Raw genomic sequence first — 57,671 nt, 5'->3', positions numbered from 1 at the left:
CCGGCTTCCACCACGACAGTTTCCTCTGTGATGTTTCGCATCTGAGCAAAGATATGACCTTCATTAGCTGGATTGCCATAGTAATCGCCGTCGATAACCCCAACCGAGTTAATCAGGACCAATCCCTTCTTGCGAGGGTTAGACGAACGGTCGTAGAGATAGAGGACCTCATTGGCCTGCATATAGGCCTTGACACCCGTTGGAACCAGCTTAATCTCACCTGGCTCCAAGCTGACCGTCTCCGCAGCTTTCAAGTCGTAACCTGCTGCGTGGGCTGTCTCACGTTTTGGCAATAAATTTTCATCAGTAAACTGGCTGACCAGTTCGAATCCACGGATTTTCATAAGAACTCCTTACATCATTTTCTTCTTTTTATTCATTCGCATTTTTCGTCACAAATGCAAAAAGTGTTGTTAAGGGAAAGGCGTACTCGTCATCAAAGCGGGCTGCACGTAGCCACAAGTCTTGGTCAACCTTACGGAGATAGACACTGCGAGGGAAGGCGAATTCTTCTTCCAACTGAGGCGATAGCAGGCAAATGGCTCCGTCTGGTGATTTTCCTTGGGACAGAATATTATCTTGACTAACTTCCTGTTTCAACAAGGCCAGCCGAAGATAAACTCCCAGATGAGCTGGTGGTAATTGATAACCAATCTCCACGGCTCTCTCCTCTATCTGAGGAGCAGTTGCTTCCCGATCAAATCCCATATCAGCTAGACTGACAATCTCAACTAAACACTTCTGTTTCTCCACCACTTCTTGATAAGTTGGATGAGCTAGGTAGGTCTTGAAATAGGCATTTACCAAAATCCCCTTGTCATCTAAGTAGGCAAGGATTTCTTCTTTTTTTAGGGGAAATAATTCAACTCGAACGCTCAGTCTTTTCATAGGTCTATTATACACTAATTCATCAAAGGCTGCGATTTTCAGCAAAAAAACACCTGACCTACAGGTGCTACAAATATAAACTAGCTCAAGCAGTTCAAACCTCTTCCGAGCCAAAAATCTCCCAATACTCCTCGACTTCTTGCTCCAACTGTTCAACCATCTCTAGCAAGTCTGCGGCTCGAAGAATAGCAAGCCCCTGGTCCACCATCCCTCTATCCTGCTGAAAGATGCCCATACGGACATTGGCCATGCCTACATAATCAATCCGCATACTTTCCTGAGCCATGGTGTAAACTCTCTCCATTACTGAAACACAAAGTTGATACTCCCCATTTTTCAGCAAAACGGTCGATAGATTATAGAGAAAAGCAAACTGACTAACCTGTACATCTCTGAAGTCCTTATACTTGTCCAAGGAAAGCAAGATTTTATCCACAAAGCCTTTCAAATGAGATACAGGAATGATAGGAAGTACCAACCCCAACTTACGAAAATCAGCTAAATACCAAGTATCTGACTTCTCCAATTCCTTCCAGAGTGCTTGTCCCAACTGTCTGGTACGCTCCCTATCTCCTGTTTGATAAATAGATAAGATTAAGCGTAGTTGCTGTTCTATCCGCTGAACCCGTATATCTTCTTGCCTCTTCAAATACTGCTCTACTTGGTACAAAAAATCCTGACAGTCTGATTCAGAAAAAAATTGTCCTCTCAGATTTTCAAAGCGATGGATGATAGAAGAACGCTCCGAAGGCTGATAGGCATGGCAGATATAGTCAAACTCTGCAAAGGTCATATCCAACTGACGAAGAATATGGGAAAAGTGAGCAATGGTCGGGTATTCTTTGTTGTTTTCAATTTTTGATAGGGTTGTCCGTGACAAAGCCTTCCCACAAACTTCCTGCTGGCTAAGCCCTTTTGATTTGCGAATCTCTTTTAAGACTGTTCCAAAATCCCACCTCATCATAACCTCCTAAAACTGTGAGAAATGTTTACGTTTTCATCAATCACATTTACTACATGATACCATAATAGTAAATAAAAACAAACAAAATGATAGGAGGTCCTCTTATGAAAACTTGGAAAAACTATCTCTTGCTTTTAGCTTACCTAGCAATCCTCATGGTTCCACACCTCCTAGGCGGTGGCTAGTGGTCATGGTCGTTACCAATTATCAACAAATAAATAAGATACCACCATCTCACCACTCTGGAAAGGAGGAAAATGACTGGAAACTAAGGAAAATTATCATGAAAAAGTTTGCTAAATTAGGTTTTGCCTTGAGAATTGCTTGTAGTTTAATGGTATCCACAGTCGCCTTTGCAGATTTTGTCGATGGTGGTGAATGGCATTATGGAGTTGGATGGACAGGAACCTACGGGTATTCCAACTACCATCATCCAACACGTTCTCATACCGCTACTGTAAAAAATGGGCAACATGAAAACCGTCAACGCCAAGGCGCAGGTATTTGGGCAAAAGCATCTATTACCAAAATCCCACCAACTGGCATGGAATATTTCTATGGTTTTTGATATGCACTGAAATTAGTTTTCCACAGACCATGAAATTAAGAGAAAAACGATTACCATGCTCAGAAATGTTTGATAGTAGGGTAATCGGGAACAACTGTTACTCATCAATTGCTAAATGACTGATAGTCAAATTCAAAAAGATAGTTAGTTTCCGACCAGCTCTATTGGTGTGCTGGTCGGAAAACGTTTATAAGGAGGTGTTCAGATGAAAAGGCTAAACCATTTCTGTATGATTCTACTTCTGTGTTGTGTCAGTTTTATCGTTGTAAATCTACACTATACAAAGGAAATCAATCGCATACGTGAATTAGGAACGACTGACTATTCATTTCAATTTTATTTACGCGATAGTGCCGTTCCTTCACAGGATTTACTGCATTTTTTTGAAAAAATTGCTGATAAATACAACGTTTCAATTGTCAAAACAGATAGCAACACCGAGGTAATAAAAGCAGGTGTTTTTTCTCATGAGACCTTTCCTTATAAAGATTTTGGAATCCAGCAACTTACTTTTAACGAAGACGGAAGTGGATCTTATACAAATATACAATCCTCCGACAAACTAGGGCATATCCCAACATTTTTGCAGGCCAAGACGATACGGCTCATCACTTTAAAAAACTATTTTCAAGATACATCCCATACACTAAATGGTCAGTATACCGTCACATCAACAAAATCCATAAACGACACTGAAATCGTACAGGAATTAAGTCATTTTTTCAATATTGATTCTTCTACACTATTGACTCCAACCTTTGAAACAGCAGTAGAATTAATAAACAGAGACTTGCTACTAGTAGCACTCATCTGCTGTATCGCATTTTTACTCCTTTCATTAACTTCTGTTTACCAACCAATTTTAGATATCAAACATATCGGCGTTGAAAAAATACTTGGATACAGTAACTTAGAGATTTTCTATCGCTATGTAAAACAAAATATACTAATCATAGGAATCGGTAGTATCATTCTAAATAGTTTATCGTTTCTGTTTTTTGACTACATGCCTCAAGGTTTTACAACTATGATGCTGTTAGCGCATTTTATCCTCCTTCAAGTCTATCTACTCATCAACATTTTAGTCATCACAATTATCCAACGCATTAATGCCGCATCTATCATAAAAGGATTTGTTTCCTTCAAAACAGGATTCTATATCAATAATTTCTTCAAATGCTGTCTCACACTTCTTATCACTATATTGATGATTGGTGTCGGAAATAGCATTTATGAGGAACACCAAGAATTGAACTATCAAGAACAATGGGAAAAACAGGGAGATTTCCTAACACTCGAAACCGTAAAATCAGGAAATCAACTCTGGCAAGATAGCCTGTCTGGTTCCGACAAAGCTCATCAATATTATTACTCCTTATATAAGAATTTGACAGAAAATCTTCCAACTTACTATATTCGTTCTAGTATCATAAACCCTGGCAATTTCTCACATCTTAAAGAATTTGAACATTCAACATTGGCTAATGACATCCCTGTTCTATACGCCAACAAAACCTATCTAGAAAGTATAGGATTTCCGATTCCACATACAAGTAAACAATTGACTGTACTCTTTCCAGCATCAATGAAAGAGAATGAAGAGTCTAACAAAAATCTAGCAAAATTGATTGGTTTTCTGTCACTGAAATATGAAGAACAAGTGGCAAAAACAGTCAGCGAGGTAGATGTTGAATACATTTATTATGACGGCGACTGGACATTCTTCCCATACAATGAAACCTTATCCAACAATTTCACTAATCCAATGATTAGCCTGGTCAATGACAATGATATGTCGTGGGAAGATAAAGCACATCTATCAAATACTGGACTAAGTAGCCCAATCAAAATTGCAAATTCCCCTCAACATCAACAAAAAATCGAACAAATTCTTCAGAAATTACCTGATGATAGCTATTTCAAGTTCTCGTCAATAAAATCTATTCAACAAGGACGTGTAGATAGTTTCCGAGACGCTAGTCGTAACTTCGTCACCCTGTTTGCGATTATCTGCTTACTGAGCATTGTTGTTTCCTATTTTATTGTAAAAAGTATGTTTCTTTGGAGAAAATCTCATATCATCACTATGAAATTTTTAGGATGGTCACTTTTTGACCGCTACAAACCTATTCTAATCGGACTAACTCTACTATATTTGCTACCTCTTCCAGTTATTTTGATAGCTGGTAAGTCACTATTTCCTCTTGCACTTTTTTTACTATTTGCCATTGCTGATGGGGGTATTTTCCTATTTACATCACTGCGCATGGAGCAAAAAAATCTTGTACAATACTTGAAAGGAGAGAACCTATGATTCATTTAGAACATATCTTTAAAAAGATTGGTCAAAAACATATCCTACATGATTTTTCCCTCAACATTGAACAAGGTGAACTAGTCGCAATTGTTGGAAAAAGTGGTAGCGGAAAAACAACATTACTAAACATCATTGGCTTGCTTGACGGTGAATACGAAGGAAATTACCTCCTATTTGGTCATTCAAACGTACCTGTAAACACTAGGACATCTCAAAAAATAATTCGGGAACAAATTTCCTATCTATTCCAAAATTTTGCTCTAATTGAGAACGAAAGCGTCGAGTATAATCTCCTGATGGCATTAAAATATACCAGATTATCAAAAAAGGAAAAGGAAGAGTCCATAAAAAATATACTAGAAAAAATCGGACTAGCAAACACGCTAAAACAAAAAATTTCCGAGCTGTCTGGAGGAGAACAACAGCGAATTGCTATCGCTCGTGCTCTACTCAAACCAAGCAATCTTATCTTGGCAGATGAGCCAACGGGATCATTAGATCAGGAAAATAGGGACTTAATCCTGCAATTTCTCATAGAAATGAATAATAGTGGAAAAACAGTAATTATCGTCACACATGATCCATATATTGCCGATAAGTGTCAGCGGATTGTTCGTTTATGATTTAGATAGTTTCTACACCCTTTGCGAATAAGCTTTCCGCTAAGAACCTACATTCACAAGTGAGGTACTTCCACACCCAGAAGCAGGTCGTCTATGGCCTGACCCGAATACGGCATTGACTCTGCCGAGGTTATCATATTCAAGAACAATTTAGATACAACAAGAAAAGGTCTGAAAACCAGCTCATCTGGTTTTCAGACCTTTTCTATCTTCCCTATTCAAACACAAACTGGTTGTGGTAGAGTTCGGCGTAGAAGCCGTTAAGTTTAAGAAGCTGGCTGTGGTTGCCTTGCTCGATGACTTTTCCGTCTTTGAGAACGATGATTTCGTCCGCAAGTCTGGATCTATTTCTCTGGTATAACCCAAAACAGATAGTAAGTAATAAAGACTGTCAGCAAGCCAAGTCCAATTTTGACAAATAGTACAGGAGCCAACCAAATGGAAATCCCCATGAGTATGTAGATTTGCCAGATAATTTGTTTTTTCCGTTTACGGGAAATGGCTTTGGTTTCAGCATAATCCGCTACGTAAAATTGATAAATTTTTGTATTGCGTAGCCATTTTTCAAAATTTTTAGAGCTTCTAGCAAAACAAAATCCAGCCAAAAGTAAAAGAGGCGTTGTTGGAATTATAGGTAGAACAATCCCAATCATGCCAATAGCAAGACTAACAAAACCAGCTACTAGATAAACAATTTTTTTCATAATACTATTATACCAAAAGAGTTCGTGATTTTTTGAACATTTTCTGTATATTTCAGGAAAGCGCTTGCTTTCCACCCTGTAAACTGGTATGATAAGGATATTACATTTAGAAAAGAGAGAAGATGCTATGAAACTTCTAGGACTTGTCGGAACCAACTCCGCTCGCTCAACCAACCGCAAACTCTTGCAGTACATCAAACAGCATTTTGCTGACAAGGCAGATATTGAATTGGTTGAAATCAAGGACCTTCCAGTCTTCAATAAACCGGCTAATCGTGAACTGCCAGAAAGTGTTAAAGAATTAGTTGCAAAGATTGAAAGTGCTGATGGTGTCATCATCGGTACACCTGAGTATGACCACTCGATCCCCGCTGTTCTTATGAATGCACTAGCTTGGGTATCATATGGAGTCTACCCTTTGCTTAACAAGCCGGTTATGATTACAGGTGCCTCATACGGAACGCTCGGTTCTTCCCGTGCTCAATTGCAACTACGCCAAATTCTCAATGCTCCTGAACTCAAAGCTACTGTTTTACCAGATGAGTTCTTACTATCTAATTCCATGAAAGCCTTTGATACAAACGGTGAGCTCATTGATTTAGAAATCAGTCAAAAACTGGATGCCATCTTTGATGACTTCCGTCTCTTTGTCAAGATGACAAGTAAACTGTCTAGCGCCAAAGAGTTACTTCAAAAAGAAGCTGAAAACTTTGACTGGGAAAACTTGTAAGAGAGGAGAACAATCATGAAATTTGTCGGAATCGTCGGGTCTAATGCAGACCAATCTTATAACCGCATGCTATTGCAATTTATTCAACGCCACTTTAAAGTAAAATTTGAATTAGAACTTTTGGAAATCAAAGATGTCCCAATGTTCAATCAGGACGAAGACCAGTCTAATAGCTTTGCGATCCAATACCTTTACAACAAAATCACACGTGCTGATGGTGTCATCATTGCTACACCTGAGCACAACCACACCATCACACCTGCTCTTAAGAGTACTCTAGAGTGGCTCAGTTTCAATTTACATCCATTTGAAAATAAACCAGTTATGATTATCGGGGCTTCTTACTACGACCAAGGAACGTCTCGTGCTCAAGTACACTTGAGAAAAATTTTGGACGCTCCAGGTGTCAATGCCTACACGTTACCAGGTAATGAATTCCTCCTTGGTAAAGCGAAAGAAGCTTTTGATGATAAAGGGAACATTATCAATGAAGGGACTGTGAAATTCTTGGAAAGCTGTCTAGACAACTTTATCAAGTATGTCGGCGTTGTATCTAAATTGAAACAACCCAAGCCAATTGCACCCGAAGATTTAGACTGTACCCATCCAATCGCAACGACCATCACAGGTGTGGACCCAGATGACCCAGATTGGCTAGAAAAGGCTTCTAAATTGGTTAACGCAGTTGAGGGAGACACCTATGTTAAGCTGGACAATGGTCTGTTGACCGTTAACCAACTCAATATGTTCCTCAATGCGATGCCATTTGAATTGACCTATGCAGATGATAATAACCAGTTCCTCTACTACAACAATAGTCACCAAGAACCTGAAACCATGTTGGGTAAACGGGTACTTGCTCAAGTAGGAAATCGCCTGTCAACTGTCCACGGTACGCTACCTCCTGCCCGCATGAAGAATGTCGAATGGGTTGTTGGAACCTTACGTAATGGTAACCAAGAGTACGTTCGAACAATCGTCCCAGGCACACCACCTGAAATTATCAATACTCATAACTACCAAGCTATGTACTATCCTGACGGGTCCTACGCTGGCATCAATGAAATTATCTTTAATTTTAAGCCATGGTTAGATTGGTATCTTGAAACCACTGGACAACGCTTGGTGGGGGGTGCAGGAAACACCGCATCTCCTACCCATGTTGATGCAACCTCTGGCGCTTCAGATACAGGTAGTACCCCTACAGCTTCCACACCGACAGATGCCAATTCTGGTGCATCTGCTCACTAACAAATAAAAACTAGTGGGAAGGGGCTCCCTTTCCACTATATTTTTCAATAAATTTTTGATGATTATGTCACAAGGAGGCCCCATGTCCCCATTTCAAGAAAAAATTTCGGTTGCAGTTTCAAAAAAAGAATCCCTTTTTGATGAAAGTCTAAGCCGTTACGCCTTACGCTCCATGTATGCCGGAGCTTATTTGACCATGTCAACAGCTGTTGGTATTATTGGAGCTGATGTCATCTCCAGTCAATTCCCAAGTCTATCGCGTTTTGTTTTTACCTTTATCTTTGCTATCGGACTGATTTTTGTTCTTATTTTTGGTGGCGAATTAGCTACATCTAATATGATGTATCTAACGACTGGTGCCTATTATAAGCAAATTACTTGGAAAAAAGTAACGCTGATGTTACTTTACTGCACCTTCTTCAACTTTGTAGGTGCTACCATTCTGGCTTGGCTTTTCAATCAGTCCTTCTCCTACCTTAACTTATCTAACGAAAGTTTTGTTGTCAACGCTGTCACCATCAAACTAGGAAAATCCGACTGGAGTAACTTCTTTGAGGGAATTACTGCCAATATGTTTGTGAATATGGCTATCCTTGGGTATATGCTACTCAAGGAACAATCCGCCAAATTCTTTGTTATTGTATCTGCTATTTTTATGTTTGTTTTCCTTATCAACGAACACTTAGTTGCTAATTTCGCATCATTCATGCTCTTAGCCTTTAATGCTGCTCGTACTAATGTAGATACCTTTACCATCGTAAATATTCTTCGTCAGTGGATTGTTGTTTTCTTTGGAAATTGGCTTGGAGCCGGCCTCTTTATTGGAATTGCTTATGCTTGGCTCAATCAGACCAAAACCAACCATCTTGAACAGTAATGATACTACAAAAACAGCCAAGATAAACCACATCCTAAAAGTTTAAGGATTGTGGCCTGCTTATCTTGGCTGTTATTTTTTACTATTCAAACACAAACTGATTGTGGTAGAGTTCGGCATAGAAGCCGCCCTGTTTAAGGAGCTGGCTGTGGTTGCCTTGTTCGATAACTTTTCCGTCTTTGAGGACGATGATTTCATCCGCGTTGAGAATGGTTTTGAGGCGGTGGGCAATGACGAAGCTGGTCCGTCCTGCGATAATGGCCTCCATAGCCTTTTGAATTTTGGCTTCCGTTACGGTATCAACGTTAGACGTTGCTTCGTCCAAAATCAAGACCTGTGGATCTGTCAAGAGCGTACGGGCAATAGAAATCAGCTGTTTCTGACCTGTCGAGAAGACATTCTCATCATCGGTCACAAAGGTTTCATATCCCTCTGGCAAGCTCATGATAAAGTCATGAATATGGGTGGCACGAGCTGCGGTTTCCACCATTTCTTGCGAAATACTCTCATCGCCAAAGCGGATATTGTCCGCAATAGTACCAGAGAAGAGCACCGACTCCTGCAAGACAATACCGACCTTATCCCGTAGACTATCCAAATCATATTCCCGAATATCGCGACCGTCAAAGGCCACGCTACCACCATTGACATCGTAGAAGCGGTTGATCAAGTTCATAATGGTAGTCTTACCAGATCCCGTCGGACCAACGACCGCCACCATTTTGCCCTTAGGAGCCGAAATAGACACCTTGTCCAAGACCTTTTGACCTGGCAGGTAGCCAAAGTCGATGTCCTTGATTTCAACACCTTCTTTTAATTCGGTAAATAGCGGAGCGTTTTGAGGGCGGACTTCCTCAGGCTCATCAAACATTTCCTGAATACGATGAGCACCTGTGAAAGCCAACTGCAATTCTGCCCAGCTAGATGCAATCTGCATGATAGGCTGGTAATACTGTTGCGAATACTGAACAAAAGTCACGACCAGACCAAGTGCGGCAGCTGTTTCCAGCGAGTTATCATTTAGTACAATGCTGGAGCCTGCAAAGATAACAATGGCAGTATTAACCAAGCTCATTCCGTTCATAAATGGAAAGAGAATCCCACCAAACAGACGGCCCTTGAAAGTTGTGCGACGAACTTCTTCATTGAGCTCCAAGAAACCATCAATAGTCTCTTCCTGCACACCCTGTACAATAATCGCTTTTTGTCCCGAAATCTTCTCATCCATGTAGGCATTGAGTTTAGACACGGCAGCCTGTTGCTTGTCAGTATATTTCCGTGACAGGCGAATGATAATCACTAGGGCAATCAAGGCAACTGGCGTGGATGCCACAGTTACCAAAGCCAAGCGAGCATCCTGACGGAACATCATGATAACCATACCGATGTAAAGAGCGATATTGGTCACTACCTGAGTCAAGGACTGGTTAAAAGCATTTTGGATATTGTCCAAATCACTGGTAAAACGAGAAAGAATATCCCCATCCTTGTGGCTGTCAAAGAAGGCAACTGTCAAGCGTTCCAACTTACCAAACAGACCTTTTCGCATCCGGTTGGTTGAATGAGCAACGATGCGTGTAAAGAGCAGGGTATAAATCAGGGTCGACACCACCGTCGCCACATAGGCCAAAAAGAGATTGAGCATAACCCCATTAAAATCAGCTAGGTCAGGCTTGAAATCTGACTGACCCATTTGCATCGAAGCAAAATAATCCTGACCAATTTTCCCCATCTCTGCAATCGCATTACCCAGGAAAACAGGCGTCTGAACCTGCAAATAAGTCGCCGTCACAATGGCTAGAAAAATCACAGCAAAGGACAGCTTATAGCGTTTAAAATAAAACCAGAAAAAACGTAAAGTTTTCATTTATTCTTCCTTCCCTTTCTGTGTTTCGTAGATTTCGCGGTAGACGTCATTTGTCGCTACCAGCTCAGCGTGAGTGCCTTGACCAATCAAGCGACCTTCATCAAGAACCAAGATCTTATCAGCTTTGACAACAGAAGAAATCTTCTGGGCAACGATGACCGTCGTTGTCCCCTTCAAGTCATGGTTGAGGGCTTCTTGGACCAACTTCTCAGACTTGGCATCCAGGGCTGAGGTCGAGTCATCCAAGACCAAGACCTTAGGCTCTCCGATCACCCCACGAGCAATTGACATCCGCTGCTTTTGACCACCAGAGAAGTTATTTCCACGTTCTTCTACTTGACTCTCATAGGTATCATCCAAGCGGTCGATAAATTCTTTGGCTTGGGCAATACCTGCGGCCCGCTCCAAGCGTTGCAAATCAGCACCAGGTGCCCCTTGACGCAAATTGTCCGCAATGGTCCCCGAGAAGAGAATAGCTTTTTGCAAGACAATCGATACCGTGTCACGCAGGGTGTTCTTGCTGACTTCTTTCAAGTCCCGACCACCAATAGATACTGTTCCTTCCTGTGGATCAAACAAACGCGGAATCAGCTGGGCAAGGGTAGATTTACCCGCACCCGTTGCACCAACCACACCAACCATTTGACCAGGCTCAATCTCAAAGGAGATATTTTTCAAAGTTGGTTCGGTATCATGCGGATAGGTAAAGCTAACATTATCAAAGACAATCCGACCTGTCAGGTCTTCATCTGCCACATCCTTGAAGGTCATCGCTGGTTCTGTATTCAAGACCTCACTGATACGCTTAATGGAAATCGCTGCACGAGAAGCCTGCATCCCCATAAAGCTAGCCATAATAATAGCAAACATAATTTGCATGAGGTAACTCATAAAGGAAGTAAAGCCACCAACTGCCTCCATATTGGTTTCCAGCATACCAGATACCAAGTAGAGCGATGCAAAAATCGCCATGTAGGAAATAAACATCATCAGAGGTTGCAAGATAGAGAAACCGTAGCCGATGAAAAGGTTGAGGTCCAAGAGTTCATTGGATACATCCTTAAATTTCTTGTACTGGTTTTTCTCCTGCACAAAGGACTTGACCACCCGGATCCCACGCAGGTTCTCCTTGGCAATGCTGTTCATCTTGTCCATGAGGGACTGGAATTTCCCAAAACGAGGCCCCATTTGCCCCATGACAACCGCCATGATGACCATGATTAAGACCACCATGAGAATAATCATCCACCAGAGTTCTGGCATGGTCCGTACCGCCATGATGAAGGCTCCGATAAAGAGGAGGGGAACCCGTAGCAAGATGGTAAAGAGCATCATGGTCAAGTTTTGAATCTGGGTCACATCGTTGGTCATCCGAACGACCAAGTTCCCCGCATTGAATTCTTCAACGTTAGCATAAGAAAAGCTCTGAATCTTGCGAAAGGTTTGCTCACGAATATCCGCAGATACCCCTTGTGAAATTTTCGCTGCAGCAATGGTATTAGCCAGACCAGCCAAAAGACCAATCCCCGCAATCACCAAGAGCAACTGGCCCACACGGACAATCTCTTCCTTGTCATTAGCCAAGACCGCTGCCAAGACATCCTTTAAGTAGTTGGGCTGCAAGAGGGTCGTAATAACGACAATCGATGTCAAGGTGATACAAGCCAAGGCATACCATTTATAGCGTAGAATTGCTTGTTTAAACATGGTCATTCTCCTTATAATTTCGAATGTTTTCTTTTAATTGATCGGCAACCTGCTTAATCAGTTGAAATTCTTCCTTCTGAATCCCCTGAAAAAGCGAGCGGTGCATTTCCTCATGAAAGGCTTTTAGGTGACAAATCTTGCTCTGACCTTTCTCTGTCAAGACCACCTGCTTGTAGCGTCTGTCAACCTGAGATGGCAAAACCTGAATAAAGCCGTTTTTCTCCATTCGCTTGACCAGGTTGCTGGTCACGGATTTGGAAATGCGAAGTTCGGTCTCGATGTCTTTGACAAAGGTTTCAATATCCGACCGTTCTGCTATGAAAAGCAAGGCCCAGCCCTGTGGACCTGCCAGGTGTTCCACATCGTATTCCTTGGCAATGGTTTCACTGATTTGTTCAATCTGATTTAATAGATTCCGAAAATCTGCAATGGTATGTCCCATGATAGATCCTTCCCAATCATTTTATTAGCATGAGAACTATTATAGTTCCCTGGAGAACTATTGTCAAGTTTCTGCTCTGCCATTTTCCAAAAAAAAACATCTATGGTATAATGGAGAAAATATTATTACAGGGGAAGCATATGAGTCAACAAACCATCGCTGTCCTAGGGCCTGGCTCTTGGGGAACAGCCCTCGCACAGGTACTCAATGACAACGGCCATCAGGTCCGTATTTGGGGAAACATTCCTGAACAAATTGACGAAATCAATGAACAGCATACCAATAAACGGTATTTCAAAGATATCGTCCTAGACGAGAAGATTAAAGGCTACAAGGATTTGGCAGAAACCTTAGACGGTGTGGATGCCGTTCTCTTCGTTGTACCGACCAAGGTGACCCGTCTGGTTGCCAAGCAAGTGGCCCAAGCTCTCAAGCACAAGGTCGTTGTGATGCACGCTTCTAAAGGTCTGGAACCTGATAGTCACAAGCGCTTGTCAGAGGTCTTGGAAGAAGAGATTCCTGCTGAACTCCGATCAGAAATCGTTGTGGTTTCAGGACCAAGCCATGCAGAAGAAACCATTGTCCGCGATTTAACCTTGATTTCTGCTGCATCGAAAGATTTGGAAACTGCAACCTACGTCCAAAATCTCTTTAGCAACCGCTACTTCCGCCTCTACACCAACAATGATGTCATCGGTGTGGAAACAGCGGGTGCTTTGAAAAACATCATCGCAGTTGGTGCAGGTGCCCTTCACGGACTCGGATTTGGCGACAATGCCAAGGCAGCTATCATTGCTCGTGGATTGACAGAAATTACCCGACTCGGTGTAGCCATGGGGGCCAATCCCTTGACTTACAGCGGTCTATCTGGCGTCGGCGACTTGATTGTTACAGGCACTTCTGTACACTCTCGTAACTGGCGAGCCGGCGATTTGCTTGGCAAAGGAGAGAAACTCGAAGACATCGAAGCCAATATGGGCATGGTTATCGAAGGGATTTCCACTACCAAAGCAGCCTACGAATTGGCACAAGAATTGGGTGTTTACATGCCTATTACCCAGGCCATCTACAGCGTGATTTACCAAGGGGCAAGTATCCAAGATGCTATCCAAGAAATCATGTCTGGTGAATTCCGCCAGGAAAACGAATGGTCATAAAGAATAAGGAGAATCCATCATGACAAAAAAAGTTAGAAAAGCCGTTATCCCTGCAGCAGGTTTGGGAACACGTTTCCTTCCAGCAACTAAAGCCCTTGCCAAAGAGATGTTGCCAATCGTTGACAAGCCAACCCTCCAATTCATCTTTGAAGAAGCCCTTCGTTCTGGTATCGAAGATATCTTGGTCGTAACCAATAAATCAAAGCGTTCCATCGAAGACCATTTCGACTCAAACTTTGAATTGGAACATAACCTACGTGAAAAAGGAAAAAATGACCTCTTGAAACTGGTGGATGATGCAACTGCCATTCGCCTTCACTTCATTCGCCAAAGCTATCCAAAAGGATTGGGAGATGCTGTCTTGCAAGCCAAAGCCTTTGTTGGAAATGAACCTTTTGTCGTGATGCTAGGCGATGACCTCATGGATATCACCGATGAGTCTGTTAAGCCAATCACCAGACAGCTGATTGAAGACTATGAAGCAACACATGCTTCTACCATCGCAGTGATGCCCGTTCCACATGAAGAAGTTTCATCATATGGTGTCATCGCACCTCATGGTGAAGGAGTCAACGGCCTTTACAGTGTTGAAACCTTTGTAGAAAAACCAAAACCAGAAGATGCACCATCTGACCTTGCCATTATTGGTCGCTACCTTTTGACACCTGAAATCTTTGATATCTTGGAAAATCAAGAACCAGGTGCCGGCAATGAAATCCAGTTGACAGATGCCATTGATACCCTCAACAAGACACAGCGCGTATTTGCTCGTGAATTTACTGGCAAACGTTATGATGTCGGAGATAAATTTGGCTTCATGAAAACTTCGATTGACTACGCATTGACCCATCCACAGGTCAAAGATGATGTCAAAGACTACATCATTGAGCTCGCTCAACAACTCCAAGACGCAGAATAATCAAACCAATAAGAAAACAAGGACAGGCTATTCCCCTGAGCTAAGCAGGGAAATAACCTGTCCTTTCTTAATGTATTTCCAAACGAGAATCCAACAACAATAAGGCTTCTTCAAGCATTGTCAACAGACGATTACACTGCTCCAAAGCCAATTCAGGATGACGCTCCTGCCAATGGCTAATGTAATACAGCAAGCAACCCGACAGAGGCGACTGGACCAAGCGCGCTTCTATCTTAAAATCCATGCGGTGGTAGCCAAGTAGCGGATGCAATTGAAAAATCAGCTCTTGCTCTTTCAACTGACAGCTGATGCCCCATCTCCTGCACTCTTCCTCTGGCAACTGCCTATAGATTTCTAACAAACTAATTGGAGCTGAAGGAGTGAATCGGCTAGCCTGTGTATAAAACAAATCTCCACGGTCTCTCAATTCACCACTTCTTACTTTTCTGCGGTAACCATACCAGTGTCCCTCGCTTCCCAGATAAGCAAGAAAAGATACAAGTGCCAACAAAAAATATCCCAAGTCAGACCCTCCCATGTCCTATTGGCTAGAGCCTTGACTCCTCGAAGTACTTATCCACAAGGCTGTTCTAGCTTCTCCATTCACTATACAGCCTTTTCTGTAAAAAAGCAATTATTTGTATGCTCTGGGCAATCCACAAAAAAAGACCGACTGAAACGATCCTTTTAAAACAAAAATCCTACAAATAAGAGACCAAAAAACAAAAGTAGATAGCCCACAAGGGCCCATCCTGTCTGCTGGGCAGTAAAGGTTTGTTTTTCCAGTCTTGGCGGCAGACAAACCACTGCCAAACAGCCACCGATAGCCCCACCAATATGACCTGCCATACTAATAGCTGGATTAAAGAGCCCCAAGGCTAGGTTGATCATGAGCAAAGCTGTATAACGCTGCCCCAGGAGCTGAAGATAGGCACTTCTACTGTAATAACGTAAGAAGGCCATAGCAGCAAACAATCCAAATAAGGAAGTGGAGGCGCCTGCACCAACAACTCCAGGAGTAAAGAAGTAAACAAAGACATTTCCCATGATTCCCGAAAGAAGGTAGAGCAAGAAAAACCTCCGACTGCCAAATAAAGGCTCTAACTGATATCCCAAGGCATAGAGAGTGAAGCTGTTAAACAAGAAATGCTCCCAACCAATGTGGACAAAGATAGGAGAAATCAAGCGCCACAACTGAGTCGGGTCATAACGCACCACCTGACCGTACATTCCACCGAATTCAAAAATCGTATAGGCTGTAGTGGTCTGCCCAAATCGAAACACTTGTATCAAAAGAAAAACAAGAGCCGTGACTGCCAACAAGGCATTGGTCACAGGATAGCGCTTATCAAAAAAGTTCTTCAAAAATCAACAACTCCTTTACTGGAATATCAAATACATCTGGTTCAAAATCATAGACTTGAAAGTCTGCCAAGGTCGATACCGTCTCCCCCTGATAATCTGCTAGGTAGCGATCATAAAAACCGCCTCCATAACCCACTCGAAAACCCGCTTGATTCCAAGCTAAACCAGGAACATGGATCAACTTAACCACAGACTTATCCACAGGTTGTGAATAAGTCCCAGGTTCCCAAACTCCAAACCTAGATTTCACCAAATCATCAGGATTATATTCTACAAAATCCATACGCCCTTGTGAATAGGTCTTAGGGATGAAAATCTGCTTGCCGTCCTTTTGAACCTGCTCAATCAGGTAAGAAGTGTCAAACTCATGGGGCATGGAAAGGTAGGTCCCAAGCGACTTTGAGCACTTATAGGTGTCAGATGAAAGGAGCCTTTCTGTTAGTTGCTGACTCCATCTTGCTCGCTGGCTACTAGTCAGGGCTTTCAATCTCCGCAAGACCTCTTGCCGAATTTCTTTTTTATCCACAGGAACTCCTTTCTTTTCAGAAAAAGACTGGAAACCCCAGTCTAGTTTGCTTTCATTTTCAAAAAATCACTCAACTTATCCACAGCAAAGGGAAGCACTTCCTCTTTGGGACTGAGACGTGGATTGTGAAGGGGATAAGGCGTATCCACACCCAACCAGAACATAACACCCGGAACCTTGTTAAGCAGGTAGCCGAAGTCCTCTCCCGTCATGGCAGGTGGACAATCAATCATCTCCACACCATCAACGCCGTCAAAGTAGGTCATGAGCTCGTCAGCCAGCTGGGGATTGTTCTCCACAGGCAGATAGCCGCTTGGATTGAGCTCGATCTCCAAGTCCACTCCAAAGGACAAGGCAATTCCCTCTGCTACTTCCCGCACTCGCTTTTGCACCAAGAGGCTCATGCTCTGGGTCAAGGCCCGAATGGTCCCGTGCAAAAAGGCTGTTTCAGCAATGACATTGTTTGTCGTGCCCGCGTGCATGGAGCCGAAGGTCACCACAGCTCCCTCGATTGGGTCGACATTTCGACTGACCACTGACTGAACCTGGGTCACAAAGTAGCTGGCTGCAACCAAAGCGTCATTGGCGGTATGGGGAAATGCTGCGTGGCCCCCCTTTCCTGTAAACCGTATCTTGACTTCACAGGTCCCAGCAAAGAGGGTCTCACGGTTGGTGGCCATTTGACCGACTTTCAGGTCTGGTCGGACATGGAGCCCATAAAATTCATCTGGCAACCAATCCCCAAAAACACCCGCTTCATACATAAGCATGCCACCTGCTAGATTTTCCTCCGCAGGCTGAAACAAGAAGAGAAGATTATTTTTCGGTTGCTGCTCTGCCATTTTCTCCAAAAGCCCCAAGGCAATGGTCATGTGGAAATCATGTCCGCAAGCGTGCATCCGGTCTGGGTGGAGGGACTTGAAGTCCAGGCCCGTTTCCTCCACGATCGGCAGGCCGTCAATATCTGCCCGCCAGCCGATGGTCTTTTCAGGAGCAGAACCTGTCAGATAGACCAGGATACCTGTCTTCCATGTACGAAACTGGGCAAAAGAGCAATCTTCCAGCAAGTTCTCAATGGTATCCATAAGAAAGGCGTGGGTCTTGAACTCCTCCATGCCCAGCTCTGGAATCTGGTGGAGGGCTCGGCGTATCGCGATTAAATCTAGCATAGCTACCTCTTAGAGTGTCCGCAAAGCCTCTTCCAAGGCTGTTTTTTGTTGGGTTTGAGCGTCGATTTCCTTGATGATGCGGGCTGGCACACCTGCCACCACAACATTTTCAGGGACGTCTTGGGTCACAATTGCACCCGCTGCGACAACAGAGCCACTACCGATTTGTACGCCCTCGATAACAACGGCATTGGCACCGACCAAAACATTGTCACCAACACGCACTGGCTCAGCCGAAGCTGGCTCGATAACACCTGCAAGAACCGCACCTGCACCGATATGACTGTTTTTACCAACCGTCGCACGACCACCTAGGATAGCACCCATGTCAATCATGGTACCTGGGCCGATTTCCGCACCGATATTGATCACCGCACCCATCATGATAACGGCATTATCACCGATTGTCACTTGGTCACGGATAATGGCACCTGGCTCGATACGGGCATTGATATTACGCTTGTCCAGCAAAGGTACAGCCGAATTGCGGCCGTCTTGCTCAACCACATAGTCTACATTTTCAGTCAAGTTTGCCAAGAGTGGCTCGACATCCTTCCAGTCACCGAAGAGGACATTGCCAAGCTTTGTCACTTCAGCAGGAACAGGACCAGCCAATTCACCTTCAAAAGTTACTTTAACAGTTGTCTTCTTCACAGCATTACCGATAAAGGCAATGATTTCTTGTGCAGTCATTTTTTGTGCAGTCATAATATTTTCCAATCTATAAAAGTATTTTTACCATTATACCAAATTTTCAGAAAATTTGGTATAAAGAAAGAGAGTCTATGAAAAAACTCTCTTTTTTATGTAACCATCAATTATTGAAGTAATTCTTCCACTTGTGAACGAGCAGAATCCATTGCGGATTTTAATTGGTCACGGACAGTCGTCACCGTTGTCAACAGCATATCTTTGACATCAGCTGGAATCTCTGTTTCGTCTCCACCGATCACTGCAAACTGTTGGTCCAAAAGGGCATACTGCTCTTCTAGTGATACAACCAATTGATCTCTCGTCTCCAATAAGGTGCCTTGTTGCTCTTCTGGGAGTTGGGCAATCAACTCTTCGAAATCCGCAATATAAGAATCCATCAAGGATTTAAAGGCAGCTTTAAAATCACCAATGGTCGCAATGTTTTGAATTTCCTCATCAGTAAGGTAGGTCACCGTTGACTCTTTGAGCACTGTTTTGGAAGATTCAGTTGTCGAGGATGCAACGGTAGATGAGCTAGATGCTTCTGATGAAGATGCACTTGTTGACTCTTTGCTTGTCGTAGAGCAAGCAGTCAATCCAAGCAGCACCAAGCCAGTAGCACAGAGCGAAAAGAGTTTCTTTTTCATAATTTATTCCTCCTATTTACTTATATATTAGTATAAAAAGGATCAAAAGTCAAAGCTATTCATCTAATTTTTAGATAAATTTCTGCCCCTTCACACAAGCAACACTATAGTCTGCCACAAGCCCGTCAGTATCTAGATGAATGCCGTGTAGAACCCCTCCGTAAACAGCTCCACCGTCGATTCCCATTTTTCCATCTGGACTGGTCCAAATCTGACTGATACGGAGTTTGGTCTGATAAAGATTGTAAACAGGGGTATGTCCAAAGACAATGGTTTTACCTGTGGTATTTTCCGCTTCATGAAAGGCAGTTCGCAACCAAACCTTGTCATGCTCACTAGTCTCTCGCCAGTCTGTCAAGGTCAGATCAATGCCCGCATGGACAAAAATATAGCGCTCGGTCTCCAGATGATAGGGGCAAGACTTGAGAAAGTCAATCATATCCGCATATTGCTCCATCACCGCATTTGCATCCACCAGACCATCCACAGGGGCATCCAAGGGACGGCCCAGTAGAGAATTGATGGTTGTATCGCCACCATTTCTCCGATAGTGGTCATAGCGTTCCAAAGGATTCCGCAACCAGGCCAACAACATCCGTTCATGATTACCTGTTAAACAAATCGCTCCCTTTTCACGCACCAGCTGCCAGACCAGCTCTAGACAGCCCTTTGAATTTTCACCACGGTCAATCACATCACCAAGAAAAATAAGCTGTTGTCTCTCTTCATCCCATTTTTTTAAAATATCGAGCAGCAATTCAAATTTACCGTGAATATCACCTACTACAAAAAATTCTATTTTCATCCGATCTCCTATTTCTACTGCACTATTGTACCATAAGAAATTGGATAGACAAAAATCCCTTGTTTACTAGCTACAATCAATGATTTGTTGACTGGTAAACAAGAGAAATGGTGGCCATAGTTATGCAAATAACTGAACGATACTATTTTCCTGTAATTCTGGCATCTTATCCACTGCTACATGAAGCGTCCCTGGCAGAGAGCCTTCTGAGGACCCATCTAAAGCAATCGTGATATGACCCAAGGCAGAAAGATTTTGTTCCACTACAGATCCAACTGCTGTGATTGGATAAGCTCTTCCATCAATAACCAGTTGACCTCCAACTCGGATAGAACCTGACAAATCCTTATTACTTATCTTGTAGCAGTAGTCTGCCAAATCTGCAGGAGCCTCCATGCCAAATAGAATCAGCATATTTGCTTCCGTAATCATACTTGGAGCCTGTTCCCCAACACTTACAATAGTTGCTTCAAAAATTTTTGTCATCCTTCTATCCTATCCTAATTTATTATTTCTATCTAACTATACAATCCAAAACTTGCTAACCACGCCACAATGACACGTGGAACCCCGTTTAGGAAACGTGAGTAAAGCACTGCTGGCACCCCAACTTCAACGGTTTCAGACTCCGCTTCTGACAAACCAAGTGCAACTGGAATGAAATCACAGCCATTCTGGGTATTAATGGCGAAGAGTGCTGGCAAAGCCATTTGCGGTGGGATATTGCCTTTTCCGATCTCAACACCAATCAAGGTTCCAATAATTTGACTAATAACAGCACCTGGCCCCAGGAGCGGAGATAAGAATGGAAGCGAGCAAATGAAACCAATCAAAATCAAACCCCAAATATTTCCTGCTAGCGGAACCATTAACTTGGCCAACCAGTTCCCTACGCCAGAACCTTGAATAATCCCAATCAACAGCGAAACAAAGGCCATGAAAGGTAAAATGGTATGCAACATCGTTTGGATGGCATCTCGTGCAGCCTGGTTAAAGGTTGCAACGACCTTACCAGCTCCCATACCAATCCGCGCAATAAAGCTTGATTCAGCTCGCTGTTCTGTAATTTTTTTGCTAGTGTCGTAAGTTGGTTTTTTCTCCTCTGCAACACTTGTTACAGTCACCTCATCCGAATCATCCGCTAAACGAATCTGATCCACTCCAACATTTGAAACATAAATATCTTCATTGATGTATTGGGCTAGCGGACCACTTTTGCCTGTTGGAATCACATTGATCGTCGGAATTCCTTTCTTAGGATAGATACCACAACGAAGCGTTCCACCGCAATCAACAATAGCAAGTGCGATTTCTTCATCTGGAATCGATGTTTTAAATCCATTTACAGCTTCCATACCTGTCAACTCAGCGATTTTATCTACAATAGCTGGTTTCTCTCCACCACCAGTAATATAAATAAACTTGTGTTTCTCTGCCGTTGGAGTAATGACCAACGGACCACCGTATCCACCACTACCTTTTACCACTTTAATGCTTTTATATGCCATAACTGTTTCCTCTTTCTATCAAAGTGTCTTGCTAAGCGTAATGCCTTGTTGTTTTGATACATAAGCCGTCATAAAGTCTGTCACCCAACCACCTACGAAGTTCATCACTAAACCAACCAACAGGTAGCGAATGGCTAAATCCATTGTATTGAGTCCCAAGGTTTGAATCCCAGAAGCAATCCCCATCCACACAAATAGTTCACCCGGGTTAATGTGGGGAAAAACACCATTTGAAGTGTGGCAGAATTGCATCTGTGCTGCAACAAATCCTGGCTTGTAATACTCAGGTAAGAAGCGCCCCATACTGATAGACATGGGGTTTCCTAAGATAAATGCAGAGACAAATGGCAAAATCATATAGCGACTAACTGGATTTTTAGCAGAGGCTTGAGCTAACTTGTTCACCTTCTCCTCTCCTAAAAGGGCAATCAAGGTATTCATTGCCACCAAGAGCATGAGAACAACAGGTACAATCCCTGTCATCCAGCTGATAAAGGTCTCTCCACCCAGCTTAAAAAGATTCATAAATCCTTCGGCAAATTGCACAATATAGTCCATAGTAAACTCCTTCTCTATTTTTTAAATTGTAATTTTAACCTTGTGGACAAGAGTTTCAATTGGTTGCCCACACTTAACACTGGTGCAAGTTTCGGAACATCCTCATAGTTTCCTGCTTCAATTCTAAGGAATAGCTCCCTCGCATCTTCGATTGCAATTTGTAACAGCTTATTCTCCTTTCTAACCAGTGGGTTGTAAGTATCTAGGTAATGGATATCTTGACCGACATAGGATGGCATTGACTTAAAGCGCGCTGCGACTGTCACCCCCTGCATCCGCTTGGCATCAACTACCTTGCCGTTTCTATCGACGGCAAACATTACAATTGTCCCAGCTTTAATCTTCCCTGATCGGCGCCCAATCGCTACTCGACCTTTCTGACGCAACTCAGAATAGGCGACATTAAAATGCTTCAACTGTTTGAGACCTAAGTAGATTTGCAAAACGTAGGCAGCAATCACAACAGCTCCAAAAATATAAACTGAATCCATTTTTCCTCCTATTCTTATTAGCTAATCAGCTATTTTTTTACCACAGTTTTCTAGTCCCAAACGTTGTTTGATACGCAAGGTTTCTTTCATTCGGAAAGTATTATCAAATATATTAAACAGTAGATCTTGATTGAAGTCATCCAGTTCAGAAGGAACAAATAGTAAGATAAAATCACGAATAGGAGTGCCTATACGACTTTCTAACTGCAGCTGGTCTTGTTCCAACACAACGATGCAGATTTGTTCCAAACTAACATCCGTCAAATGCGGAAAAGCATAGCCATTATCTGAAATAGCTGGATGAGCCTGTTCTTTTTGTTTTAACTTTTCAACGACCTCCTGTGGGATCAGCCCCTTCTCCACTAGCTGATCTAGTAGAATCCTTAGATTCGCTTCATAGCTTTTGGTTTCATCAAATCGAACGGTTTCAACTTGGCAATACATTTGTATTTTTCGTCCTAATACCGTCCGTTCCAAGGCCTCTCGCTCTGCTTGATTTTCCTTGGTAACCAAAGACAATGATAAAAAGGGCTGAAATAATTCTTGACTGTACAAAAGATTGTCTGTAAAAATCAAATCATAGGTACGATTCAACTCTTCATAAGGCGGATGGTTCACAAAATCTAGAAAGTCCAACTGAATATCACTGTTAAAAATTTGACGAATTTGGTGGTCAACAAGATAGCTGAATGACTGACCTGATTGTGTAATCACCGCTACTTTAGCAATCAATGGCTTACTCTTTCGAGCCAGTAACAATTCCATCCAAGCTGCCAACAGAACAACTTCCTTGTCAGAAATGTTCAAACCAGTCCGTTCCACTATACGATCTACAAAAAACTGTGAAACCACCTTAGAGAACGAACTCTGAATCAGCTGTTCTCTCAAACTAATTTCTGTGAATTGCCACTTCATAACGCTACGATTGAGCATGTAAACCAGGTGACGTTGCAAGATGAGAGCACTCTCTCCGATATCAAGACTAATCCCAAATTCTTGAACTGTGAGCGATAAAACATCCTCTGCCATGGTCAAAATATCAGGCCGACCGATCTCCGATGCTAGCAACCCAATCTGCATTGGAAAAGTCAAAAAGGCTCTTTCAGCAGCTGTCACATCTCTGCCTAGAAAATAGGCTAATATCTCGTAAAAAATCGATGGCAAGTCCAACTTATCCTGGCTAGTAAACCAAGTCAAGACATTGTCTTTTAAAGCATGTTCTCTCCTCAACACAGTAATGTTAAGTGTAGCTAGAAAGGTTCGCTCTACATCAATCGGAAAGTGTTGGCTTTCCATAAAATCCATATAAGTATCTAGAAGCTCCTGTGGCAACCCATTCTCATGTTCTAGATAGTCCATGATTTCATACAGGTAAAGAAGTCGCTTATGCAACTCCTCTCCTACAATCTTAATGCCGACACCTGATTTAGATTCTAACTGCAAGCAGTAGGTTTGAAGCACCTCTTTCATCCGATTGATATCTCGACTGAGGCTACGCCGACTAATGCCCAGAGCTTCTGCTATACTATCAGCTGAAAGATAGTCATCTGTCTCCAGAAGCATTTTGAAAAAAATGGCCTGCCTTTTGTGGAAAGAGTTCAAGTCCGTTGACAACAACAAATCCTCAGTTACCAAGGTCTTAAAAGCGGTATCATCAAAGATATGCAGACTTAATTTTCCACCTTGTTCCTGAATGGAAAAGATATGGTCATAGCTATACAAAAGCCCCTCAATCAACAGCTTTACAGAATGCTTGGAAAGGTTCAATCTCTCTTCCAAGTTCTCGTAGCTGACACCAGCATGAGATGATAAATAGTACAATAAGGCTTTCTTGTTTAGCTCTAAACTCATTTCTTCTTCCTAACCTCTGGTTTTTCCTCCGGACACGTTTGTCGTTACACCAGTAATGTAACTTGATCTATCTGAAAGATAGTAGCAAACCAAGTCTGCCACCTCGCTCAGTCGCCCACTTCTTCCAAGCGGGATCGTACTTGTATTTCCATAGCCTGCCCGTAGTTCTTCAACTGTTTTTCCGCGCGTATAAGCTAACGCTTCTTCATAAGCTATCGTGCGAAGACCTGTCGCCTCCATAATCCCTGGGGCAATCCCCACTACACGAATTCCATGTTTGGCCAATTCCTTAGCCCATGACCGAGTCAGCGAGTATACGGCACCTTTAGTTGCTGCATAGATACTCTGTCCCTCACTACCCTCTAATCCTGCTTCTGATGCCATATTGACAATAACACCAGCTTGTTTAGTTGCCAATACCCGTGCTACTTCTTGACTGACAAAAAATAGTCCTTTGAAATTGATTCCAACCATTCGATCGAATTTGTCTTCATCTAGTTCATATGGGCCTGCTTCCGTCTTAATATCCATCAACAAGCTCGGAATATTTATCCCCGCGTTATTCACTAGACCATCGATGGTTCCAAAGTGTTCTACTACCTTGGATACAGCCTCTTTTACAGCTTGATGATTAGCCACATTTGTTTCTACAAACAACAAGTTTTCATGAGACAGGTCTGAATTTCGAATATCCAAATTCGCAACCAAGGCCCCTTGTTCAAGCAAGCCCTCTACAATTGCTAGACCAATACCTGAACTTCCTCCTGTGACAACATAGACCTTATCTTTGATTCCTAACCAATCTGTCATCATCTGTCCTCCTTTTTTATTACATTCTCAGTATAAAATGAAAACGATTTAAAGTTAAGGACAGGTTTTTTTCCATGGATAAAAAATACTGTCTAGAAGTCTCTTGTCTTCTAGTATAGCAAATTTTTATTGACTGCAGAATCTTACTGAAAAAAATCAGAAAAAGAAAACAGCCCCCTTTGGGAGCTGCTCCTATCTAGTTCAATAATTGAAATTATCCTACAAACGTGCGTTCAATTCTGCACCGAGTTCTTCAAATCCTGGCTTGCCAAGAAGAGCGAACATATTTTTCTTGTAAGCTTCTACACCTGGTTGGTCAAATGGGTTGATCGCATTGAGGTAACCAGAGATAGCAATCGCCAACTCGAAGAAGTAGAAGGTGTAACCAAGTGTGAACTCATCTTGTTGTGGAAGGGTCACAAACATGTTTGGTACGCCACCATCTGTGTGTGCAAGAAGTACGCCGTCCGTTGCTTTTTTGTTTACAAAGTCAACGTCCTTACCTTGCAAGTAGCCAAGACCGTCAAGGTCTTCTGCCATTTCAGGAATCAAAATATTTTTTCTTGGTTTGTCAACACGTACCACTGTCTCAAAGATGTTGCGGTTTCCTTCTTGGATAAATTGTCCAAGAGAATGCAAGTCTGTTGAGAAGTTAGCAGATGTTGGGTTGATACCTTTTTGGTCCTTACCTTCTGACTCACCTGCCAATTGTTTCCACCACTCACTGAAGTATTGCAGTGATGGCTCGTAGTTAGCCAAAATTTCTGTTACATAACCTTTTCTGTAAAGGATGTTGCGAACAGCTGCATATTGGTATGCTTGGTTTTCAGCAATTTTATCTGAAGTGTAAGTCGTACGAGCTGCATTTGCACCTTCCATAAGGGCATCAATGTCTGCACCAGCTGCCGCGATTGGCAAAAGACCAACTGCAGTCAAGACTGAGAAACGGCCACCGACATCATCTGGAACAACAAAGGTTTCCCAACCATTTGCGTCCGCTTCAACCTTAACAGCACCTTTTGCCTTGTCAGTTGTAGCATAGATACGCTTGTTAGCTTCTTCTTGACCGTATTTCTTCACAAGCAATTCTTTGAAGACGCGGAAAGCAATGGCAGGCTCAGTTGTTGTACCTGATTTAGAAATTACGTTAACTGAGAAATCCTTATCTGCCACATAGTCTACCAAGTCAGCAAGGTAGCTTGATGAGATCGAGTTTCCAGCGTAAAGGATTTGTGGAGCTTTACGCTCTTCACGTGTTTGCAAGTTTACAAAGGCATTGCTCAAGAAATCAATAGCTGCTTTAGCACCAAGGTAAGAACCACCGATACCGATAACTACCAAAACTTCACTTTCATTTTGGATTTTAGCTGCTGCTTCCTTGATACGAGCAAACTCTTCTTTGTCGTAGTTTTCTGGCAAATCCAACCAGCCGATAAAGTCGCTACCAGGACCTGTTCCTTGACGGAGCATTTGGTCTGCAAGGGTAACTTGTGGTTGCATGTAGTCTACTTCTTGAGCTCCAACGAATTGGCCCAAGACTTTTGAATAGTCAAATGTAATATGTGTCATCTTTTTCCTCCATTTGTGTACCATAATATGATAACGCTTTATCATATTTTTTTCAAGGGATTTGTGAATTTTCATTCATTTTCATGAAATGGTTTGCGTGAACAGAATTTTTGCAATCATTTTTCCGGTCTGAATTTGCTCTTGGTAATCCTCCAAGGTCTCCCCCGCTTCTGTCACCGTAATCAGCTGTGGCAAGCACTTGGATAAAAGATAGAGGGGCAATAAGGTGACATACCATATCAGCATAACCTCAAAGATAAAGCGTGCATTATTGCCACGTTTGATATACCGTTGGCGGTACTCCTCCTTCAAGGAAGGGTGTGGAATGAAAATGTGGACATTCTTTTTCCCAGCCAGCCACATGGCCCACAACATGCGAGGCAAAAAATTGAGGGCAACCAAGACGATTTTCCCAGCCTGCTCCCACTCAAAGGCCTTTTCTACATAAGTCTGCCGGTATTGTTTATCCTTAATTGGTCGTTTGGTGGATTTGCGTTCTTCTTTTGTTAGATGGCTGACGCTACTATTGTCATATTTTATATCGGACATTTCAAGATCGACCACCTTGCTCCATTTCTTTGCAAGGGTCGTCTTCCCCATACCTGGAAAAGCAAATAAAAACATAGGCTTTCCTCCTTTGTACCCATCATGCTACCATAGGTTTCCAAAACATTTCTTAAGAATTGGTATTTTACACTATCTTTTCAGAAAAGCAATACTTTTCCCCAAAAATACATCCTCAGACGGATAGATCGGCCAGAACTGCCCCTATTTTGCCCCTATTTCTAAAAACAAGACAATGAAAACCCTCTGAAAGCTTGATTTCAAAGGGTTTTTAGACTGTACGCAAAAAGAGCACACACCCGACTTCGCTTAGGGCTGCTGGATTCCTCCCCTGACCCGCTTCACGCACGAATGTTGCTCCGTTTATTATTATAACACAAATTTACTAGAGTGCAAGTGGGGACTGAGTGAGATAGATGATTTGTCTAATCACTCTTGGGCTTTCAAAGCTCGTTTTTCAGTCTTCTGCCTTTCTCGGCGCTGTCTAAAAAAATCTTGCATGATCTGGGCACAAGCCTCTTCCAAGATCCCCGTTTCAACCTCCACACGGTGATTGAGCCGCTGGTCTGTCAAAATATCATAGAGACTGCCCGCCGCTCCAAATTTTTGGTTGGCAGCCCCATAGACCACCTGGGGAATACGGGCCAGCCCAATGGCACCACTACACATGACACAGGGTTCTATTGTGACAAAAAGGGTCGTATCCAGCAAACGCCAATTTCCCACGGTTTGATTGGCTTCTTGAATGGCCATGACTTCGGCATGCATGATAGCCTGATTGAGTTCCTCGCGCGCATTGTGCCCACGACCAATAATCTGTCCCTCCTTAACAATGACACAGCCGATAGGAATTTCTTCCTTGTCCAGTGATTTTTCAGCCTCTGCTAAGGCCTGACTCATAAAGTATTCTTTTTCTTCTTGTGTGTAATTCATAGGTCTATTATAGCAAAAAACAGCCCCAAGGGGCTGTTTCTATATTGTTTATTACAATTCGCCAACCAATTTCACTACGTTTTCTACTGTGAAGCCGTAGTTGTCAATAACTGTTTGAGCTGGAGCTGATGCACCAAATGTGTCGATACCGAGAACTTTACCGTCAAGACCGACATACTTATACCAACCTTGAGTCGCACCCATTTCAATCGCCAAACGACGACGGATAGCATTCGGAAGGATTTCTTCCTTATAAGCTGCATCTTGGGCATCAAATAGCTCAGTTGATGGTACAGAAACCACACGCACTTTTGTACCAGCAGCTTCTAGTTCTTTAGCAGCTTTAACAGCCAAGTTAACCTCTGAACCAGATGCTAGAAGGATAGTATCAAAGTCTTCTGCTTCGTAAACCACATAGGCACCTTTGGCAACCTTGTTAAAGTCAGTTCCTTCTTCAACTGTCAAGTTTTGACGAGTCAGGACAAGAGCTGACGGTGTAGACTTGCTGGTCAATGACAAGTACCAAGCTGCCTGTGTTTCACGCGCATCTGCTGGACGGAAGACATTGAGGTTTGGCATAGCACGAAGTCCTGCCAAGTGCTCGATTGGCTCGTGAGTTGGACCATCTTCGCCAACCGCGATAGAGTCGTGAGTGAAGACGTAAGTAACAGGAAGACCTTGAAGGGCTGACAAACGAACCGCTGCTTTGACATAGTCTGAGAAGACGAAGAAGGTACCACCGTAAACACGAAGTCCGCCGTGGGCTGCCATACCATTCAAGATAGTTCCCATGGCAAATTCACGAACACCAAACTGGATGTTGCGGTTGAGTGGATTTACTGAATCTTGCAGACCATCTTCCTTGATATAGGTCATGTTAGAGTGTGCCAAGTCTGCTGAACCACCGAGGAAGGTTGGCAAGACCTTAGCCGCTGCGTTGAGGGCATCTTGTGAGGAGTTACGAGTTGCTTGTGAGAAACCATTTTCATACACTGGGAAATCAGCTTCTGTCAACTCCGCCAATTCGCGACCTTCCAAGATAGCTGTTACTTCTGCAGCCAATTCTGGATGAGCTTGCTTGTAGTCTTCTACCAATTTCACCCAAGCATCGTAGGCTGCGGCACCGCGGTCTGCTACATTAGCTTTGAAGTCCGCATACACTTCTGCTGGGATTTCAAATGGTGCATAGTTCCAGTCAAGTGCTTTGCGAGTTGCTTCTGTTTCTTCTGGACCAAGTGGCGCACCGTGGGCTGCATTGCTTCCTGCCTTGTTTGGTGAACCGTGACCAATCACAGTCTTAACCTCGATCAAGGACGGTTTGCCAGCTGCTTTAGCTTTTTCAATAGCCGCAAAGATGGCATCTACATCGGTACCATCTGTTACCAAATCTGTGTGCCAACCGTAGGCATCGTAACGGGCACGAACGTTTTCTGTAAAGGCATCCTTGGTTTCACCATCCAAGTTGATGTCATTTGAATCGTACAATACAATCAGTTTGTCTAGTTTTTGCAAGCCTGCATAAGACGCAGCTTCTCCAGACACACCTTCCATCAAGTCGCCATCACCACAGATTACGTAAGTATAGTGGTCAAAGATTGGGAAACCATCACGGTTGTACTTAGCTGCAAGGAAACGCTCTGCTTGGGCAAAACCTGTCGCAGTTGAGATCCCTTGTCCAAGAGGGCCTGTAGTCGCATCTACACCTGCTGTATGACCGTACTCTGGGTGACCTGGTGTTTTTGAACCCCACTGACGGAAGTTCTTAATCTCGTCCATGCTTACTTCTTCAAAACCTGAAAGGTGAAGCAATCCATAAAGGAGCATTGAGCCGTGACCAGCAGACAAAATAAAGCGGTCGCGGTTGATCCAGTTTGGTTGTGCTGGATTAATGCGGAGCTCCTTGGTAAAGAGGCTGTAAGCCATTGGTGCTGCCCCCATAACAATACCTGGGTGACCAGATTTTGATTTTTCAATGGCGTCAATACCAAGGAAACGAATTGCGTTTACTGAAAGTTGTGACATCTTATTCTCCTTTTATAAAAGTCATAGGTACATTATACCATAAAGCGTTTTCGCTTGTCAGTTTCAAAAGGCAGGACTTGCGTCCCGCCCCTCTTGTCATCTTATAGCAAGGCCTTGAATTGAATATTTGAATCTTCCAAGAAGCAATCATCAAAGCCACGTGGGTGGTGATATTCAATACGGTCCTTGTCCATCGGATAAGTGTACTTGCCACCAACTTCCCAGATGAATGGATGGAAATCATATTGCAAGCGTTCCTTACGCATTTTCCAGAGTTGCAAGATTTCATCCGTTGATGCCATGAAGTTAGACCAGATGTCATAGTGAACAGGGATGATTACCTTAGCACGCAAGTTTTCTGCCATACGGAGAAGGTCGATTGATGTCATCTTGTCTTGGATACCGATTGGGTTGTCACCATAGTTGTTGATAGCAACGTCGATGTTGAAGTCGCGGCCGTGTTTTGCAAAGTAGTTTGAGAAGTGGGAGTCTGCACCGTGGTAGATGGTTCCGCCAGGTGTTTCAAAGACATAGTTAACTGCCTTTCGAGCCATGAGTTCATCTGTCACAGGAAGTCCTGCTAATTTACCACCATTTTCGTCATAACCTTCGATGGGAAGTGTCACCAAGCAAGTACGGTCGAAGGATTCTACAGCGTGGACCTTGATGTCTTTGAATTCAAAGCTGTCACCTGGTGCGATGCGGATAATACGGTCAGCAGGCACACCCCATTTTTCCCAGATGTCGCCACTTTCAACTGGACCGACAAATTTGACGTGGTCCAACTTTGGATTGTTGATGATGGCAGCGGCTGTGCTGATGTCCATGTGGTCACTGTGGACGTGCGATACTAGGTAGTAGTCCAATTCATTGATGGCAAATGGGTCGATAACCATTGGCTGCACACGCAAGTTTGGTTGCAATTTGCGAACACCTGCCATGTTAGCCATTTGGTGTCCCCAAACCATATCTTTCACTTTTTTAGTTGACTTGCCGCGCGATGACCAAAGATCCATGACCACGTTCGCACCACCTGGTGTTTTAATCCAGACACCACAGTTTCCAAGCCACCACATAGCAAAGTTGCCTTCGGGCACTACTTCTTCTTCAATTTCTTCATTGAGCCAAGTTCCCCATTCTGGGAAGGTTGAAAGAATCCATGATTCTCTTGTAATATCTTGAACTTTAGCCATTTTTCATTCCTCCTATAAGGCTGATTGTATTTCTATGTTTCTAGTATATGCGCAACAGGTCACAAAAAAAAGACCAAATAAAACACAGGCTTGTGTTCACATTTGGACTTTTGCACGCAGATGGCTAATACAAATCCGTTTCCAGATCGGAACTAGCTAAGCTTGCCAATAATTCATTGGCAATCAGATTTTGCAAACGCTGCTTCAATTCCAAGGCTTCCTGGCCATTTTCAACATATGACGCTAGGAGTTTGTCCAATTCCATGGCAAAACCTTTTTGGCTGTCTGTCAGACTGCGGTATTTGGCAAAATGAATCAAACGCAAGACATCATCAAAATCCAGAATCGGATGAACCTGAATCACAGGCAAATCCGTATCCGTCACTTCATTGGTCGAAATCAAGAAGTCCACCTCCAACAGGTCTTCCACACTCTTAAATTGCTCTGTTGTAAAAACGGCAGAGATGGTTTTTTCAGGTAGGTGGTGCTGGCATTGTTTCATCAACAATTTCTGCACAGAAACTCCCTCATCACAGATAAGAAAGACAGTCGGACTGGTCAGCTTTCGACTACTGCTTCGACGAAGGGCTCCACCCAAATGCACCGTCAGATAAGCAATATCCTCATCTGTCAACTGGATTTGCCAGGCTTCCTCCAAGATATGACTAGAAGACTTTGTCAATCGAAAGAGGGTGTCATACTTATAGCGAATCTGGTCAACCAAGGGATTTCGCGATAAGATTCCATAGGTTTTTCGAAACAGCATGGCCTTACAGTGAGCCAGCAAATCATGAGCTAGCTCCTCTTTTTTCTCCAAATCAAAATCTGAATGTAGCTCAAAATGACGGATAAAGGCATCGACCACCTTCTTCAAATCCGCAAAATCCTGACTAGTAACATGGGCATCCCGGTCCTTGCGATAAGACAAGAGCAAGACGGCAATCAGCGACACTTCAATCTCGTCTAAATCAAGACCAAACTGCTCTTCTAGGGACTGGCTAATTTTTTGAGCAACACCGTACTCAATCCGTTCATAAACCAAGGCAAATTCTCGGACAATCGCATCCTTTTCCTCCTGTTCTAAACTCATATTGCGATAGGTGAGCAGCATATAAGGAAGAATTTTAAGCATCAGTTCAATTTCAGAACGATTGATTTTCTTACCAAGGTCTTTTTCAATACCATATACCTGGCGGGACAAAAACTGGGCCAAATCTTTTGAAAAAAGGGACTGGCAACCACTGAAAAGACTAACCTTGTCTTCCAAAATGCTGACAAAACTCTTGCTCGCTTCTGTGAACAAACTATAGAGTAAGGAGTGGATATATTGGATTTTTGTCAAGGGATGACAGGCCAGATCGTAGCCTTGTGACTTAGAAACATAAAGGGTCATCTGATACTGTTCCTTACTCAATCGACTGCGGATTTCATTAAGGTCATTGAGAACGGTATTTCGTGAAACCTCTGTCAGATCCATTAATTTTTCCAAGGTAATCCGTTCGCGTGCGATACAAATATAAAGGAGCATCAACTGCATGCGCTCATCCATATTCATAATGTAGCTATAGGAATCAATGGTCGAAAGTAAATAACGGCAAACTTGCCGTTGGCTATCTGACAAGCGGATTCCAATGCGAGGCAGGCTCTCTATTGGCTCGACATGATCTGGAAAGGCAGCGTTAATCTTTTCCAGATGGTAGTAAATTTTCCGTCTGGATTGCTGCAACTCCTTTGAAATTTTCATGATTGTTTCTGACTCTTGCAGTCCAATCAAATACCGTAACAAGGCACAGCTACTTTGATCTAGAAACACCCCTACTCCTCCTTTCATATCTTATTCTATCTTACCATAATTGAAGTGGAGATTCTAACAATTATATAAATAGGTATGTATTTTTGCGCATCAATAGATGCTCTTAATAATTTCTACCCGTGTGATCAAATCTCCGTGCATATTGTCAATCCGTAGGGCGACATTTTTCAGATAGACACAGGCACCAATGGCGATCGTTTTTTCCTCTTCATTCAGTTTGCGAGTGACAAATTCGCGCAGAGTCTCACTACCTTGGCTAGGAATTTTGACACGGGCAATAATATTGGCAACCTTGACCTTTTGACTGGCACGCATGATGATGTTATTGGAATCATCAAACTGAGTAAAGAGGTATTTTCGCACCGCAAATAAGATGGCAACCGACACGATTCCAATCAAGTAATCCATACTGGAGCCGTGTTCCACAATCAATTGGCGAGCAATGGCAACCAGGAGTACCTCAATCACCGTGCTAGGGGATTGTTTGCAGAGCATTTTGATAAATTCAACCCCAACTGCCAGGGTCATGGCTTTACTCAAAAAGCTCTGAATAAAAGCATCTGCCTGTATCTCACCTGTGAAGGACTGAAGGAGGTCAGCTAGTAGCAAGCCCGACAAGGCAAGAAGGGCAAGACCTAAAATGGCAGACAAGATCAACTCAAGATAGTAGGCAATCTCTGTCAGACTGTCTTGTAAAAATTTTCTCATATCCTCTCCTTTCAAAAAAAGAAGAATGAGGAACCTATTCTTCTCTCATTCTTCCATCAGCTTTTCTAGCTTGGAATAGTCTCTCCATTTACTGCTAATAAGAAACTAAAGGACAGCTGGAGTGATTAGTGTTCATCACCCTTCTGTCCGTAGTAGGCATTTGGACCATGTTTACGGAGGTAGTGCTTGTCCATAATATAGCTTGGTGCTGGCTCGACCCGTGGATTGATTTGTTCGGTGTAGCGGTTCATCCGAGCCACTTCCTCAAGGACAACGCTATGGTAAACTGCCTGAGCAGGATCCTTGCCCCAAGTGAATGGTCCGTGGTTGCGAACAACAATGCCTGGAACAGCAACTGGGTCAATGCCTCGACGCTCGAATTCCTCGATGATAACTGCACCTGTTTCTTTTTCATAGGCCGAGTTTACTTCCTCAGCTGTCAAAGAACGGGCACACGGTACTGGGCCGTAGAAATAGTCCGCATGAGTTGTCCCATAGAATGGAATGTCACGACCAGCCTGAGCCCAACCCACTGCCTCTGTCGAATGCGTATGCACAACAGCATGGACATTTGGCCAAGCCTTGTATAGGGCAACGTGGGTCGCCAAATCAGACGAAGGATTCAGATCTCCCTCCATCACATTGCCATCCAAGTCGGTCACCACCATATTTTCTGGGGACAATTTTTCATAGTCCACACCAGAGGGCTTGATGACGATGCGACCAAGTTCACGGCAGACTTCTGATACATTGCCCCAGGTAAATTTGACGAGTCCATGAGCAGGTAGAGCGACGTTGGCTTCATAGACCCGTTGGCGCATTTCCTGTAAATCTTTTGGCATTAGTTCAACCCCGCTTTCTCAATCAATGGATAGAGGAAATCTTGCGCCTCTTTAATCGCTGCTCGTGTTTCCTCAACTGTTTCGCAGTTTTCAGACCACATCTCAATCAAGAATGGACCTTGGTAATTGGTCTTTTTCAAGACTGCAAACATATTGTCCCAGTCCACACAGCCCTGACCGAATGGGACATCACGGAATTGACCCTTGGAGTTTTCGGTTACCGCATAGGTATCTTTCAAGTGAAGAGCTGCAATGGAACGGTGTCCCAGGTAAAATTCGCTGTAAATGTCATTGTGCCAAGCAGACACGTTTCCCGTATCTGGATAGACAAAGAGATATGGCGAGTCGATCTCTTTTTCAACAGCTAGGTATTTTTCAATGGAGTTGATAAATGGATCATCCATGATCTCAATGGCCAACATGACCTGAGCCTGTTCTGCCCAGTCGCAAGCCTGACGAAGATTCTTGATAAAACGCTCTCTGGTTTCAGGCGATTTTTCTTCATAGTAAACGTCATAGCCAGCCAACTGGATGACACGAACGCCCAAATCCTGAGCTAGTTCGATACACTGTTTCATGGTTTCTAGGGACTTAGCTTCAAGAGCAGGGTCATTGGAGCCAAGCGGGTAGCGACGGTGACCAGAGAAGCAAATAGTTGGAATACGAACACCTGTTTCATAGATGGCCTTGACCATCTCCAAACGCTCTTCCTTGGTCCACTCCAAACGAGCCAAACGTGCATCGCTCTCATCCACCGACATTTCCACAAAGTCGAAACCTAATTCTTTGGCAAACTCCAAGCGTTCCTTCCATGTGAAGTGCTTGGGCGTTGCCTTTTCATATATTCCGATTGGTCGTGCCATAGGCCTTACCCCCAGATACGACGGATTTCGTCTTTAAATTCACGCGCCGCAGCTGCTGGATCTGCCGCTTCTGTGATACCGCGACCTGCGATAAAGGTGAAGACATCTACACCCTCAAACAATTTAAGTGTATCAACATCCAAACCACCTGTTACAGAAACACGGAAGCCCATGTCAACCAATTTTTTTACTTTATTGAGGTCTTTTTCACCCCAAGTTTCGCCAGCAAGGAGGGCGTCACGTGATTGGTGGTAGATCGCTTGGGAAATACCTGCATCCAACCAGAGTTGAGCCTGTTCATAAGTCCAATCACCGTAAAGCTCGATTTGGATTTCACCCTTGTCACCACGAACTTCCTTGATGGCCTTCAAAGCTGCTTCCATAGTTGGAATAGTTGCAGAACAGATACAAGTCATCCAGTCCGCACCACGAACGGCATTGTTTTTAGCAACCGTACCACCAGCATCCGCACACTTGGTATCCGCAACGATAATCTTGTCTGGGAAAAGGCTACGAAGCACTTCTACCAACTCGCTACCAACTTGGAGCAAGCAAACTGTTCCTGCTTCAATAACATCCACTTCGTGACCAACGGAGACAGCCGCTTTAATCGCTCCTTGCAAGTCTGAATGGTCAAGGGCAACCTGTAAATTTGGGATATGTTTTGTCATCTTTTCTTCCTCCTAGCTATCCAAGTCTAAACCTTCTAAGTACGGGCTATTTTTTGATTCTTCCACCATTGCCAAGACTTCCTCCGGTGTCTGACAAGCTACCAGACGCTCAATGGAATTTTCCAATTCAAAGAGAGCAATAATTTGTGGAATGGCTACTGACGTGTGAATCTTTGGATCTGTCGCAGCCAAGGTCAACAGAACGGAAACCTCCTTACCGTCTGAAAAGGCTACTGGTTTTGTTAAGGTAATCAAGGCAAAGGAATCCTTCAAGACACCGACACCCGCTTGGGCATGAGGCATAGCCATGCCGGGCATGAGCACATAGTAGGGACCATATTCTTCGGTCGAAGCAATAATGGCATCATAGTATTCTTCTGTCGCAGCACCACTTTCAATCAGCGGTTCAACAGCCTTGTGAACAGCCTCCTGCCAGGTTTCCGCCGTCAATCCCAAGCGAATGGAATTGTTTTCTGTAAATGATTTTTGTAAATTCATACTCGTTCCTCCCTATTTGAAAGGGGATGGGAAGAAATCCCGTCCCCTATTCATTACAATACTTGACTAAGTTTAGTCTTGATTTCGTTGTCGTCCATAAGGTTGTCAAGACCAACCAAATGACCTTTCGTACGACCTTCCAATTCTGCAATTAAGTGATTGGATGCAACCACAATATCGTATCCTGCTGCCAAACCTTTTGCTTCACCTACTGAGCAAGAAGCTGATTGGAAATCTGTTACCCCGAGTTGACGAAGAGCGTTTTCAACCTTCATCTTGATAACCATGGATGAACCCATGCCATTACCACAAGCTGTTAATACCTTTACCATATTGTTTTCTCCTGTGTTTTTATAAAATATATTTTGTTTTTTTAATGAACCAAGTAATAAATAAAGTTTTGTTCTGTTGATTTTCGAAGAGTGTTAGTCTGCTTGCGCCTCACCGCGATAGTAAGCTTCCTTATCTTTTGCTTTAGCAAATTGCAACTGTGGAATTGCCAGCAAGAATAGGCAGACAAGAACGAAACCAGCAATACCAAGGTACTTGAAGCTATATGCAAATGGCAACCAAGGGATTTCGAAGTCGATATTTCCGTGGTAACCACCGCTCAATTCAAGCAAGCCGACGCAGACTGCACCAAGGGCAACTTGAAGAACACCTGAGAGGAAGGAAAGAATTGCTGCTGCTTTCCAACCACCACGTTTGTCTGCGTAAACCGCGATAGCGGCATTGTCAAAGAATACTGGTACGAAACCGGTGATGATGAGGATTGGGCTCTTGAAGACAATCAAGAGAACGATGGTAATCAATTGACCAATCAAACCGAAGGCAAATCCTGAAAGAACTGCGTTAGATGAGCCGAAGCCGTAAGAAGCTGCAACGTCCACCGCTGGGAATGAACCAGGGAGCAACTTGCTTGAGATACCTTGGAAGGCATTTGTCAATTCTGCTACGAACATGCGGACACCTTGCATCAAGATGAAGAGATAAACTGAGAAAGTGAAAGCTGTTTGAACAACGTACATGAAGAAGGCTTGTTTTGCTGGGTTATATGGTGTGCCTGAAGTGATGACTTCTGGGTTTGCCATGATTTCTGGACCCAAGATGAACAAAATTACACCGAAGAAGACCAACATCAAGGTTGCAGATGCAACAACTGTATCATGGAAGATGTTGAGGAAGCTAGGCAACTTCAAGTTATCCAAGTTGTCTTCTTTTTTACCAAGTTTTGGAGCAATCTTATCTACAAACCAGATAGCAAATTGTTGTTGGTGACCGATGGCAAATCCTCCACCACCTGTCAAGCGTTGCGTTGCTTCAACGGTCATGTTTGAGCTGACTGCCCAGTAGATACCGCAGATGATACCGATAGCTGCTGTACCAAATTCATTACGGAGCCCTGGAATCAAGAAAAGCACCATCAAGGAAATAGTTGCAGCCTGTTGAACCATGATGTGACCAGTGATGAACAGAGTCCGTACTTTTGTGACCTTACGAAGTGCCACCAAGAGGATATTGACACCAAAACCGATCAAGAGAGCTGTCGTTGCTGCTGATACGAAATCAGGAAACTCTTCCGCAATTTTTCCGTTTGCTGCTGCAAGACCGAAGTAAGGGTCAATAACCGCCGCATCGATTTGGAACTTGTAGTTCAAGGCTGCCAAGATTGGACGGAAGGTTGTTACCAAACCACCTGCAGCTACGTTCAAAATCATGTAGCCGACCGTTGCTTTGATAAACCCTGCAAAGACATCATGAGGCTTTTTCTTTAAGAGGGCATAACCCACCAATACCAAAAGACCTACGAAGAAAGCTGGATTCTGCAAGATGTTTTGCGAGAACCAGTTTAATGGGGTTTGAAGAAAATCCATTTTTCATTCTCCTTTTTGAAATGATTTTTATGGCTTTATTATAATTCTTGAAAGCGCAAACAAAAAGACCAAATAAAACACAGGCTTGTGTTCACTCTTGGACCATTTCCCGAACAAAGCCCATTTTCAGCATCAGCCCTACTTTTTCTCCTCCTTCCTCTACCCCAAGAAAAAAACAGACCGCTCCCTCTAGCGGTCTGCCACTCTATGATCATAGAAAGAATAGAAGCCTAACGTGTCGCCTGATAAACCAGTTCGGACTGATGGTTTTTGAGAAACTCAACCATCTCTGAATCAGGAATCTGGCGACAATAAAGATTAGCCCGTATCGTCACATCCTCTTCTCGACATGTTGACAAGACAATGTAGCGGTCCGTTGATTGGATAGTAATGGATGGGTTTCGTGTCACCGCATCACGACTCACCATAGCCAACTGGGTTACAAATTGCTTATCATCTTCAAAACTTGTACGATAAAAAGCAGTCGTCTCCGGAACGATAATCAAAAAGGCCGCTTGGTAATAATAGGTTCGTTCAGGTGTTTGAATGACAATGTAAGGATGTTGATCAAAATATTCCTGGTTATCATAGAAATTGACATCATTAAACATCCGATGGTCTGGAACAGTTGCCCCCCTAGCATGCCCAAACAACCAGGTCAATTGGTCGCTGAAATCGCTCTTGTTTTCCATATCCATGAAGACAGTCCCCATATAGGGATCATATCCCCCATCAAAGGTCTTTGATAGATAGGTCGCATTGTCCCCCGTTTGCACCACAGGTTCATCCAACATGGTTCCTGGTGCATAGATATAGGCGATCGTCTCTGGGTTGATAGCCTGTAGACTTGCAAACTGACTGGCCAGGTTGGCTTTTTCTTCCTCTGAAACCTGATAAGAAGGAGGCTGCTCTGCCTGACTGCTGGACTTGGTCACCGATGACTGAGTTATCTCTACCTGACTTGTTTGCGTGCTTAGTAAGGTAAAGGAGATAAAAGCAAGGGACACAAGGGCCAACAGACCTAGCAGTAGGGGTAGGACTTTAGATCTCTTCATCGTAGTAGGCTCCTATTATGAATGAAAATAAAGTTGCCAAGAGCTGGCAACCTTATTTATCAGAATGGGTGATGGGCAACTTATTTCGCTACGCTTGTTTTAGGCAATACTTTTGCAGCTGGTGCTTCAGTTGGAACTTCCACATCCGTTGCAATACCATATACATAGCCCTTACCGTCCTTATCAATCGCACCCTTCAGGTTCAATGCCTCTTTAGTAGGTGCTGTTGTAGGAACCGCTGTAATCAACACTTCGCCATCCACAACAGTCGCTTCATATTTCAACTCAGCAGTATGATCTGATGCAGTTGGTGCTTCAGCTGGAACTTGTACATAAACAGACTCACCTGCCGCCAATGACGCTTCAATGTCCAAAGTTGGAAGTACTTCAGCTGTCGGCGCTTCAATAGCGGAATGATTGTTTGGATCGATGGTTGTGCCAGGTTCCAAAGCAAATACAGGACTAGCCAAGACTGTTAAAAGAGCAAGACCAGACAAGGTAACAAGTGACTTTTTCATAGTATTCTCCTTTCTTACTAAAGAAAAAAATGATATCGAAAACGTTTCCAACTCTATTATACGGAAAATTATTTCGAAAATCAAAAAATTGTATGTTCATATGTGAAATTAAAAAACAGCTCCGATTAAATCGAAGCTGTTGGAGGAAATCCTATTCTTCCCGTTTTTTCTGTTTGAGCAAGACAGCTGAAGCTGCGAGGCCAGCTAAGCCCAGATAGATGGCCGCTGCATTAGCCTGCTCACCTGTACTTGGCAGAACAGATGAAGACTGGCTCTCAGTCTCTGAAACAGGGGCACTGGTTGGAAGCGGACTAGCTGCTTGTTTAGAATCAGAAGGTGTTTCCACATGCCCCTCTGGTAAAACAGGAGCTGTTGGAGCCGTATCCGGAACCAGATCCAAGTGTCCTTCTGGCAAAGCCTCCGCTAAAGGCGCCTCATCTGGGACCCAGGTCACTAGTTCAGACTCCAAGCGAATCACCGTTGCAGTCAATGGCGCAAGTACAACTGCATCATCTGTCAATGTCACACCTACCAAATCAGTCAGCGCTGCTATTCCAGCCCGTTCACCATCGACCAGCACTTGACCCTTCAGCAATTCTTTGTAACTATCAGAAAGAACAAAGCTGCGCTCCTTGCTGTCTGCGTTAACAAAGACAGCATAGCGGTCCCCATTGCTTGCAATGGTTTGATAGGCAATGACCACATCATTTTTGGCAATACCATTTTGACCTGGAATTGAAATCAAGCTAACCTTCTGTTCAACTTCTTCTTTTGTTCCCAAACGGAAGGCATCTGTTGATTTACGCAAGGCAATCAATCCTTTTGTAAAGGCCTGAGTACGGGTATTCTCTGGATAGAGCGCCTCATCTGTCGCTTTGGTCCAGTCAAACTTGTTGACCGCATCCGATGAATCGTAAGAATCATGAATGTAGTATGGATAGTCAAATGGCGTTCCATCTGCATTGGTCAACAAATGCGCCTTGTTTGGTACCTTGTCCTCTGTAACCGGCTCCTTGTAATCAGGATGGCGGAACTGTTTGGTCCGTCCATACTCCTGACCAGAATGGATAAACGGTGTCCCTTGAGCAGTCAAAACTAGCAAGTTACCCAAACGTTGACGTTGGTGAATTTCAGTATAGTTTTCAGCAACTGATGGATCCTTCTTGATGGACTGAGCGATAATATCAAAGAGGGTCAAGTTATCATGCGCAGCAATATACTGGATCACATCGCCTGGATCATCTGCCAAGAAGTTGCCTGGTTGTGCCTTGATGTTATTAAAGACAGACTCAACACTCTTAGCACCACCTGTGATAAAGGCTGGCTGACCTTCGTTTGGATAACCAGATTTAAGTGTGTTACGAATCTCATCTGAGAATACCGCAACCGTATCTGTTGAGCTCATCCAATCTTGGTCCGCTGGCTGAACAGGCTGATTGGCATCACCTGTAAAGGTTCTCCATCCTTCACCAAGCATAATAATGTTTGGATTAAGTTTTTGAGCCTCAGTAAAGGCCAGCTCAATTGCTTCGGCATCATGGTCACCCATCATATCGAAGCGGAAACCATCTACCTTAAACTCATCCACAAGATACTTGATGGAATCAACTAAGACACGACGGCTCATGTAGTGAGTAGTTCCCAGACGACCACCACCAAAGCTTGATTTAGCCGTACCATCTGCCTCCATGAAGTGATAATAGTTTGGTTCTAAATCTTCAAATAAGAAGGTCTTAGAAGTGTGGTTATAGACCACATCCAAAATCACACCCATGCCTTGTTTGTGGATTTCATTGACCAGGTTTTTGAATTCCTCGATGCGTTTCATTGGATCGGTCGGATCTGTAGAATACATACCTGTAAAGGCAAAGTAGCTCTGTGGATCATAACCCCAGTTATAGTTGCTGTTGCTAGAAGCATACTCACTCATCCGCTCTGCATTTTTCAATTCATTGACATAATAGTAGCTCATAACTGGGAGCAGCTGAATATGGGTCACACCCAAGTCCTTAAGGTAGCTGAGACGCTCTGCAAAGGATGCAAAGGTGCCGAACTGAGCTGTCAATTCATCGGAAATAGCAGGATCTGATGTGAAGTCACGGACATGTGCTTCATAGATAATCGCATCTTCACGCTGATTGAAGTTAGGAATTGTGGCATAGCCCAAGCCACTTGGACCAACTTCTGATGGATCCACAATCGCAGCTTTTGCAATACGATAAGATGGATCTGTATCTGCCAAATCACTATTCCACTCCGCTAAAGACTTAGCATATGGATCTAAAACAAGAACAGCTTGATCCCCACGAGTAATTTCATAATGGTAGTAGTAACCACGATAGTCCGCGATACCAAGACCTGATTGACCGTTTAATTCGAGGTCCCATTGTCCTTTATCGCCCTTGGTCATGGCCAATTTACCGATCACCTTAGACTGGTCATCCTTATCATAAAGAACAACTGCTACACTGTCTGCGCTTGGAGACCAGAGAGTCATATCAACAACACTACCAGCCTGACGCACACGCGCACCAAGTTCTCCATCATAAGCATAGAGCTCATCCTTCAATTGCCAGCTCATAGTTGTTGTGAAGCTATCATTGCCATATTTGAGGGTATAGCCCGCATTTTCTTGGTTGAAATCCCCGAGGACTCTCACCTTGTTGCTAGTAAGGTCCAAGACAAGGTCCGTCACAACAACTGTCTGACCATTCTTATCTGTTACAGATAATTTCTCCAAGATGCTATCCTTATCCGCACCTTCCAGCGTTGTAAAGGCTGCTTCTAAAGCTGTTAGGCTAACATGAGAAACACCTGTTACACGGACATTGTTGACAAAATAAGGGTTGGTGTAAATAGTCGCATCATCATCCTTGAGGAAGATTTGTGTCTGATTTTTCAAATCTGTAAAGCTATAATCTTTCTGCTGAATCTTCACATCATCTCCTGACTTGCTTTCATCCAATAGCAGGAAGCCAATGGAACTTGGTAAATCTGTCAATTTGACATCAATATAGGCACCGTACTTGCCTTGGTTTTCAAAATCAATACCATTTGGCCAGTCACCCAAGGTAACATCAGTCACATCACCCCAGATCCAGAGACCTTTTTGGTCATAATTGCCATCTGTACGGAAGTAATTGATACGGATGTAGCCTTCTTTAAGCGGTTGATAGAGGCTGAGTTGGTAGTTTTCATCAAACCAAGCTTCATTCATCTTGGTACTAATCCGTTCTATGGTCTTGTCACCCGTGATATTCTCGCCAGAAGTATTATTAATCAACAGACTAATCTTGCTGGCCGTTTCATCTTTCATCTTGATGTCCAAATAATAGCCATAGTCATCCTGTTTAGCAGTACTGAAATTGGTTGCACCCGTTGGCCAAGCACCAACATCTGACGATGGTTTTTCGACATCATCCCATGTCCATAGACCTAGACTAGATAAATTATCAGATGGTAAGGTTTTGAAGTGAACACGGAAGTAGCATGCTTCAATTGGCTCTTCAGTCGCTCCTTGCACACTTGCATTGACGATGTCACCTGCTTGAGTCTGAAGGAGCATGGTGCCACCTTGACCGATAGTTGGAAGTTCGACTTGAACAACCCATTTACCGTCTTTCTCAATAGCTTGATACGTTTTTCCTGTGTAGGCATCTGTGACCACTACATCCTTACCAGATACTTCAAGCGCCATTTCCTTGCTCTCGGTATTGGTTGAGAAGACAAGATAGGCAGCTTGATCTTGGTAACTGCGTTTGCTGATAAGCCAACCTTGGCTATCATTTCCAGCAAGGGTGCTTGTATCACCACGTGAGAGCAATGTTGAATTGGCATTACGGAAAGCCAACAATTTCTGATAGTGGTCTGCGATGTCGCTAGTCTCTACCTTGCTCCAATCGAAATCGTACCGGTTGTCATAAACTGGCCAGTTGTTTTGTCCAGATTGACCTAATTCTTCACCGTAGTAGATGACTGGCTGACCTTTAGCAGTAATCAAAAGACTAGCAGCCAATTTCAGTTTATCCAGATTTCCTTCTTTTTCTGCGCCACCGAGACTGTAAAGGAAACCATCTTCGTCATGACTGCCCAAGAATTGACCCAGAGAAGCTGCACTAGTCAGAACCTTGCTACGTTCTTCCAGCTCTTTTCCAGCTGCTTTCAGTTGACCATTGACCAGATATTTAGCAATATCCTTGAAGCCAAAGTCCAACAAGCTGTCCATAGTACCGATTCCCAAGTCACCCTTGGTATCTTTATAGTTAGCTCCCCAAGTTTCCCCAATCAAGTGGAAGTCAGGATCTCTATCCACCAATTCATTTTTGAAATGCTGCCAGGTTGTATCATCAACGTGTTTGACTGTATCGACACGGAAACCATAGATTGAATTACCTTTAGCAGTTGTTGAGCGTTCCAACCAAGATGCCTGCCAAGCAACCAACTGATTGCGAACAGCTGCTTCTTCTGTCTTGAAGTCTGGTAAACCAGATAATGAGCCTAATTGGTCATCTCCCTGCTTGTCTTCTTCCTTAGTCCGTACCATACCTGCAAAGGTTTCTTCTGTACCATAGCCAGCGTGGTTAAGCACCACGTCAACAACAATGTTTATACCTTTTTCCGCTGCGGCATCAATCAATTCATGGAAATCAGCTAAACTTCCCAAATGCGGATTAAGTTTCTCAAAATTGGATGCCCAATAACCATGGTAAGCATAGTACTCTCCATCTGTTACGCTACCGACATTCTGTGGAATATTTTCCACAATTGGTGTCAACCAGATAGAGTCCACACCCAATTCTTTCAGATAGTCCAGCTTAGCTGTCACTCCTTTGAAGTCACCACCTTGGTAAAGACCACGTGGGTTGGAGGCCGTTCCTTCTACCAGCTTGTCATTGCTGGTGTCTCCATTATAGAAACGGTCTGTCATCATGAAGTAGATGACTTGCTCGTCCCAGTCTTTTTCACCATCTGCCTTGATACGCTCTGTAATGGTCACATCTAGTCTGGTTTCGTAATAACCGTTGTCCTTGTCATAGACCTTTACAGGAAGACTATAGGTCCCTGGCGCTGTGCTAGACGTCGCTTTAATGGTCACACGATTGAGCTCAGTAGAGATTGGCACAAGACCTCCGCCGATGGCACTTGTATCGACTTCCATTTTGACAATCTCAGCATTTTCAGGGTTGGTGACAGTTACAGATACCAAGCCACTTTCATTGTAGTTGAATGGCGCTTTGCTACTAGCCTCAAGGGTCACATTTTTTGTACCCGGAGTCGCTTTGCTGGTATCAAGTTCTACCTTCTCTTCGATAAAATATGGATTTGTATAGACTTTGTCGTCACCGTTTCGAAGGAAAATTTGGCTATGCCGTTTACGGTCTGCAAAGGCTAAATCAATGGTTTTATTGCCTGCCAAATCTGGATTATTCTGATTGATTAGTAGAAATCCAAGCTTAGAATCCAAACCATTCGATAGAGGAATGTCAACATAAGCACCATATTTGCCAAGTTTAAAGTCCACGGCACCTGTTGGCCAGCCATCACTCGCTTCAGTCGTATCCCCCCAAGTCCATACGCCCCAACCTTCATAATTGTTGTCTTCACGGGTGTAATTGATGCGGAGAACATTTTCATCTTTGAGAGGCTCATAGCTAGACACGCTGTAGTCACTAGCGATCCAGGCTTCATTCTGTTCCGGAACAAGAAGCTCCACTTTTTGGTCCGATTCTGTTATTTTTTCCCCATTCTTGAGGACCAGATAGCCAATCGTTCCTGGTGTCTCAGATTTTTTAATATCAACGTAATGGCCGTAGTCATCTACCTGACTGCTTGAAAAATTCGCTGTATCCCTTGGCCATTGATTACCATCGGACGGCTCTGCCACTCCTCCCCAAGTCCAAAGTCCTTGACTTTCTGGTGCTGTTTCATCTACATTTTCAAAGTGCAGACGAATGCTACCTTCTTCGATGGGGGTTTCTGCTGAAGAAGTATTTTCTTCTGTAGCTGTTACAGGCTCAACTGACTCAGTTGCTGTCGGAAGAACTGCTTCTTCTGAAACAGCTGGCTGGCTTACCCCTTCTTCAACAGCTAAGGGGCTAATAGACGAAGCTGTATCAAGACTGTCTCCTGCCTGATTAGATTCTGTCGCTCCTGTATCTGTTGCTGCCACCGTGGTTGTGTCCAACTCATTTGCTTCTACCTGATAGGCTGGTCCTGCAAAAAAGAGACTGCTCGCAATACCGATGGATGCAACGCCAACGGACAAGGTGCGAATGCCAAAATGGAGGCGTTTTTCTCCCATTTTCTGTTTCATAGTTTCCTCCCTGTTTATATCTTTATACTATATAGTATAAAAGAGAAATCATTTTTTGCAAACGTTTTCTTAAATGTTACCGATAACATTTTTACATTAAAAAAAGAGAAACCTAAAGCGTGGTTTCTCTTTGAATCAATTTGGCTGGGAAAAACAGGGAGGTCGGTTCATCTTGCTGGCTCTGGATGGCTTGCAAGAGTTGTTCGAGGCAGGCCTGCCCCATTTGACTGAGCGGCTGCTCCATAGTGGTCAAACTAGGTCTAGAAACCTTATCTAGGAAAAATCCATCAAAACCAATCACCCCAACCTCCTCAGGAATCCGTTTCCCTCTTGCTTCCAACCCTCGAACCAAGCCCAGCGCAAGGCGGTCCGACCCACAAATGAAGGCTGTTTTGACATCGCTAGAAAGCTCCAGACCATCCAACAAGGCTTGGCTAACACGGGATCGATTTTCTAACTTATAGAGCTGAGGAGGACATCCCAAGTCCTCCATGGCAGCCACATAGCCCGCCTGCCTAGAATGAGCAAAAGACTCTTCCAAATCCAGTCCAACATAGATTAGCTGGCCATACCCCTGCTGATGGGCAAACAAACTTGCCTGATAGGTAGCTGTGCGATTATCCGTATCCACGAAGGAGAAACCTGCCTTATTTTCCCCGAAAAGAACCAAGGGCTTAGTCAGAGAAGCCAGCCATTCATAGTCAGACTGACGGGCTCCCATCACGATATAGCCATCACACTGATCCGACAGGGCCTCCTTTGCCGTTGCCAGGTGCATGCTGTATTGATTGGTCTGAGCAGCCTGGGCAATTCCTGCCAAAAGCGCAGCATAATAGGGTTCCACCAGCGCCATCTCTTCTAAAATCATCACCTGAATAATCCGGGTCCGCTTTTGCGCCAAGGCTTGAGCCTGAATATTGGGACGGTAATTCAAGTCCTTCATCGCCTGTTCGACCAATTCCCTCAAGGATTGGCTCACTTTTTCTGGATGATTCAATACCCTAGACACCGTCATTTTGGACACATTTGCCCGACGGGCAACTTCTGCAAGACTAACCATCCTCATCCTCCTTGTTCATTTTTACGCAAACGTTTTCTCTATTATAACCCAAAAAAGACCTGCTGAAAAGTTAAAAAAGACCAAGGCTTAACCTTGGTCTGTACTTTCTTGACGAATCCGAGCCAAGAACTGCTTGGTCCGTTCTTCTTTTGGGTGGTCAAAAATCTGCTCAGGACTGCCGACTTCCACAATCCGACCCTGGTCCATCAGAATGACCTTGTCTGCCACAGCACGCGCAAAGCCCATCTCATGCGTTACAACCAGCATGGTCATACCTTCCTTAGCCAATTCCACCATGACTTCCAGCACTTCTCCGATTAACTCCGGGTCCAAAGCCGAAGTCGGCTCATCAAAGTAAATCACTTCTGGATTGGTAGCAATGGCACGTGCAATACCGACCCGTTGCTGTTGGCCGCCTGAAAGCTGACTTGGATAGGCCTGGTATTTATCTCCCAACCCCACCTTGTCCAAGGCAGAGCGACCAATTCGCAAGGCTTCTTCCTTATTCAATTTTCGTCCGACAATCAAGCCTTCTGTGACATTCTCAAGCGCTGTTTTATTGGCAAAAAGATTATAGTGCTGGAAAACAAAGCCAGTCCGTTTACGAATGGCTGCAATAGCTTTCTTTGACATCTTAGCCAAATCATAGCTTTCGCCTCCAAAGGTCAAACGGCCGCTATCTGCTTCTTCTAAGAAATTCAAGGACCGCAAGAGACTGGTTTTCCCAGAGCCAGATGGCCCCAGAATTACTACTACTTGTCCACTTTCAAGCCCCATATCCAAATCATAAATCACCTGCTGTCCCTTGAAGGACAAATTTAGTTGTTCAACTTGTAGCATCTTGTCCTCCTAATAGGTAGCCAGTTTCTTTTCACCATAAGCCTGCAACTTGGTCAGAATGGTCGAGAAGAAGAGGTAAATCAAGGCAACTTCACAATAGAGTGCAAAGGGTTCATAGGTCCTTGCTGCAATCTGCTGGGTGGCCATAAACATTTCTAAGACCGTGATATTGGCTGCCAAGGATGTATCTTTCACCAAGCCAATCAAAGTATTGGAAAGAGGGGGAAAGGCGACACGAAAGGCCTGTGGCAATATAATCCGCCGCATGGTTTGGCCAAAGCTCAAACCAACCGTATATCCCGCTTCCAACTGTCCCTTGGGCACTGCCTCAATGGAGGCACGAATGGTTTCCGCAGCATAGGCTCCCGTGTTGATAGAAAAGACCAGAACCGCAGAGGGAAAGGCATCAATCACCAGTCCCAAACTCGGTAAACCATAGAAAATCACATAGAGTTGGACCAAAAGTGGGGTCCCTCGAATGATCCAAATATAGAATCGTGCCAGCTGCTTCAAGACTGGAACTCCAGCAATTTGCACCAAGGCAGTCCCAATTGCAATCAGAAGACCAATAGAAAATGACAGAATCGTTAGGGGAATCGTCACCAACAATCCTGGTACAAGAATTTGGACAAATGAGTCCACTAACAACTGCCATAATCTATCTGTCATCGTTTCTCCTTATTCTGCTGCTGTCGAAACATCTTCGCCGAAATATTTCTCAGCAATTTCTGTCAATTTTCCTTCCGCAGCCAAATCAGCCAAGGCTTGGTCGATCGCTGCAACCAATTCTTCATTGCCTTTTACAACTGGAAAGGCGGTTGTCTGCACATCCTCAGTTAGAGCAACGACCTGGATCGCTGCATCTGGATGCTGCTTCAAGTAATCTAAATATACAACATTGTCATTGATGGTTGCATCTACACGACCCGCCGTCAACAATTCAACAGCCTGTTGGAAACCATCTACCCCAACCACTTCTGCTCCATAGCTTTCAGCAACCGTTGCCCAGTTACTGGTTAAACTATTGGCAGATTTTTTTCCTGAAAGATCTTCAAACTGCGTGATATCCTGGTTGGAAGACTGAGTCACCAAGGCACCGTAAATGTAGGTGTATGGTTTAGAAAAATCATACTTTTCCTTGCGCTCATCGGTGATGCTCACCTGGTTTGCTACTGTGTCAAATCGAGCTGCATCCAAGCCTGCGATCATGCCATCCCACTCTGTCTCAACAAACTCAACTTCAAGCCCCAATTTTGCTGCGACAGCTTCTGCAACTTCAACATCGTAACCGACAAGCTTTCCACTCTCATCATGGTAAGAATAAGGAGCATAGGCACCTTCTGTACCAATCTGAATGACACCTTCTGCTTGAATTTGCTCATAAAGGGTTTGATCTGAACTGGTGCTCGTCGATGAGCTGGTGCTGCAAGCTGCCAAGGCAAAACTTGCAAGGACGAAACTAGTGAACAATGCCATTTTTTTCATATTTTCTACCTCATGCTGTAACATAGTGTGCTGCGTTGAAAAACCATCTTGTTCTTTCATGAAACAAAACACATTCTTTCAACTTATCATTTAGATATCTTATCATGACCAGCTCGACTTGACCAATATAAATTCTTTATCAAGGTCATTGAAAAAAACTATGGCATAGAAAAGGGAGTGGGAAAGAACTCGACTAGGTCAAAAAAGAGTTCCCCTCACTTCCAAACAGTAGGTTCGGGCTAAAATAGTCCACTGGACTATTTTACTCCCACCCCCGTACAGCTCCAACTGTCTGGGAGACAGTTGGAGGTTGGAAATAAGGCGAACTCTGTTCGCATCAGTCGTAGAGGCCAGATTTGGAGTGCAAAACACGAACAAATCTGCCAATCAACCACTGCGCTGAGATATTGAAACGAACTCTGAGAAGTGGAGCTGGGCTTGAGCCCAGCCTCTAATAATTAGCTTGCAAACTCGATTGGAACTGTAATCGTTTGGCCTTGAATCAGGCTTTTAACAGAGGCTTGCTCAAGTGTTGAATAAGTCTGAGCCATATAAGTCGTATCAGCCTGGACCAATTGTCCTGCTCCAATCATGGTAACTGATGCAAGGGCTGCAGATAAACCAATTTTTACTGAATTCATAATTAATACCTCCTTCTCTCGTTTTCTTAAGGATAGTATAGCTCTTCTTCCTTTCATAAAACTTAAAGGAACAATCCGTTTTAAACATCCACTGGTGCGTAAATATAGGAAATCTGCGCCCCTTCATTGGCTGGATTGAACCAACCACGGTAATTGGCCACCGTCATATTACCCGCATAGTTTGATTCCAGAACCTGTACTTGACCATCACTGCTAACATCTGTCACGACTGCCACATGCCCGTAACCACCATCGGTCCACACCATAATGGCCCCTACTTTCGGTGTCGTTCCAACCTCAAATCCTGCAGCAGCGGCACTGGCTGCCCAGTCGCCACCATTGCCCCAGTTATTGCCTGCCCAAGTGGCTACTTCCTTAGCTCCCCAAGTACACTGCCCAACGGGATAAGTATTGGCTGTATAAGTGACCGTTACTTCTGATACCAGGTTGGTTGCAAGAGCTGCTTGGGCTGCAGCTTCTGCCGCTGCCTTGGCCTCTGCTGCCGCTTTTGCAGCGGCTTTTTCTTCAGCTTGCTGGGTCAGCTGGGCTACTGTTGGGCTATCCGTGCTACTGGTATCCGCTTGGACAGTCAAGCTGGCTAGACCTAGGGTAAAACTGGCGGTTGCAGCCAGCATCCCCATTTTGATTTTTTGTTGTAATAATTGTGTCTTCATCTGTTTTCTTTCCTTTACCTTTTTGTCATGCATTCTATCCTAAAGGAGAAAACTTGCAGGAAACTTAAGGAAATGTAACAATTGTTACAGCAAACTTGCAGGTCAATAACAAATACATTTTAAAACGATCCCAGACGGTCTTTTTCAAAAAAAGCCCTCTTTTTTCCGAGTTATTTCTATGCTATACTGATAAAAAATGGAGGTCAATGATGAAAGATATCGTTTTAATTCACGGAACCTGGTGTGACGGCTCCGTCTGGGGAGATTTTGCCCATAAATTAGAAAAAATGGGCTTGCGGGTCCACACCCCTAGCCTGCGCTACCACGACCTACCTTATGATGAAGTCATGGAAAAGGTCGGTGCCGTCAGCCTGACAGACTATGCTGATGACCTGGTGGCCTTGGTCGAAAGCCTGGATGAGCCACCGCTGCTCTTGGGGCATTCTCTGGGTTGCCTCTTGGCCCAAATGGTCGCAGAACGTACTCAGGTGGCTGGCATGATTCTCATGGGACCCGCTCCTACAGCTGACATCTTCGCTCTCTACCCAACCATGATTCGTTGTTTTATCCGCCACTTCTTACGCTGGGGATTTTGGAAAAAGCCCATGCCACCTTATAAAGACGAATTCTTCCGCTACTGCCTTAACGTTCAGGAGCTTTCCCTCAAAGAAGAGATCTTCAAGACCCTGGTGCCCGAGTCTGGCAAGGTTTATACTCAGATGGCATTTCCTTTCTTTGACAAAAGCAGAGCAGGCTACGTGGATTTTAGTAAGATTACAGGACCTGTTCTGGTCATCACAGGTAGCGAGGACAAGATGACCGTTTCTGCCATTGCCCAAAAAACAGCTAAAAACTACCAAGATTCTGTCCTGGTTTCTCTGACAGGAGCAGACCATATGTATGAATCCGGCAAATTCCAAGACAAAACCCTCTCTGTTATTCACGCTTGGTTGAGCGAGAAAAGTTATCTATAAACAGCCAAAAACGACCTCCAATACGGAAGTCGTTTTCATATTATTTACATTTATTTCACAACAATATTCACCAATTTAGTTGGCTCCAACAGTCTACGGATAGGCTGTTGGAGGTTGGAAATGGACAAACAAACGAGGCAATCGTTACTTGGTAACGATATTGACGAGTTTGTTTGCAACAACAATCACCTTCACCACTGTTTGACCAGCGATTTCAGCTTGGACTTTTTCGTCTGCAAGGGCAACTTTTTCAAGTTCAGCTGGTGCTAGATCTTTGGCTACGGTCAAGCGAGCTTTTACTTTGCCCTTGATTTGGACAACGATTTCCACTTCGCTTTCTACCAGCTTGCTTTCGTCATATGTTGGCCATGTGACATAGCTGATTGACTGACCTGTATTTGCCAGACCCTGCCAGAGTTCTTCTGCCAAGTGTGGTGCAAATGGAGCAATCAATTGGACAAAGCCTTTGGCGTATTCGACGTAGAGCTTGTCTTCCTTGTTGGCCGCATTGACAAAAATCATGAGCTGGGCGATAGCCGTGTTGAATTTCAGGTCTTCAATATGCTCTGTCACCGTCTTCACAGTTTCATTGTAGACCTTATCAAGCGCTCCGCTATTTTCCGCCACAAGCTCCTTGGTCGTCAAGAGGCGATAAACACGGTCAAGGAACTTACGGCTGCCTTCGAGGCCTTCTTCTGACCAGGCGATTGAGGCGTCAAGTGGGCCCATGAACATTTCATAAACGCGGAGGGTGTCCGCACCGAATTGCTCGACCACATCATCTGGGTTAACCACGTTTTTAAGTGACTTAGACATCTTAGCAGGTGCCTGTTCCAACTCCTCACCAGTTTCGATGTGGAAGAAAGAACCATCACGTTTTTCAACCTTATCAGTAGCAACGAGGGCTCCTCGGCTATCACGGTAGCTAGTTCCCAAAATCATCCCTTGGTTAAAGAGTTTTTGGAATGGCTCTTTGGTCGGTACAACGCCAAGGTCATAGAGGAACTTGTGCCAGAAACGAGCATAGAGCAGGTGAAGGACCGCGTGCTCGGCACCACCGATGTAGATGTCCACTGGCAACCAAGCTTTGAGAAGCTCCTCGTCTGCCAATTTCTCATCGTTGTGTGGGTCGATATAGCGGAGGTAGTACCAGCTAGAACCCGCCCATTGTGGCATGGTGTTGGTCTCACGGCGACCTTTTACGCCGTCTTCACGCACCACTTCCAACCAATCTGTCAAGTTAGCAAGAGGGGACTCCCCTGTACCTGAAGGCTTGATGTCTGAGGTTTTTGGCAATACCAGAGGTAACTCATTTTCTGGGACTGCTGTGGAAGTGCCATCTTCCCAGTGGATGATTGGAATCGGCTCACCCCAATAACGTTGACGGCTGAAGAGCCAGTCACGGAGGCGGTAAGAAATCTTCTCCTGACCGAGACCATTTTCTTCCAACCAAGCCACCATTTGGGCAATAGCTTCTTCCTTATTCAGACCGTCTAGGAAGTCCGAGTTGATGTGGGCACCATCTTCTGTGTAAGGTGCTTCTTCTACATTGCCACCTTCCAAAACTGGAATAATGTCCAAACCAAACTGTTTGGCAAATTCCCAGTCACGCTCATCGTGGGCAGGAACAGCCATGATAGCACCTGTTCCGTAGCTTGCAAGGACATAATCAGCAATCCAGATTGGAATTTCCTTGTTGTTCACAGGGTTGATTGCGTAGGCACCTGTCCAAACACCTGTCTTATCTTTTGCCAAGTCTGTACGGGCAAGGTCTGATTTGAGAGAAGCTTGGCGTTTGTACTCTGCCACAGCTTCTGCCTGCTCAGGCGATGTAATGCTATCAACCAAGTCATGCTCAGGGGCAAGGACAGCATAGGTAGCTCCAAAGAGGGTATCTGGACGAGTTGTGAAAACAGTGAAGTCCTTGTCTGTGTCCTTGATTTTGAAGGTCACATTGGCACCAGTTGACTTGCCGATCCAGTTGCGTTGCATATCCTTAATCGACTCTGGCCAATCAACCTCTTCTAGGTCATTGAGCAAGCGTTCTGCATAGGCTGTGATTTTCAGCATCCATTGACGCATTGGCTTGCGGACAACTGGGTAGCCACCACGTTCAGATGTTCCGTCAGGAAGGACCTCTTCGTTGGCGATAGCTGTTCCCAATTCCTCTACCCAGTTAACAGGCACTTCTGCCTCGTAGGCCAGGCCTTTTTCATACAACTTAGTGAAAATCCACTGGGTCCACTTGTAGTAGTTAGGATCTGTTGTATTAACCTCACGGTCCCAGTCGTAAGAAAAGCCAAGGGCGTTAATCTGACGCTTGAAGTTGGCAATGTTTTCTGCTGTAAAGTCAGCTGGGTCATTTCCCGTGTCCATAGCGTATTGCTCCGCTGGCAGACCAAAGGCATCCCAACCCATTGGGTGAAGGACGTTGTAGCCTTGGGCACGCTTGTAACGGCTGAGAATGTCCGTCGCAGTATAGCCCTCAGGGTGACCAACGTGCAAGCCCGCACCAGACGGATAAGGGAACATATCTAGGGCATAAAAGTTTGGCTTTTCCGCATCTGTTCCCGTTTTAAAAGTATGATTTTTTGCCCAAAATTCCTGCCATTTGGGCTCGATTTCCTTGTGATTGTAGAAGCTCATGTCATTTCTCCATGTCAATAAATTATCTTTACTATTATATCACGTTTTGGGGGAATTGGGAAAGACAAAAACAGCCAGTTTTCACTAGCTGTTTTCCCATTTTTACCAAATAATCACACGGTCTTCCTTAGCCCGCCACATACCGTCGCCTTCTTGAACGCCAAATGTTTCATGGAACTCATCGAAGTTTGGCAACTGGATGTTGGTGCGTAGGTGACCTGGTGCGTGGACATCGACACTCGCCAACATCTGCATGTACTCAGGACGAGCCTTCATCCGCCAGATGCGAGCAAAGTTAGTGAAGAATTCCTCTGCGGAGAAGTCTTCCTCTGACTTGGCTGCCTCTAGGGCTGCTGCAATCCCACCAAGGTCGGCAATGTTTTCTGACACGGTCAACTTACCATTGATTTTTGCACCGTAGGAATCCTGACCCTCAAACTGGTCGATGACCTGCTGAGTACGGGCTTCAAAGGCAGCATAGTCTTCTTCTGTCCACCAGTTGTTGAGACTACCGTTCTCATCAAAGGAAGCACCGTTTGAGTCAAAGGCATGGGAAATCTCGTGGGCAATAACCGCACCGATACCGCCGTAGTTAGCTGATGAAGACTGTTCTAGCGAGTAGAATGGCGCCTGCAAAATCGCCGCCGGGAAGACAATCAAGTTTTTCTGTGGGTTATAGTAGGCGTTGACCATGTGGGCTGGCATACCCCATTCCTTAATATCCACAGGCTTGTTCCACTTGCTCCAACCATGAGCAATGTCAATCTTGTTTAGTTCGATGGCATTTTCCACCAAGGACTTGCTTGGGTCAACAATTTTCTTATAGTAACGCTCTGGCAAGGCTTCTGGGTAGCCGATGTAAGGCTTGATAACATTGAGTTTGACAATGGCCTTGTCACGCGTTTCCTGAGCCAACCAGTCTGCCGTTTCCAAACGAGACTTGTAAACCTCAATCATCTTGGCAACTTTTGCTTCCACATCCGCCTTAGCCTCTGGTGAGAATTTCTCCCCAGCATACCAAAGACCGAGGGCTTGGTTAAAGTAGCCTTGTGCCAAGTTATAGGCTGCTTTTTCTTGATTTTGAGCCTGCGGTGTACCAGAAAGAGCACGGCTGTAGGCTCCTGCTAGAATACGGATTTCATCCGACAGGAAGGCTGTATAAGCTCCTGCCGCTTTCAAAATCAAGGTCGCCTTCAAAAGCTCCCAATTATCCGCACTGTAAATTTCCTTAGCAGCCTGCCAGAAGCGTTCCTCAGGCACGATAATCTTGTCTGGCGTTTGCCCTAAAATCACTGTAAAGAAATCATCCAAAGGCAACTCTGGTGCCAAGGCAGTAAAATCTGCCCACTCATACGGATGGTAGAGTTTGGCATATTCAGCCCCCTCTTCATTTGACAAGACATACTTGGCAATCTTAGCATCCAGTTCCAAACGTTTGTCTAATAGGTCCTTGATTTCCTCATCGCTGAAACCGAACTTAGGCAAGAGAGCTTCTTGACTCTCTCTCCACATTTTAAGCAATTCCGCTCCTTTTTCATGACCTTCTTCATAGTAGGTCGTATCTGGCAAGATAATGCCTAGAGAATCTGCCCACAGAACATTGGTTGTCGCATCCATAAAGTCAGGTGCCACACCAAAAGGCATGAGGTTTGGCTTGCCTGCCAACTCATATTCTGCCAGCTTGCTGGTAAATTCTTCGAAAGAGTTGAGAGCCTTGTACTCCGCAATCAAGGCTTGTACTGGTTCTGCACCCAAACGGTCACGGGTTTCATAGTCGGCTACTTGTTTGTGAAAGGCCACAAAGTTTTGCAAAACGCTATCTTCTGGGACGTTTTCTCCCGCTAACCAAGCATTGGTCGTGTCAATCATGAGCTTTTCAATCTCATCCGCCAAATCAGAGAAACCACCTGTTCTTGGCTTATCGTCTGGAATCACGGCTGTTTTTGCCCATTCGCCATTGACGTATTCGTAAAAATCATCTTGTAAACGTGTCATAAAAGCCTCCTTTTCTTTCTTCTATGGTATCAAAAAAGTCTGACAATTTCATTTGCCAAACTAGGTTTTTAGGGTATTTTTTAGGAAAAAGCTGACGCAGACTGTCAAAAGACCCATGACCGAACAGGCCCCAGACATGGTCAGATCAAGCCAGCTGGCAAGCCCAAAGCCTAGACAAATCATCAGAGTGGCGCAGCATTGCCCCAAAACTAAAAACTGGAAGAAATGCCGAGACCAAGGCAAGGCCGCCATACTGGGTGCTACTAGAAAAACAATGACCGCCATAGAGCCGACCGCCTCAAAGGAGAAAACCGTTGTCAAAGAAACCAGAAAAAGAAGGCTCCATTCCAGTCTTTGGGTGGCAATCCCCTGTAGTCTCGCCTGCTCCTTATCCAACAGATACAGCTTGAGTGCTTGAAAGTTGAGGAGAAAGAAGACCAGTAAGACCAGCAGGAGACCGACAGACTTGACCAAGGCTAGCGG

54 protein-coding genes and 1 other RNA gene (2 of these 55 cut by a window edge) are annotated in these 57,671 nt (G+C 44.1%); 9 read left to right on the top strand and 46 right to left on the bottom strand.

What is annotated here, in order from left to right; genetic code table 11:
• From JNG37_RS04455 to JNG37_RS04445, 3 genes are all read right to left on the bottom strand, one after another.
• Window positions 1-344 carry the 5' portion of a dUTP diphosphatase gene (locus JNG37_RS04455; protein ID WP_002939955.1) on the bottom strand. Its footprint begins 100 nt before the window's first position, so 344 of the gene's 444 nt are visible here — the first part of the coding sequence; it begins with the start codon at window positions 342-344; the stop codon falls past the left edge of the window.
• A gap of 28 nt (window positions 345-372) precedes the next feature.
• Window positions 373-888, bottom strand: a complete 516-nt coding sequence (locus tag JNG37_RS04450; RefSeq protein ID WP_158456378.1) for a hypothetical protein — start codon at window positions 886-888, stop codon at window positions 373-375.
• A gap of 94 nt (window positions 889-982) precedes the next feature.
• Window positions 983-1,852, bottom strand: coding sequence for a helix-turn-helix domain-containing protein (locus JNG37_RS04445; protein ID WP_228381826.1), 870 nt, complete (start codon window positions 1,850-1,852; stop codon window positions 983-985).
• Window positions 1,853-2,135: 283 nt separating this feature from the next.
• On the opposite strand from JNG37_RS04445, the gene JNG37_RS04440 reads away from it, so the two are divergent.
• From JNG37_RS04440 to JNG37_RS04430, 3 genes are all read left to right on the top strand, one after another.
• Window positions 2,136-2,420: a lactococcin 972 family bacteriocin gene (locus tag JNG37_RS04440; RefSeq protein WP_158456376.1), complete on the top strand. Its 285-nt coding sequence runs from the start codon at window positions 2,136-2,138 to the stop codon at window positions 2,418-2,420.
• Window positions 2,421-2,625: 205 nt separating this feature from the next.
• The gene (locus JNG37_RS04435) at window positions 2,626-4,734 is read left to right on the top strand and encodes an amino acid ABC transporter permease (RefSeq protein ID WP_158456374.1); all 2,109 of its coding nucleotides are present in this window, start codon (window positions 2,626-2,628) and stop codon (window positions 4,732-4,734) included.
• Window positions 4,731-5,360, top strand: a complete 630-nt coding sequence (locus JNG37_RS04430) for an ABC transporter ATP-binding protein (RefSeq protein ID WP_014638747.1) — start codon at window positions 4,731-4,733, stop codon at window positions 5,358-5,360. The genes JNG37_RS04435 and JNG37_RS04430 overlap by 4 nt, the downstream gene beginning before the upstream one ends.
• A 344-nt stretch (window positions 5,361-5,704) precedes the next feature.
• On the opposite strand, the gene JNG37_RS04425 is transcribed toward JNG37_RS04430, so the two are convergent.
• Window positions 5,705-6,064: a YbaN family protein gene (locus JNG37_RS04425; RefSeq protein ID WP_024384177.1), complete on the bottom strand. Its 360-nt coding sequence runs from the start codon at window positions 6,062-6,064 to the stop codon at window positions 5,705-5,707.
• A gap of 127 nt (window positions 6,065-6,191) precedes the next feature.
• Here JNG37_RS04425 and JNG37_RS04420 point away from each other — a divergent pair, with 127 nt between their 5' ends.
• The 3 genes from JNG37_RS04420 to JNG37_RS04410 all read left to right on the top strand — a co-directional run bounded on the left by JNG37_RS04420 (window position 6,192) and on the right by JNG37_RS04410 (window position 8,922).
• Entirely contained in the window at window positions 6,192-6,794 is a 603-nt protein-coding gene (locus JNG37_RS04420) for an NADPH-dependent FMN reductase (protein ID WP_158456372.1), read from the top strand.
• Between the two features lie 15 nt (window positions 6,795-6,809).
• Window positions 6,810-8,045, top strand: a complete 1,236-nt coding sequence (locus JNG37_RS04415; protein ID WP_158456370.1) for an NAD(P)H-dependent oxidoreductase — start codon at window positions 6,810-6,812, stop codon at window positions 8,043-8,045.
• A gap of 82 nt (window positions 8,046-8,127) precedes the next feature.
• Window positions 8,128-8,922, top strand: a complete 795-nt coding sequence (locus JNG37_RS04410; RefSeq protein ID WP_105134312.1) for a formate/nitrite transporter family protein — start codon at window positions 8,128-8,130, stop codon at window positions 8,920-8,922.
• A gap of 82 nt (window positions 8,923-9,004) precedes the next feature.
• Here JNG37_RS04410 and JNG37_RS04405 read toward each other — a convergent pair whose 3' ends face one another.
• Genes JNG37_RS04405 through JNG37_RS04395 form a run of 3 tightly spaced genes read right to left on the bottom strand, consistent with a single transcriptional unit; the run spans window position 9,005 to window position 12,938 of the window.
• Window positions 9,005-10,789, bottom strand: a complete 1,785-nt coding sequence (locus JNG37_RS04405) for an ABC transporter ATP-binding protein (RefSeq protein WP_158456368.1) — start codon at window positions 10,787-10,789, stop codon at window positions 9,005-9,007.
• A complete protein-coding gene (locus tag JNG37_RS04400) occupies window positions 10,790-12,496 on the bottom strand; it encodes an ABC transporter ATP-binding protein (protein WP_158456366.1) in 1,707 nt (568 codons plus the stop codon).
• On the bottom strand, window positions 12,489-12,938 hold the full coding sequence (locus JNG37_RS04395; protein WP_158456364.1) for a MarR family winged helix-turn-helix transcriptional regulator: 450 nt from the start codon (window positions 12,936-12,938) through the stop codon (window positions 12,489-12,491). Before JNG37_RS04395 ends, JNG37_RS04400 begins: the two co-directional genes overlap by 8 nt.
• A gap of 140 nt (window positions 12,939-13,078) precedes the next feature.
• Here JNG37_RS04395 and JNG37_RS04390 point away from each other — a divergent pair, with 140 nt between their 5' ends.
• A complete protein-coding gene (locus tag JNG37_RS04390; RefSeq protein WP_158456362.1) occupies window positions 13,079-14,095 on the top strand; it encodes an NAD(P)H-dependent glycerol-3-phosphate dehydrogenase in 1,017 nt (338 codons plus the stop codon).
• 19 nt (window positions 14,096-14,114) lie between these two features.
• Complete coding sequence (gene galU, locus JNG37_RS04385; RefSeq protein WP_158456360.1) at window positions 14,115-15,014, top strand: UTP--glucose-1-phosphate uridylyltransferase GalU; 900 nt, start codon at window positions 14,115-14,117, stop codon at window positions 15,012-15,014.
• A 67-nt stretch (window positions 15,015-15,081) separates the two neighbouring features.
• Here the strand turns inward: galU and JNG37_RS04380 are convergent, their stop codons facing one another.
• The 36 genes from JNG37_RS04380 to JNG37_RS04205 form a co-directional block, all read right to left on the bottom strand.
• Window positions 15,082-15,537: a hypothetical protein gene (locus JNG37_RS04380; RefSeq protein WP_158456358.1), complete on the bottom strand. Its 456-nt coding sequence runs from the start codon at window positions 15,535-15,537 to the stop codon at window positions 15,082-15,084.
• 164 nt (window positions 15,538-15,701) lie between these two features.
• Window positions 15,702-16,379: a rhomboid family intramembrane serine protease gene (locus JNG37_RS04375; RefSeq protein ID WP_158456356.1), complete on the bottom strand. Its 678-nt coding sequence runs from the start codon at window positions 16,377-16,379 to the stop codon at window positions 15,702-15,704.
• Window positions 16,363-16,905 carry a 5-formyltetrahydrofolate cyclo-ligase gene (locus tag JNG37_RS04370; RefSeq protein ID WP_158456354.1) on the bottom strand — a complete coding sequence of 181 codons (543 nt, stop codon included), beginning with the start codon at window positions 16,903-16,905 and terminating at the stop codon, window positions 16,363-16,365. Before JNG37_RS04370 ends, JNG37_RS04375 begins: the two co-directional genes overlap by 17 nt.
• Window positions 16,906-16,946: 41 nt before the next feature.
• Window positions 16,947-18,074, bottom strand: a complete 1,128-nt coding sequence (locus JNG37_RS04365; RefSeq protein ID WP_158456352.1) for an N-acetyldiaminopimelate deacetylase — start codon at window positions 18,072-18,074, stop codon at window positions 16,947-16,949.
• A gap of 9 nt (window positions 18,075-18,083) precedes the next feature.
• Window positions 18,084-18,782 (bottom strand): 2,3,4,5-tetrahydropyridine-2,6-dicarboxylate N-acetyltransferase, encoded by a 699-nt coding sequence (gene dapD, locus JNG37_RS04360; protein WP_024376132.1) that lies wholly within the window; start codon window positions 18,780-18,782, stop codon window positions 18,084-18,086.
• Window positions 18,783-18,892: 110 nt separating this feature from the next.
• The gene (locus JNG37_RS04355) at window positions 18,893-19,414 is read right to left on the bottom strand and encodes a hypothetical protein (RefSeq protein WP_158456350.1); all 522 of its coding nucleotides are present in this window, start codon (window positions 19,412-19,414) and stop codon (window positions 18,893-18,895) included.
• Between the two features lie 70 nt (window positions 19,415-19,484).
• Entirely contained in the window at window positions 19,485-20,219 is a 735-nt protein-coding gene (locus JNG37_RS04350) for a metallophosphoesterase family protein (protein ID WP_158456348.1), read from the bottom strand.
• A 120-nt stretch (window positions 20,220-20,339) separates the two neighbouring features.
• Complete coding sequence (locus tag JNG37_RS04345) at window positions 20,340-20,705, bottom strand: PTS glucitol/sorbitol transporter subunit IIA (protein ID WP_158456346.1); 366 nt, start codon at window positions 20,703-20,705, stop codon at window positions 20,340-20,342.
• 32 nt (window positions 20,706-20,737) lie between these two features.
• Window positions 20,738-21,727, bottom strand: coding sequence for a PTS glucitol/sorbitol transporter subunit IIB (srlE, locus tag JNG37_RS04340; RefSeq protein WP_158456344.1), 990 nt, complete (start codon window positions 21,725-21,727; stop codon window positions 20,738-20,740).
• An 18-nt stretch (window positions 21,728-21,745) separates the two neighbouring features.
• Window positions 21,746-22,285, bottom strand: coding sequence for a PTS glucitol/sorbitol transporter subunit IIC (gene srlA, locus JNG37_RS04335; protein WP_158456342.1), 540 nt, complete (start codon window positions 22,283-22,285; stop codon window positions 21,746-21,748).
• A 14-nt stretch (window positions 22,286-22,299) separates the two neighbouring features.
• On the bottom strand, window positions 22,300-22,776 hold the full coding sequence (locus tag JNG37_RS04330; protein ID WP_158456340.1) for a transcriptional regulator GutM: 477 nt from the start codon (window positions 22,774-22,776) through the stop codon (window positions 22,300-22,302).
• Window positions 22,777-22,797: 21 nt separating this feature from the next.
• The gene (locus JNG37_RS04325) at window positions 22,798-24,627 is read right to left on the bottom strand and encodes an HTH domain-containing protein (protein WP_158456338.1); all 1,830 of its coding nucleotides are present in this window, start codon (window positions 24,625-24,627) and stop codon (window positions 22,798-22,800) included.
• 9 nt (window positions 24,628-24,636) lie between these two features.
• Entirely contained in the window at window positions 24,637-25,437 is an 801-nt protein-coding gene (locus JNG37_RS04320; RefSeq protein ID WP_158456546.1) for an SDR family oxidoreductase, read from the bottom strand.
• 219 nt (window positions 25,438-25,656) lie between these two features.
• Window positions 25,657-27,006 (bottom strand): glucose-6-phosphate isomerase, encoded by a 1,350-nt coding sequence (locus JNG37_RS04315; RefSeq protein WP_158456336.1) that lies wholly within the window; start codon window positions 27,004-27,006, stop codon window positions 25,657-25,659.
• A gap of 81 nt (window positions 27,007-27,087) precedes the next feature.
• On the bottom strand, window positions 27,088-27,630 hold the full coding sequence (locus JNG37_RS04310) for an ATP-binding protein (protein WP_158456334.1): 543 nt from the start codon (window positions 27,628-27,630) through the stop codon (window positions 27,088-27,090).
• A gap of 218 nt (window positions 27,631-27,848) precedes the next feature.
• Window positions 27,849-27,938: signal recognition particle sRNA small type (ffs, locus tag JNG37_RS04305), an RNA gene on the bottom strand.
• A gap of 61 nt (window positions 27,939-27,999) precedes the next feature.
• The gene (gene tadA / locus JNG37_RS04300; protein ID WP_158456332.1) at window positions 28,000-28,503 is read right to left on the bottom strand and encodes a tRNA adenosine(34) deaminase TadA; all 504 of its coding nucleotides are present in this window, start codon (window positions 28,501-28,503) and stop codon (window positions 28,000-28,002) included.
• A gap of 51 nt (window positions 28,504-28,554) precedes the next feature.
• Window positions 28,555-30,525, bottom strand: a complete 1,971-nt coding sequence (gene tkt, locus JNG37_RS04295) for a transketolase (RefSeq protein WP_158456330.1) — start codon at window positions 30,523-30,525, stop codon at window positions 28,555-28,557.
• A gap of 101 nt (window positions 30,526-30,626) precedes the next feature.
• Entirely contained in the window at window positions 30,627-31,718 is a 1,092-nt protein-coding gene (gene ulaG, locus JNG37_RS04290; protein ID WP_002938500.1) for an L-ascorbate 6-phosphate lactonase, read from the bottom strand.
• A gap of 124 nt (window positions 31,719-31,842) precedes the next feature.
• Complete coding sequence (locus JNG37_RS04285; protein WP_158456328.1) at window positions 31,843-33,531, bottom strand: BglG family transcription antiterminator; 1,689 nt, start codon at window positions 33,529-33,531, stop codon at window positions 31,843-31,845.
• A 90-nt stretch (window positions 33,532-33,621) separates the two neighbouring features.
• Window positions 33,622-34,239, bottom strand: a complete 618-nt coding sequence (locus tag JNG37_RS04280; protein WP_158456326.1) for a hypothetical protein — start codon at window positions 34,237-34,239, stop codon at window positions 33,622-33,624.
• A gap of 125 nt (window positions 34,240-34,364) precedes the next feature.
• Window positions 34,365-35,081 (bottom strand): L-ribulose-5-phosphate 4-epimerase, encoded by a 717-nt coding sequence (locus JNG37_RS04275; protein ID WP_158456324.1) that lies wholly within the window; start codon window positions 35,079-35,081, stop codon window positions 34,365-34,367.
• Complete coding sequence (locus JNG37_RS04270) at window positions 35,081-35,944, bottom strand: L-ribulose-5-phosphate 3-epimerase (RefSeq protein ID WP_158456322.1); 864 nt, start codon at window positions 35,942-35,944, stop codon at window positions 35,081-35,083. Before JNG37_RS04270 ends, JNG37_RS04275 begins: the two co-directional genes overlap by 1 nt.
• A 5-nt stretch (window positions 35,945-35,949) precedes the next feature.
• A complete protein-coding gene (locus tag JNG37_RS04265) occupies window positions 35,950-36,615 on the bottom strand; it encodes a 3-keto-L-gulonate-6-phosphate decarboxylase UlaD (protein WP_024376144.1) in 666 nt (221 codons plus the stop codon).
• A 12-nt stretch (window positions 36,616-36,627) separates the two neighbouring features.
• On the bottom strand, window positions 36,628-37,113 hold the full coding sequence (locus tag JNG37_RS04260; RefSeq protein ID WP_105107426.1) for a PTS sugar transporter subunit IIA: 486 nt from the start codon (window positions 37,111-37,113) through the stop codon (window positions 36,628-36,630).
• A gap of 53 nt (window positions 37,114-37,166) precedes the next feature.
• Window positions 37,167-37,445 carry a PTS sugar transporter subunit IIB gene (locus JNG37_RS04255; RefSeq protein WP_002939872.1) on the bottom strand — a complete coding sequence of 93 codons (279 nt, stop codon included), beginning with the start codon at window positions 37,443-37,445 and terminating at the stop codon, window positions 37,167-37,169.
• Window positions 37,446-37,538: 93 nt separating this feature from the next.
• Entirely contained in the window at window positions 37,539-38,987 is a 1,449-nt protein-coding gene (locus tag JNG37_RS04250) for a PTS ascorbate transporter subunit IIC (protein ID WP_158456320.1), read from the bottom strand.
• A gap of 230 nt (window positions 38,988-39,217) precedes the next feature.
• Window positions 39,218-40,042 carry a class B sortase, LPKTxAVK-specific gene (gene srtB / locus JNG37_RS04245; RefSeq protein ID WP_158456318.1) on the bottom strand — a complete coding sequence of 275 codons (825 nt, stop codon included), beginning with the start codon at window positions 40,040-40,042 and terminating at the stop codon, window positions 39,218-39,220.
• A gap of 80 nt (window positions 40,043-40,122) precedes the next feature.
• Window positions 40,123-40,560, bottom strand: coding sequence for a hypothetical protein (locus JNG37_RS04240; protein WP_158456316.1), 438 nt, complete (start codon window positions 40,558-40,560; stop codon window positions 40,123-40,125).
• Window positions 40,561-40,711: 151 nt separating this feature from the next.
• The gene (locus JNG37_RS04235) at window positions 40,712-46,873 is read right to left on the bottom strand and encodes a pullulanase (RefSeq protein WP_158456314.1); all 6,162 of its coding nucleotides are present in this window, start codon (window positions 46,871-46,873) and stop codon (window positions 40,712-40,714) included.
• A 112-nt stretch (window positions 46,874-46,985) separates the two neighbouring features.
• Window positions 46,986-47,933, bottom strand: coding sequence for a LacI family DNA-binding transcriptional regulator (locus tag JNG37_RS04230; RefSeq protein WP_158456311.1), 948 nt, complete (start codon window positions 47,931-47,933; stop codon window positions 46,986-46,988).
• An 87-nt stretch (window positions 47,934-48,020) separates the two neighbouring features.
• On the bottom strand, window positions 48,021-48,773 hold the full coding sequence (locus tag JNG37_RS04225) for an amino acid ABC transporter ATP-binding protein (RefSeq protein ID WP_158456309.1): 753 nt from the start codon (window positions 48,771-48,773) through the stop codon (window positions 48,021-48,023).
• A gap of 9 nt (window positions 48,774-48,782) precedes the next feature.
• A complete protein-coding gene (locus JNG37_RS04220; protein ID WP_158456307.1) occupies window positions 48,783-49,442 on the bottom strand; it encodes an amino acid ABC transporter permease in 660 nt (219 codons plus the stop codon).
• Window positions 49,443-49,451: 9 nt separating this feature from the next.
• Window positions 49,452-50,318, bottom strand: coding sequence for an amino acid ABC transporter substrate-binding protein (locus tag JNG37_RS04215; RefSeq protein ID WP_238336254.1), 867 nt, complete (start codon window positions 50,316-50,318; stop codon window positions 49,452-49,454).
• A 398-nt stretch (window positions 50,319-50,716) separates the two neighbouring features.
• Window positions 50,717-50,899: a hypothetical protein gene (locus tag JNG37_RS04210; protein ID WP_158456305.1), complete on the bottom strand. Its 183-nt coding sequence runs from the start codon at window positions 50,897-50,899 to the stop codon at window positions 50,717-50,719.
• Between the two features lie 80 nt (window positions 50,900-50,979).
• Complete coding sequence (locus JNG37_RS04205) at window positions 50,980-51,573, bottom strand: CHAP domain-containing protein (protein WP_158456303.1); 594 nt, start codon at window positions 51,571-51,573, stop codon at window positions 50,980-50,982.
• 206 nt (window positions 51,574-51,779) lie between these two features.
• Between JNG37_RS04205 and JNG37_RS04200 the strand changes: the two genes are divergently transcribed.
• Window positions 51,780-52,547: an alpha/beta fold hydrolase gene (locus JNG37_RS04200; RefSeq protein WP_158456301.1), complete on the top strand. Its 768-nt coding sequence runs from the start codon at window positions 51,780-51,782 to the stop codon at window positions 52,545-52,547.
• A 144-nt stretch (window positions 52,548-52,691) separates the two neighbouring features.
• Here the strand turns inward: JNG37_RS04200 and leuS are convergent, their stop codons facing one another.
• The 3 genes from leuS to JNG37_RS04185 form a co-directional block, all read right to left on the bottom strand.
• Entirely contained in the window at window positions 52,692-55,193 is a 2,502-nt protein-coding gene (gene leuS, locus JNG37_RS04195) for a leucine--tRNA ligase (protein WP_158456299.1), read from the bottom strand.
• A gap of 102 nt (window positions 55,194-55,295) precedes the next feature.
• Window positions 55,296-57,188 (bottom strand): M13 family metallopeptidase, encoded by a 1,893-nt coding sequence (locus tag JNG37_RS04190; RefSeq protein WP_158456297.1) that lies wholly within the window; start codon window positions 57,186-57,188, stop codon window positions 55,296-55,298.
• Window positions 57,189-57,248: 60 nt separating this feature from the next.
• Window positions 57,249-57,671: the 3' portion of a metal ABC transporter permease gene (locus JNG37_RS04185; RefSeq protein ID WP_158456295.1), read on the bottom strand. It continues 405 nt past the right edge of the window; the window shows 423 of its 828 coding nt (coding positions 406-828); its start codon lies beyond the right edge, outside the window — the gene reads right to left on this strand; it ends in the stop codon at window positions 57,249-57,251.

The sequence above is a fragment of the Streptococcus suis genome (assembly GCF_016775005.1).
GTDB classification, from domain to species: Bacteria; Bacillota; Bacilli; order Lactobacillales; family Streptococcaceae; genus Streptococcus; species Streptococcus suivaginalis.
This window is presented reverse-complemented; position numbering and strand designations above follow the sequence as displayed.

What these genes read in the sequence shown, in the direction of transcription:
- JNG37_RS04450 (WP_158456378.1), bottom strand. Translation starts at nt 888, where the DNA reads ATGAAAAGACTGAGCGTTCGAGTTGAATTATTTCCCCTAAAAAAAGAA.
- JNG37_RS04445 (WP_228381826.1), bottom strand. Translation starts at nt 1,852, where the DNA reads ATGATGAGGTGGGATTTTGGAACAGTCTTAAAAGAGATTCGCAAATCA.
- JNG37_RS04440 (WP_158456376.1), top strand. Translation starts at nt 2,136, where the DNA reads ATGAAAAAGTTTGCTAAATTAGGTTTTGCCTTGAGAATTGCTTGTAGT.
- JNG37_RS04435 (WP_158456374.1), top strand. Translation starts at nt 2,626, where the DNA reads ATGAAAAGGCTAAACCATTTCTGTATGATTCTACTTCTGTGTTGTGTC.
- JNG37_RS04430 (WP_014638747.1), top strand. Translation starts at nt 4,731, where the DNA reads ATGATTCATTTAGAACATATCTTTAAAAAGATTGGTCAAAAACATATC.
- JNG37_RS04425 (WP_024384177.1), bottom strand. Translation starts at nt 6,064, where the DNA reads ATGAAAAAAATTGTTTATCTAGTAGCTGGTTTTGTTAGTCTTGCTATT.
- JNG37_RS04420 (WP_158456372.1), top strand. Translation starts at nt 6,192, where the DNA reads ATGAAACTTCTAGGACTTGTCGGAACCAACTCCGCTCGCTCAACCAAC.
- JNG37_RS04415 (WP_158456370.1), top strand. Translation starts at nt 6,810, where the DNA reads ATGAAATTTGTCGGAATCGTCGGGTCTAATGCAGACCAATCTTATAAC.
- JNG37_RS04410 (WP_105134312.1), top strand. Translation starts at nt 8,128, where the DNA reads ATGTCCCCATTTCAAGAAAAAATTTCGGTTGCAGTTTCAAAAAAAGAA.
- JNG37_RS04405 (WP_158456368.1), bottom strand. Translation starts at nt 10,789, where the DNA reads ATGAAAACTTTACGTTTTTTCTGGTTTTATTTTAAACGCTATAAGCTG.
- JNG37_RS04400 (WP_158456366.1), bottom strand. Translation starts at nt 12,496, where the DNA reads ATGTTTAAACAAGCAATTCTACGCTATAAATGGTATGCCTTGGCTTGT.
- JNG37_RS04395 (WP_158456364.1), bottom strand. Translation starts at nt 12,938, where the DNA reads ATGGGACATACCATTGCAGATTTTCGGAATCTATTAAATCAGATTGAA.
- JNG37_RS04390 (WP_158456362.1), top strand. Translation starts at nt 13,079, where the DNA reads ATGAGTCAACAAACCATCGCTGTCCTAGGGCCTGGCTCTTGGGGAACA.
- galU (WP_158456360.1), top strand. Translation starts at nt 14,115, where the DNA reads ATGACAAAAAAAGTTAGAAAAGCCGTTATCCCTGCAGCAGGTTTGGGA.
- JNG37_RS04365 (WP_158456352.1), bottom strand. Translation starts at nt 18,074, where the DNA reads ATGCTAGATTTAATCGCGATACGCCGAGCCCTCCACCAGATTCCAGAG.
- dapD (WP_024376132.1), bottom strand. Translation starts at nt 18,782, where the DNA reads ATGACTGCACAAAAAATGACTGCACAAGAAATCATTGCCTTTATCGGT.
- JNG37_RS04355 (WP_158456350.1), bottom strand. Translation starts at nt 19,414, where the DNA reads ATGAAAAAGAAACTCTTTTCGCTCTGTGCTACTGGCTTGGTGCTGCTT.
- JNG37_RS04350 (WP_158456348.1), bottom strand. Translation starts at nt 20,219, where the DNA reads ATGAAAATAGAATTTTTTGTAGTAGGTGATATTCACGGTAAATTTGAA.
- JNG37_RS04345 (WP_158456346.1), bottom strand. Translation starts at nt 20,705, where the DNA reads ATGACAAAAATTTTTGAAGCAACTATTGTAAGTGTTGGGGAACAGGCT.
- srlE (WP_158456344.1), bottom strand. Translation starts at nt 21,727, where the DNA reads ATGGCATATAAAAGCATTAAAGTGGTAAAAGGTAGTGGTGGATACGGT.
- srlA (WP_158456342.1), bottom strand. Translation starts at nt 22,285, where the DNA reads ATGGACTATATTGTGCAATTTGCCGAAGGATTTATGAATCTTTTTAAG.
- JNG37_RS04330 (WP_158456340.1), bottom strand. Translation starts at nt 22,776, where the DNA reads ATGGATTCAGTTTATATTTTTGGAGCTGTTGTGATTGCTGCCTACGTT.
- JNG37_RS04325 (WP_158456338.1), bottom strand. Translation starts at nt 24,627, where the DNA reads ATGAGTTTAGAGCTAAACAAGAAAGCCTTATTGTACTATTTATCATCT.
- JNG37_RS04320 (WP_158456546.1), bottom strand. Translation starts at nt 25,437, where the DNA reads ATGACAGATTGGTTAGGAATCAAAGATAAGGTCTATGTTGTCACAGGA.
- JNG37_RS04315 (WP_158456336.1), bottom strand. Translation starts at nt 27,006, where the DNA reads ATGACACATATTACATTTGACTATTCAAAAGTCTTGGGCCAATTCGTT.
- JNG37_RS04310 (WP_158456334.1), bottom strand. Translation starts at nt 27,630, where the DNA reads ATGTTTTTATTTGCTTTTCCAGGTATGGGGAAGACGACCCTTGCAAAG.
- tadA (WP_158456332.1), bottom strand. Translation starts at nt 28,503, where the DNA reads ATGAATTACACACAAGAAGAAAAAGAATACTTTATGAGTCAGGCCTTA.
- tkt (WP_158456330.1), bottom strand. Translation starts at nt 30,525, where the DNA reads ATGTCACAACTTTCAGTAAACGCAATTCGTTTCCTTGGTATTGACGCC.
- ulaG (WP_002938500.1), bottom strand. Translation starts at nt 31,718, where the DNA reads ATGGCTAAAGTTCAAGATATTACAAGAGAATCATGGATTCTTTCAACC.
- JNG37_RS04280 (WP_158456326.1), bottom strand. Translation starts at nt 34,239, where the DNA reads ATGAGAAAATTTTTACAAGACAGTCTGACAGAGATTGCCTACTATCTT.
- JNG37_RS04275 (WP_158456324.1), bottom strand. Translation starts at nt 35,081, where the DNA reads ATGCCAAAAGATTTACAGGAAATGCGCCAACGGGTCTATGAAGCCAAC.
- JNG37_RS04270 (WP_158456322.1), bottom strand. Translation starts at nt 35,944, where the DNA reads ATGGCACGACCAATCGGAATATATGAAAAGGCAACGCCCAAGCACTTC.
- JNG37_RS04265 (WP_024376144.1), bottom strand. Translation starts at nt 36,615, where the DNA reads ATGACAAAACATATCCCAAATTTACAGGTTGCCCTTGACCATTCAGAC.
- JNG37_RS04260 (WP_105107426.1), bottom strand. Translation starts at nt 37,113, where the DNA reads ATGAATTTACAAAAATCATTTACAGAAAACAATTCCATTCGCTTGGGA.
- JNG37_RS04255 (WP_002939872.1), bottom strand. Translation starts at nt 37,445, where the DNA reads ATGGTAAAGGTATTAACAGCTTGTGGTAATGGCATGGGTTCATCCATG.
- JNG37_RS04250 (WP_158456320.1), bottom strand. Translation starts at nt 38,987, where the DNA reads ATGGATTTTCTTCAAACCCCATTAAACTGGTTCTCGCAAAACATCTTG.
- srtB (WP_158456318.1), bottom strand. Translation starts at nt 40,042, where the DNA reads ATGAAGAGATCTAAAGTCCTACCCCTACTGCTAGGTCTGTTGGCCCTT.
- JNG37_RS04240 (WP_158456316.1), bottom strand. Translation starts at nt 40,560, where the DNA reads ATGAAAAAGTCACTTGTTACCTTGTCTGGTCTTGCTCTTTTAACAGTC.
- JNG37_RS04235 (WP_158456314.1), bottom strand. Translation starts at nt 46,873, where the DNA reads ATGAAACAGAAAATGGGAGAAAAACGCCTCCATTTTGGCATTCGCACC.
- JNG37_RS04230 (WP_158456311.1), bottom strand. Translation starts at nt 47,933, where the DNA reads ATGGTTAGTCTTGCAGAAGTTGCCCGTCGGGCAAATGTGTCCAAAATG.
- JNG37_RS04225 (WP_158456309.1), bottom strand. Translation starts at nt 48,773, where the DNA reads ATGCTACAAGTTGAACAACTAAATTTGTCCTTCAAGGGACAGCAGGTG.
- JNG37_RS04220 (WP_158456307.1), bottom strand. Translation starts at nt 49,442, where the DNA reads ATGACAGATAGATTATGGCAGTTGTTAGTGGACTCATTTGTCCAAATT.
- JNG37_RS04215 (WP_238336254.1), bottom strand. Translation starts at nt 50,318, where the DNA reads ATGAAAGAACAAGATGGTTTTTCAACGCAGCACACTATGTTACAGCAT.
- JNG37_RS04210 (WP_158456305.1), bottom strand. Translation starts at nt 50,899, where the DNA reads ATGAATTCAGTAAAAATTGGTTTATCTGCAGCCCTTGCATCAGTTACC.
- JNG37_RS04205 (WP_158456303.1), bottom strand. Translation starts at nt 51,573, where the DNA reads ATGAAGACACAATTATTACAACAAAAAATCAAAATGGGGATGCTGGCT.
- JNG37_RS04200 (WP_158456301.1), top strand. Translation starts at nt 51,780, where the DNA reads ATGATGAAAGATATCGTTTTAATTCACGGAACCTGGTGTGACGGCTCC.
- leuS (WP_158456299.1), bottom strand. Translation starts at nt 55,193, where the DNA reads ATGAGCTTCTACAATCACAAGGAAATCGAGCCCAAATGGCAGGAATTT.
- JNG37_RS04190 (WP_158456297.1), bottom strand. Translation starts at nt 57,188, where the DNA reads ATGACACGTTTACAAGATGATTTTTACGAATACGTCAATGGCGAATGG.